This is a genomic window from Blastococcus sp. SYSU DS0619 (genome assembly GCF_054051035.1).
In genome coordinates, this window is record NZ_JBJHAM010000027.1 from 1 (window position 1) to 42233 (window position 42233).

Genomic DNA, 42233 nt, shown 5'->3' on the forward strand with positions numbered 1-42233 from the left:
CTCGATCCTCGCCACGGTGGGGCGCCCGCCCGCGGCCGGCGGCGTGCCCGCCCCCCCCCCCCCCCCCCCCCCCCCCCCCCCCCCCCCCCCCCCCCCCCCCCCCCCCCCCCCCCCCCCCCCCCCCCCCCCCCCCCGACGATCAGGTCACCTGATCATCGTGGGTGGCGCGTCAGTGCGAGTGGCCGTGCCCGCCGTGCGAGTGGCCGTGCGTGTGGTGCCCGCCGCCGGCGTGCTCGTGCTCCTCCTCGGGAGCCTCGACGACGGCGGAGTCCGTGGTGAGCACCATCGCGGCGATCGAGACGGCGTTGCCCAGCGCGGCCTTGGTGACCTTGACCGGGTCGATGACGCCCTGGGCTGCCAGGTCGCCGTACTCGCCGGTGGCGGCGTTGAAGCCGTGCCCCTGGCCGGCCTCGCGCACCTTGCTGACGACGACGCGGCCCTCGAAGCCGGCGTTCTCGGCGATCTGCACCGCCGGGGCGTCCAGCGCGGTGCGGACGGCGCGGGCGCCGGTCAGCTCGTCACCGGAGAGGTCGAGCGCGTCGATCGCCGCGGCGGCGTGCACCAGCGCGGAGCCACCGCCGGGGATGACGCCCTCCTCCACCGCGGCACGGGTGGCGGCGATGGCGTCCTCGATGCGGTGCTTGCGCTCCTTGAGCTCCACCTCGGTCGCCGCGCCGACGCGGATGATGCCGATGCCGCCGGCCAGCTTGGCCAGCCGCTCCTGCAGCTTCTCGCGGTCCCAGTCGGAGTCGGTGGCGTCGATCTCGCGACGGATCTGCGCGACGCGGTCGCCGATGCCCTCGGAGGTGCCGCCGCCGTCGACGATCGTGGTGGTGTCCTTGGTGACGGTGACCCGGCGAGCGGTGCCGAGCACCTCGAGGCCGACCTGGTCGAGCTTCAGGCCGACGTCCTCGGTGACCACCTGACCGCCGGTGACGACGGCGAGGTCGGTCATGAAGGCGGTGCGCCGGTCACCGAAGTACGGCGACTTCACCGCGACGACCTTGATGGTCTTGCGGATGGAGTTGACGACGAGGGTGGACAGCGCCTCGCCCTCGACGTCCTCGGCGACGATCAGCAGCGGGCGCCCACCGGTCGAGAGCACCTTCTCCAGCAGCGGCAGCAGGTCGGCCAGCGCGCCGACCTTGCCGCTGACCAGCAGGACGAGGGCGTCGTCGAGGACCGCCTCCATCGCCTCCTGGTCGGTGACGAAGTAGGGCGAGAGGTAGCCCTTGTCGAACTGGACGCCCTCGGTGACGTCGAGCTCGGTGTTCAGGGTGTTGCTCTCCTCGACGGTGATGACGCCGTCCTTGCCGACGCGCTCCATCGCCTCGCCGATCAGCTCGCCGACCTCGGCGTCCTGGGCGGAGATGGTGGCGACACCGGCGATGGCCTCGCGCTTCTCCACCGGGATGGCGGCGGCGTCGAGCGCGGCGTGCACGGCGTCGGCGGCGGCGCGCATGCCGCGGCCCAGCGACATCGGGTTGGCACCGGCGGCGACGTTGCGCATGCCCTCGTGCACGAGCGCCTGGGCGAGCACGGTGGCGGTGGTGGTGCCGTCACCGGCGACGTCGTTGGTCTTGGTGGCGACGTTCTTCGCCAGCTGCGCGCCGAGGTTCTCGTACGGGTCCTCGAGCTCGATCTCGCGGGCGATGGTGACGCCGTCGTTGGTGATCGTCGGGGCGCCGAACTTCTTGTCGATGACGACGTTGCGGCCACGCGGGCCGATCGTCACCTTCACCGCGTCGGCGAGCTTGTCGACGCCGCGCTCGAGGGCGCGGCGGGCGTCCTCGTTGAACTTGATGATCTTGGGCATGTGGACCTCTCGATCAGGAAGGCATGGGAAAGACGACCGCCCCGGGACCCGGTGTTCGGGTCGCCGGGGCGGTCGGGTGAGCGCTAGGGCTCAGTGCTGAGGAGAGGTCACTTCTCCACGACGGCGAGCAGGTCGCGCGCCGAGAGCACCAGGTAGTCCTGGCCCGAGTACTTGACCTCGGTGCCGCCGTACTTCGAGTAGATGACCACGTCGCCCACGTTCACGTCGAGCGGGACGCGGTTGCCGTTGTCGTCGATGCGGCCGGGGCCGACGGCGACGACGGTGCCCTCCTGGGGCTTCTCCTTGGCGGTGTCCGGGATGACCAGACCGGAGGCGGTGGTGGTCTCGGCCTCGTTGGCCTGGACCACGACGCGGTCCTCCAGCGGCTTGATGCTGACCTTGGTAGCGGTCGTCACGTCGGTGACGCCCCCTTCGGTGTAGGACGGCAGGGATAGTTCGATGCTGTGGCACGGGATCCGGGCACCCGCCGTCGCGGGGGTCGGGCGCCAGCCCGTGTCGTTGGCACTCTACCTAGGAGAGTGCCAGCCGCTCAACCCGGTCCCTGGGGTGGGTGACGTCGGGGCCGACCGGCCCGTACGCCAGGCTGTGCCGGTGGACCAGGACAACGAGGAGCAGGCCGCCGAGACGGTGCGCCAGCTGCGCGCCCTGGCGACGGTCGAGGGCGCTGCGGCCCTGACCAGGGCAGGGGCGCTGCTCGACGCCGGGACCGACGCGGTCGCCGCGCTGACCCGGCTGCGCGCCGAGGTGGGCACGGACCTGGCCGGACCGGCGTGGGGCATCGCGCGCCAGCGGCAGAAGGCCCGGGCGACGTTCGGGGCCGACGCCGACCGGCTGCTGTTCACCGCCGACACCCTCGAGCAGGCCGGCCGCCCGGAGCTGGCCGCCCGCCGCGCGGCCCGCCTGCTCGCCGGAGGCGCCGACTCCGTCGCCGACCTCGGCTGCGCGGCCGGCACCGACACCATCGCGCTGGCCCGCGCCGGTGCCCGTGTGCTCGCCGTCGACCGCGACCCGGTCGCCCGCGAGCTGACCGCCGCCAACGTCGAGGCGCTCGGGATCGCCGACGACGTCTGGGTGGTCGCCGGCGACGCCGTCGAGCTGGTGGCGGCGGCGCGCGGTGGCGAGGTGGCCGGCTGCGGCGCCGCCGTCCTCGACCCCGCCCGCCGCTCCGGCGGGCGGCGGCAGCTCGACCCCGACCGCTGGTCGCCCCCGTGGTCGACGGTCACCGCGCTGCTCGGGAAGGTCCCGACGTCGGTGGTGAAGGTGGCGCCGGGACTCGACCACGACCGGGTGCCCGAGGGCGTCGAGGCCGAGTGGGTCTCGGTCGGCGGCTCGATCGTCGAGGCGCTGCTGTGGGGACCCGCGGTCTCGACCACCTGGCGGCGGGCGACCCTGGTGCGCGACGGCGCCGTCTCCGAGCTGACCGCGGACGCCGACCCCGGCCCCGCCCCGGCCGGCCCGGTGCGCAGCTGGCTGCACGAGCCCGACCCGGCGGTGATCCGCTCGGGCCTGGTCTCCCTCGTGGCCGCCGACCTCGGCGCGAACCTGGTCGACCCGACGATCGCCTACCTGACCTCCGACGGTCCGGCGGACTCCCCCTGGGTCAGCTCCTACCGGGTCGACGAGGTGCTGCCGTTCAACCTCAAGAAGCTGAAGGCGCTGCTGCGCGAGCGCGGGGTGGGCCGGGTCGTGGTGAAGAAGCGGGGCTCGGCGATCGAGCCGGAGACGCTCGCCCGGCAGCTGCGCACCGATGCCGCCGGGACGGCGACCGTCGTCGTCACCCGGGTCGCCGGGAATCCCACCGCCCTGGTCTGCGACGTCAGCGCCTGACCCCGGGACGCCGTCAGCGGCTGACGACCTCGATCGGCAGGGAGCTGTCCGCGCCCAGGTCGGGAGCCGACGGCGCCACCCCGGCGGCCACGAGCCGGGAACCCAGCGCGGCCACCATCGCGCCGTTGTCGGTGCACAGCTTCGGGCTCGGCACCCGCAGCACGATGCCGGCCGCGGCGCACCGCTCCTCGGCCAGCGCGCGCAGCCGCGAGTTGGCCGCCACCCCCCCGCCGAGCACCAGGTGGTCGACGCCGTGGTCCCGGCACGCCCGCACCGCCTTGGCGGTGAGGACGTCGGCGACGGCCTCCTGGAAGGACGCGGCGACGTCGGCCAGCGGCACCGGCTCGCCGGCGCGCTGCCGGGCCTCCACCCACCGGGCGACGGCGGTCTTCAGGCCCGAGAACGAGAAGTCGTAGGCCGGGTCGCGGGCGCCGGTGAGACCCCGCGGGAACGCGATCGCCGACGGGTCGCCGTCGAGGGCGGCCCGGTCGATCGGCGGGCCGCCGGGGAACGGCAGCCCGAGCACCCGGGCGACCTTGTCGAACGCCTCCCCCGCGGCGTCGTCGATGGTCCGGCCCAGCGGCTGCACCTCCTGCGCGAGGTCGGGCACGAGCAGCAGCGAGCTGTGCCCACCGGAGACGAGCATCGCGATCGAGGGCTCGGCCAGCGGACCGTGCTGCAGCTCGTCGACGGCGACGTGCGCGGCCAGGTGGTTGACCCCGTAGAGCGGCTTGCCCAGGGCGAGGGCGTACGCCTTCGCCGCGGCGACGCCGACCAGCAGCGCGCCGGTGAGCCCGGGCCCGCTCGTCACCGCCACCGCGTCGACGTCGGAGGCACGGATGCCGGCGTCGGCGAGCGCGCGGTGCACGGTGGGCACCATCGCCTCCAGGTGCGCCCGGGAGGCGATCTCCGGGACGACGCCGCCGAAGCGCTCGTGCTCGGCCATCGAGGTGGCCAGCGCATCGGCGAGCAGGGTGTGCCCGCGGACGATGCCCACACCGGTCTCGTCGCACGAGGTCTCGAAGCCCAGCACGATCGGTTCGTCAGGCATGGGGTCGCTCCCTCTTCATCACCACGGCGTCGGTCCCGCTCGGTTGGTAGTACTTCGGGCGCCGGCCGATCTCGGCGAACCCGCGCCGCCGGTAGAGCCCCTGGGCGACCTCGTTGTCGGCGCGCACCTCCAGCAGGACGACCGGGCTGCGCCGCCGGTCGGCCTCGGCCAGCAGCGCATCGAGCAGCAGGGCCCCGAGGCCCTCGCCCTGCCGGGCGCCCGTGACCCCGATCGTGGCGACGTGCGCCTCGTCGTCGTAGGCGATCAGCCCGGCGTAGCCCACGACGGCGCCGTCGTCGTCGGCCACGAGGTAGTGGCGGGTCCCGGTCTGCGCGAGCTCCTCGCGGTACATCGCCGCCGTCCAGGTGTCGGGGGCGAAGAGCTCCTCCTCGAGCGCCATCACCGCCGGCAGGTCGGCCAGCCGCATCGGGCGGAGCCGGGTCACTGCGTCACGGCCTTGATCGACGTCGGCGGCACCGCGTCGGGGCGGCGCAGGTACAGCGGCGTCAGCGGGGAGGCGGACGACGGGTCGGCCAGCTGCGGACCGGCGGCGCGCAGCAGCCCCTCGGTGGTCACGTCGGCCGGGAGGACGTCGGCGCCCAGCCGCCCGGCGAACGCCGGGTCACCGACGAACGGCCCGGGTCGGCCGAGCTCCTCGGGCCGGACGACCGCCGGCCCCTCGGTGCGCGCCCCGCCGGCGTCGTAGGCGGCCCAGTAGACCTCCTTGCGGCGGGCGTCGGTGACCACGGTGCGGGCGCCGGAGCCGACGGCGTCCAGCGAGCAGACCCCGACCACCGGGAGGCCACGGGCGTCGGCGAGCGCGGCGGCGGTCACGACCCCGACCCGCAGCCCGGTGAACGGCCCGGGACCGAGGCCGGTGACCACGGCCTCGACCTGGTCGAGCCCGACGCCGGCGTCGGCGAGCACCCCCTGGATCGCGGGCGTGAGCAGCTCGGCGTGCTTCGTCCCCGAGGGCACGGCCCGCTCGGCGAGCACCGTGGCACCGCCGTCGGCCGACCAGCGGGCCAGCCCGGCGACGAGCGTCGGGGTGGCGGTGTCGAGCGCGAGGACCAGCACGACCGATCAGCGTAGGCGAGTGCCCGCCGCCACCTCGTAGACGATCTCCAGTCCGTCCTCCTCGTCGATCTGCTCCCCGACGGCGACGAAGCCCTCGCCGAGCACCAGGTCGCGGGAGGCGACGTTCGACGGCGCGACCGCCGCGCGCACCCTCGTGACCGCCGGCTCGGCCGCCGCCCGGGCCAGGAGCGCCCGCAGGGCCGCCCGGGCGTACCCCTGCCGCCGGTGTTCCGGATCGATCGAGTAGCCGACCTCCACCATGCCGGATGCGTCCGGCGGTCCGTGGAAGCCGGCGCGGCCGACGGTCAGCTGCCGGTCCGGGTCGCGCACCACGCGGGTGATCCAGCGGGCGCTGGCCGGATCGGCCCCCACCTGCTCGGCCCGGATGCCCCAGACCCAGCGGCACTCGGCGCCGGCGAGGTACGGGCTCAGCGGGACCGGTGCCGCCGCCTCGGCGGCGGCGAGGTCGCCGTCGGCGAGGGCGCGCAGGGCGGCCGGGCCCAGCTCGACCAGCTCCACCCGCACGTCCACGCGCGGAAGGCTAGCGGCGACGGCGTTGCCCGCAGCACCGCCGGACGCTAGGTTCGCCGACGTGACTGCCGGGTCGGCCTCGAGCCACGAGCGAGTCAGGGTCCCGGCTCTCCGGTGACCCCCGGGCGGCCGAGAGGGCCGCCCACCCGAGCACCTCCCCCGACGACGTGCTCCCCTGCCGCGGCCTCCGCCCGGCCCTCCCTCGTCCGCGCCCCAGGCGCCGGACCCCTCGCTCACGCAGCACCGTTCCCTGGAGGCACCCCGTGCCCAGCACCACCGTCCTGCACCACCTGATCGTCCTCGTCGAGGACCGCGACGCCGCCGTCTCCTGGCTGGTCGACCTGCTCGACCTGCGCGCGCCCTGGGAGAACGGCTTCTTCCAGTCCGTCCAGCTCGACGACCAGCTCGTGCTCAACGTTGCCGCCGCGCCGGCGCCGGTCGAGCCGCAGCACTACGCGTTCCTGGTCACCGACGAGCGCTTCGACGCCATCCGCGCCCGCTTCGACGCCGACGGGACGCCGTACCAGGCGGATCCCCCCGGCCGCCGGCCCGGCGAGGTGGGTGCGGTCAACCTCGACGGCACCGGCCGCCGGATGTACTTCCGGGGCCCCAGCGGGCACCTGCTGGAGGTGCTGACCGACCGCTACACCGACGTCCCGGAGTCGTCGGCGGCCGGCTGACCCGGGCGGCTCAGACCGCGTCGAGCCGGGCCCACCAGCCGGGGCCGTGCGGCACGAGCAGCGCCGTCCGGACGTCGTCCTCGCGGCGCTCCAGCCGCACCTCGAGGTGCTCGTCGGCCAGCTGCTCGACGAGCCCCTGCCCCCACTCGACCACGGTCACCGACTCCTCGGTGGAGGCGTCGAGGTCGAGGTCGTCGACGTCGGCGTGCCCGCCCAGCCGGTAGGCGTCGACGTGCACCAGGGGGATCCGGCCGTCCCGGTGCACGCGGGCGATGACGAACGTCGGTGAGGTGACCGGCTCCCGGACGCCCAGCCCGGCGCCGATCCCCTGGGTGAGGGCGGTCTTGCCCGCACCCAGGGGACCGACGAGCACCAGCAGGTCGCCGGGGCGGGCCAGACCGGCCAGCGCCTCGCCCAGGGCGTGGGTGTCGGCCGGCGTGGGCAGTTCGTGCACGAGCTTCACGCGGGGGCCTCCAGCGAACCGGCGACGGCGGTGAGGTCGGCCAGCAGCCCGGCGCGGGGGGCGCCGTTCGGGCCGAACCGGATGGCGGCCGACGGGTGGTACGTGGCCCAGACCGCCCGGCCGTCGACGTCGTGCGGGCGGCCGCGGACGCCGGCCAGCACGGTGCGCGGGCCGAGGAACCACTTGGCCGAGGACAGGCCCAGCGCGACGACGACCCGGGCGTCGAGCAGCTCCAGCTGCCGCCGCAGCCAGCCGCCGCAGCGCTGCACCTCGGCCGACCTCGGCGTCCGGTTCGCCGGGGGGCGGCACTTGACCACGTTCAGCACGGCCGCCTCGGCGCGGTCGAGCCCCGCCTCGGTGAGCAGCTGGTCCAGCAGCGCCCCGGAGCGGCCGACGAACGGCCGGCCGGTCTCGTCCTCGGTGGCCCCGGGCGCCTCGCCGATCAGCACGAAGCGCGGGCGGCCGGTCGCCGGGACGTCGCCCACGACGACGTGCTGCCGGGTCGCGGCCAGCTCCGGGCAGGCGGTGCAGGGCCGCGCGGCCGCGGCGAGCGCCGCCCAGTCCGGGGCGGCCGCCGCGGTGCGCGCCACCTCGGCGGCGCCGGCGTCGAACCGGGGCGGACGGGGAGCGGCCACCCGCGCACCCTAACCGCGGGCGCCGGGGAGGCTTCCCGTGCCCGTCTCCGCGTGGGACCGTGCAGCCCCGCGTCCCCGGCACCCGTGAAGGGCAGGCGACCATGCGCACGGCCGACGGCACCGCCGATCTCGACGTCTACGACATCGCCGCACTCGCCGGCGGCCTGCCGCGGCTGGTCGACACCGCGCTCGTGGCGCTGGTCGAGTCGGGGCGGATCCGCATCCACGCCCCCGGTGAGCTGGCGGCTACCGATCCGCTGCGCCGCCACCCCGTCGAGGCCGCCGTGCTCGACGCCGTCGGCACCCGCGGGCACCGGTCGGTCGACACCATCCGCTGGCGGCTCGACGGCGACGAGCGGCTGCTCGAGGTGAGCCGTCGCCTCCGGCAGCATGGCCTGGCGCGCCGCGTCCCGTTCCGGGCGGGGGCCGACGCGCCCACGGCGGCGGGACGCCGGCTGCTGCGGCGGTGGGCGGCGGACACCCCGCCCGACCCGGCCGCGGACGGGGGCAGCGCCGCCAGCGTCGCGCTGCACGGCCGGGCGGCGATGCCCGACCGCCGGCTGTGCGCGGAGATCTTCGAACGGACGCAGTCGGCGCTCGCGCCGGCCCGCGGCCGCCGGGGCCGCGGCGTCGACCACAGCGACCCGAAGCTGGCCGCCTACCGGGCCCGCGGGGCCGTGGGCGGGGCCGGTGGCTACGCCCTCGTCGAGGGGAGCGGGATCGACGGCGGCGGCCTCTGACCGCAGGTCAGCCCGTGGAACCCACGGTGCGGCCCGCGGCCACGCGCCGCAGCAGCGCGGTGAGCGCGCGGCTCACCTCGTCCGGCTCCTCCAGCGGCACCATGTGCCCGGCACCGGGGACGACGACGTAGTCGACGGCGTTCTCCCCCGTCTGCGCCAGCCGCTCCACGATGAGATCGCTGTGCTCCTTGGGGATCATCCGGTCCCGGTCGCCGGTCAGCACCAGCGTGGGCACCCGGCGCAGCGGTTCCAGCCGGCCGGTCTCGTCGAGGCCGGCCAGCGCGGGGTAGAACTCCGCGATGACGTCGACGGGGGTACCGGCGATCATCGCGTCGACGTAGCGGACCAGCGCGGGGTCGACGTCCGCGGAGCCGAACGACAGCGCCTTCGTCGCCGCGGACACCAGCTCCGCAGCCACCCGGCGGGTGCGCTCGGCGAAGGCGGGCCGGCGCCGCATCGTCCAGGCGGCGACCGGCAGCACCGCGGCCCGGAGGCGGGTGACCATCTCGGGCAGGCCGAAGCTGAGCTCGGCCAGGCCGCCGCTGGAGGTGGAGACCAGCGCGGCGCCCTGCACCCGGGTGCCGAACAGCTCCGGCCGCGTCGCGGCCAGGCCCATGACGGTCATCCCGCCCATGGAGTGCCCGACGAGGACGACCGGCCCCCGCGGGACGCGGGCATCCAGGACCGCCGCGAGGTCGGCGGCCAGCTGCTCGATGGTGGAGTGCTCCGCCGGGCCACGGCCGGAGGAGCCGTGGCCGCGCTGGTCGTAGAAGACCAGGCGCGCCCGGGGGCGGTGCCCGTTCCCGGTGGCCAGCTCCGCGGCGAGCGTGCGCCGCTGGAACGCCCACGACGCCATCGACAGGGTGTACCCGTGCACGAAGACGACGGTGAGCGGGGCGTTCCGCGGCCCGATCTCCTCCACGGTCAGCTGCACGCCGTCGTCGGTCCGGACCAGCGCGGTGCGGTCGGGCGGCCGGGCCTCGACGCCCAGCGGATCGACCTGCCGGAGCTGCCCCTCGGTCAGCTCGCGCCGCAGCTCCGCGGCCGGGCCGAGCTCGGCGGCGCGCACCCGGCGCGCGGCGATGCGGCTGACGGCCACGCCGGCGGCGGTGCCCGCCGCCGCGAGCCCGACGACGGCGCCGAGCAGACCGGCGGTGCGCGCCCTGGGGTGCCGGCCCGCGGGCGGGCGGGTGCGCGGCATCAGACCGCCCCCGCCGAGCCGACGTACCGGCGGGCGAACCGGCCCCCGATCCGGGTGACCAGCTCGTAGTGGATCGTGTCGACGGCGTCCGCCCACTGCTGGGCGGTCGGCTCCCCCTGGTCCCCGGGGCCCCAGAGCACCACCTCGTCGCCGGGTGCGACGGCGTCGTCCCCTACGTCGACGACGAACTGGTCCATGCACACCCGCCCGGCGATCGTCCGCTGCCGCCCGGCGGCGAGGACCGGGGCCCGGTTCCCGCCGGCCCGGGGCACCCCGTCGGCGTAACCCGCCGGCACCAGGGCCAGGGTCGTCTCGGCCGCCGTGGCGTAGGTGTGCCCGTAGGAGACCCCGGCCCCGGCGGGCACCCGCTTGGTCAGCGCGACCCGGGCCCGCACCGTCATCGCCGGCCGGAGGCCGTGGTCGGCGGCGTTCCCGCCGAGCGGGTCCAGCCCGTAGACGGCGATCCCCGGGCGCACCATGTCGAACCACGTCCCCGGCAGCGCCACGGTGGCCGCGGAGTTCGCCAGGTGGCATCGCGCGTCGGTCAGCCCGGCCGCGCGGGCGACTCCGACCGCCTCCTCGAACACCCGCACCTGCGCGCCGATGGTGGGGTGCGTGGGGGCGTCGGCGTAGGCCAGGTGGCTCCAGAGGCCCACCACGACGACGTCGCCGTCGGCCTGGGCGCGCGCCGCGGCGTCCACCAGGCCGGGCCACTCGGTCACGGGCGCGCCCTCGCGGGAGAGCCCGGTGTCCACGAACAGGTGCAGCCGGGCCGTGCGGCCGGTCGCCCGGGCGGCGGCCACCACCTCCGCGAGGCCCCAGGCGGCGTTGACCGACACCTCGACGTCGGCGGCCAGCGCCGCCGCGAAGTCGGCGCCCGGCCCGTGCAACCAGGCGAGCACCGGCGCCGTGACCCCGGCGGCCCGCAGCGCCAGCGCCTCGGCCACGACGGCGACGCCCAGCTGGTCCGCCCCGCCGGCCAGGGTCGCCCGCGCCGCGGGGACCAGCCCGTGCCCGTAGCCGTCGGCCTTCACCACCGCCATGAGCGGGCGGCCCACGCGCTCGCGCAGCACCGCGGTGTTCGCCGCGATGGCGTCGAGGTCGACGACCACCTCCGCACCGGTCCCGTTCGTCACGGCCCCGAGTCTGGCAGGCCGCCGGACGGGGCACCGCGCACCCGGTCGACGGCCTCGGGCAGGTGCCGTACGAGGTCGCCGGCGATCAGCGGGCCCCGCGCCGCGGCGAGCTGACCCGCCCGCCCGTGCACGTGCGCGGCGACGGCCGCCGCCTCCGCGGCCGGCAGGCCGGTCGCCAGCAGCGCGCCGGCGATGCCGGACAGCACGTCGCCGGTGCCGGCCGTGGCCAGCCACGGTGTGCCGGTGGCGTTGACGAAGGCGGTGCCGTCCGGGTCGGCGACCACGGTCGCCTCGCCCTTGAGGAGGACGGCCGCACCCAGGTCGGCCGCCAGCCGGCGCACGGCCCCGATCCGGTCGGCGCCGGGCTCGGCGCCGAAGCGGGCGAACTCCCGGTCGTGCGGCGTCAGCACGGTGGGTGCCGACCGGCCCCGCACGAGCTCCGGCTCGCGGGCCAGCATCGTCAGCGCGTCGGCGTCGAGGAGCACCGGCAGGTCGGTGCCGAGCACCTCGGCCAGCACGCTGCGCGCGTCGTCGTCGGTGCCCATGCCGGGGCCGACCACCCAGGCCTGCACCCGGCCGGCGTCGGCCGGGCGGCCCGCGGTCACGAGCGCCTCCGGCCAGGCGGCCCGGACGCCGTCGGCGGCGGTTCCGGCGTAGCGGACGAGGCCGGGCCGGGTGCGCAGGGCGGCTCCGGTGCACAGCACGCCGGCGCCCGGGTAGGTGGCCGAGCCGGCGACGATGCCGACCACGCCCTGGGAGTACTTGTCGTCGTCGGCGTCCGGGAGCGGCAGCCGGGCGGCCGCGTCGGCGTCGGTGAACCGGCCGGCCGAGGCGCGGGGCAGGTGCGGGCCGAGCCCGATGTCGACCAGGTGCACCTCTCCCGCGGAGCCGCGCCCCTCCCCCACGACCAGCCCCGGCTTGACCGCACCGAAGGTCACGGTGTGCGTGGCCGGGAAGGCCGCGCCCTCGACGGCCCCGGTGTCGGCGTCGACCCCGCTCGGCACGTCGACGGCGATCATCAGCGCGGGCCCCGCGGCCGCCCGCTCGACCAGCGTCGCGGCCGCCGGGCGCAGGCCGCCGGCTCCGCCGATGCCGACGATCCCGTCGAGGACGAGGTCCGCGCGGTCGAGCACCGGCCCGGCCGCGTCGGGCGCCAGGCTGCGGCCGCCGGCGGCGCGGAGCGCGGACAGGCCCGCGGCGTGCGCCCGCCCGGCGTCCAGCAGGACGGCGGTGACCCGCGCCCCTCGGGCGGCCAGCCGGGCGCCGGCGAACAACGCGTCCCCGCCGTTGTCACCCGATCCGACCAGCAGGGCGACCCGGGCCCCGTACGAGCGGCCCAGCAGCCGCAGGCAGACGGTGGCCAGCCCGGCGGCCGCGCGCTGCATGAGCGCACCGTCGGGCAGGGACGCCAGCAGCGGGGCCTCGGCCGCCCGGACCTCGGCGGCGGTGTGCAGCGGGATCACGCCGTCACCCGGCCCAGCCCCTCGGCGACGACGACCGCCGACGCGATGCCCCCGTCGTGGCTGAGCGAGACGTGCCAGGCGGTGACGCCGAGCTGCGCCGCCCGGCCGGCCACCGAGCCCCGGACCGACAGGTGCGGGCGGCCGTGCTCGCCCACGGTCACCTCCGCGTCGTGCCAGTGCAGGTCACCGGGGGCGCCGAGGGCCTTGGCCAGCGCCTCCTTGGCGGCGAAGCGGGCGGCCAGCGACTCGCCGGTGCGCGGGGAGCCCGACGGGGTCCGCTGCTCGTCGGGGGTGAACAGGCGGTCGCGCAGCCCGGGGGTGCGGGTGAGCGACTCCGCGAAGCGGTCCACCGGCACGACGTCGATCCCCACTCCGATGATCACCGGCCCAGTCTGCCAAGCCCGCGCCGGAGCGGCCCGTCCGCGGCGGAGCCGCTATTCGACGGTGACGCTCTTGGCCAGGTTCCGCGGCTGGTCGACGTCGTAGCCGCGGGTGTCGGCGATCTCGCAGGCGAGCACCTGGAGCGGCACCGTGGTCACCACCGGGGCCATGAGCGTGGGCGTGCGGGGCACCCGGATCAGGTGGTCGGCGTAGGGCACCACGTCGTCGTCGCCCTCCTCGGCGATGACGATCGTGCGCGCTCCGCGGGCCCGGACCTCCTGGATGTTGGAGACGACCTTGCCGTGCACCGAGTTCCGGCTGCGCGGGGAGGGGACGATGACGATGACCGGGGTGCCCTGGTCGATCACGGCGATCGGCCCGTGCTTGAGCTCGCCGGCGGCGAAGCCCTCGGCGTGGATGTAGGCCAGCTCCTTGAGCTTGAGCGCGCCCTCGAGCGCCACCGGGAAGCCGACGTGGCGGCCCAGGAACAGGATCGTGCCGGCGTCGGCCAGCGAGCGGCCCAGCGCGCGGACCTCCTCCATGCCGGTGAGCACCTCGGCCACGGCTTCGGGCAGGCGGCGCAGGTCGTCGACGATCGCGGCGACCTCGTCCTCGTACTTCACCCCGCGCACCTGCGCCAGGAACAGCCCCACCAGGTAGCAGGCGACGATCTGGGCGAGGAACGCCTTGGTCGACGCGACCGCGATCTCGGGGCCGGCGTGGGTGTAGAGGACGGCGTCGGACTCGCGCGGGATGGTCGAGCCGTTGGCGTTGCAGATGGCCAGCACGCGGGCCTTCTGGTCCTTGGCGTGGCGCAGCGCCATGAGCGTGTCCATCGTCTCGCCCGACTGGCTGATGACGATGACCAGCGTGGAGCGGTCCAGCACGGGGTCGCGGTAGCGGAACTCGCTGGCCACCTCGACCTCGACCGGGATCCGCGTCCAGTGCTCGATGGCGTACTTGGCGATCAGGCCCGCGTGGTAGCTGGTGCCGCAGGAGACCACGAAGATCTTGTCGATGTCGCGGAGCTCCTGGTCCGACAGGCGCACCTCGTCGAGCACCAGCTCGCCGTCCTCGGCCAGCCGGCCCAGCAGGGTGTCGGCGATCGCCTGGGGCTGCTCGGCGATCTCCTTGAGCATGAACCAGTCGTAGCCGCCCTTCTCGGCGGCGGCGGCGTCCCAGTCGACCGTGTAGGCCGTCGGCTCGGCCGGCGTGCCGTCGAAGCCGGTGACCGTCAGCCCCCGGGTGCGGTCGATCTCGACCACCTGGTCCTGGCCGAGCTCGCGGGCCTCCTTGGTGTGCCCGATGAACGCGGCGACGTCGGACCCCAGGAAGTACTCGCCCTCGCCGACGCCGACCACCAGCGGGCTGCTGCGGCGGGCCGCGACGAGGGTGTCGGGCTCGGCGACGTGCGTGACGACGAGGGTGAACGCGCCCTCGAGGCGCTGGCAGACGGCCCGCATCGCCTCGGCGAGCCGCCCGGGACCCTCCGGGGTCGTCTCGTAGACCGCGGCGAGCAGGTGGGCGACCACCTCGGTGTCGGTCTCGGACGTGAACTCGACGCCGGCCGCCTCGCACTCGGCCCGCAGCGCCGCGAAGTTCTCGATGATCCCGTTGTGGATCACCGCGACCGACCCGTCGGCGGACACGTGCGGGTGGGCGTTGCGGTCGGTCGGGCCGCCGTGGGTCGCCCAGCGGGTGTGCCCGATGCCGATGGTGGCCGACGGCAGCGGCTGGTCGGCCAGCACCTTCTCCAGGTTCGCCAGCTTGCCGGCCTTCTTCGCCGTGCTCAGCTCACCGCCGTCGACGACGGCGATGCCCGCGGAGTCGTACCCGCGGTACTCCAGCCGGCGCAGCCCCTCGAGGACGACGTCGAGAGCGTCCTGAGGGCCGACGTATCCCACGATGCCGCACATTGGACCGAGGGTACCGGGAGCCGTTCCGCGATCGCGCTCGCGCGCCGGTCAGGGCGCTCCGACGGGTGAGGCCGGCGACCGGGTCAGCGCACCGCCGCGACGACGGCCGCGAGCCGCTCGGCGACGGCGTCGGCCTGCTCCTGCGTGGGCGCCTCCACCATCACGCGGACCAGCTGCTCGGTGCCCGACGGCCGCAGCAGCACCCGGCCGGAGTCGCCGAGCTCCGCCTCGACCGCGTTCACGGCGGCGGCGACCTCGTCGCTCGCGGCCACGGCCAGCCGGTCGTGCACGGGGACGTTGACCAGCACCTGCGGCAGCCGCTGCACCACGGAGGTCAGCTCCGCCAGCGAGGCGCCGGTCGCGGCCATCCGGGACAGCAGCGCCAGTCCGGTGAGCAGCCCGTCGCCGGTGGTGGCGTGCTCCAGGAAGACCAGGTGCCCGCTCTGCTCACCGCCGAGGCTGAGGTCGGCGGTGCGCAGCGCCTCCAGCACGTACCGGTCGCCGACGGCCGTGGTGCTCACCGAGATGCCGGCGTCGCGCATCGCGTGGTGGAAGCCGAGGTTGCTCATGACGGTCGCGACGACGGTGTCGGACTTGAGGGCCCCGCGCTCGTGCAGGGCCAGGGCGCAGACCGCCAGGATGGCGTCGCCGTCGACGACCTCACCCGCGGCGGTGACGGCCAGGCAGCGGTCGGCGTCCCCGTCGTGGGCGATGCCGATGTCGGCCCCGCGCTCGCGGACGGCCTCGATCAGCGGGCCCAGGTGCGTGGACCCGATGCCGTCGTTGATGTTCCAGCCGTCCGGGTCGCAGCCGATCGCGTGGACGGTGGCCCCGGCGCGGCGGTAGACCTCGGGCGCGGCGGTGGCGGCGGCGCCGTGCGCGGCGTCGACGACCACGGAGAGCCCGGCGAGCGGCCGGTCCACGGTCGAGAGCAGGTGCTCGACATAGGCGTCACCACCGCCGTCGAGTGCGCGGACGCGGCCGATCTCGGCACCGGTGGGGCGGTGCCCGTCGGAGGAGCCGGAGGTCACCGCCAGCTCGATGGCGGCCTCGACGGCGTCGGGCAGCTTGTGCCCGCCCCGGCTGAAGAGCTTGATGCCGTTGTCCGGCATCGGGTTGTGGCTGGCCGAGATCATGACGCCGAGGTCGGCGTCGCTGCGACCGGTGAGCCAGGCCAGCGCCGGCGTGGGGACCACCCCGGCGAGGAGCACCTCGGCTCCTGCGCTCGTGAGGCCCGCGACGACCGCGGCCTCGAGCATCTCCCCGCTGGCGCGGGGGTCGCGCCCGACGACCGCGACGGGACGCGAGGTCCCGTCGCGATCGGCGAGCACGCTTGCGGCGGCACGGGCCACCGAGAGGGCCAGCTCCGGCGTGAGGTCGGAGTTGGCCCGACCCCGGACGCCGTCGGTCCCGAAGAGTCTCCCCCCCATGGCCGCAGCAGCCCCGCCGGTCAGCGCTTGGAGTACTGAGGCGCCTTGCGGGCCTTCTTGAGCCCGTACTTCTTGCGCTCCTTGACCCGCGGGTCGCGGGTGAGGAAGCCGGCCTTCTTGAGGGCCGGACGGTCCTCGGCCTCGATCTCGATGAGGGCACGGGCGATGGCCAGGCGCAGCGCGCCGGCCTGACCCGTGACGCCGCCACCCTTGAGCAGGCCGACGACGTCGTACTGCTCGCCCTTCTCCAGGGTCACGAACGGCTCACGGATGAGCTGCTGGTGCACCTTGTTGGGGAAGTACTCCTCCAGGGTGCGGCCGTTGAGCTTGAACTGGCCGGTGCCGGGGAGCAGCCGGACGCGGACGATCGCTTCCTTGCGCCGGCCGACGGTCTGGACCGGACGCCCCTCGGCGTCGGTCACGGTCAGTGCGCTGGTCACTGGGCCACCTGCTTGATCTCGTAGGTCTGGGGCTGCTGCGCGGCGTGCGGGTGCTCCGGGCCGGCGTAGACCTTGAGCTTCTTGAGCATCTGCCGACCGAGGCTGTTGTGCGGGAGCATGCCCTTGATCGCGCGCTCGATGACGCGGTCGGGGTGCGTGCGCAGCTGGTCGCCGACGTTGATGGTCTTCAGGCCACCCGGGTGTCCGGAGTGGCGGTAGGCGACCTTGTCGTCCCGCTTGGACCCGGTCAGGGCGACCTTGCCGGCGTTGACGATGACGACGAAGTCGCCGACGTCCACGTGCGGGGCGTACTGGGGCTTGTGCTTGCCGCGCAGGAGCTGCGCGGTCTGGCTGGCCAGTCGACCGAGCACCACATCGGTGGCGTCGATGACGAGCCAGGCCCGGTCGACCTGACCGGGCTTGGGGGTGTACGTGCGCACGGCGCTCGTGTCCTCCGTCGTCGTCGGGATGGCTGGTGGGATCGCCTCACCGAGCACGGGAGACAGGAACGACGCGCGGGCACCAGCCGGCTTGCGCGCGCCAGCCGGTCACGATACCAGGGCGCCGCGGAGCGACTCCCGCCGCGATCAGACGATCTCGCGCAGGCGACCGGTCGCCACGTCGTACACGGTGCCCCGCACCTCGTGCGAGAGCAGGTACGGGGAGTCCCGCAGCAGCCGCATCGACTCGCGCACGTCCGCGTCCACATCGGTGAAGGTGCGCGCCGCCCACGGGGGGCGCCGGCCCGTCGCCTTCTCCACCAGGTCGGCGAAGTCGACGTCGTTGCTCTTCTGCAGCCCGCAGTCGGTGTGGTGCACCAGCACGATCTCCCGGGTGCCGAGCAGGTGCTGCGAGATGGTCAGCGAGCGGATCGTGTCCTCGGTGATGACCCCGCCGGCGTTGCGGATGACGTGCGCGTCGCCGACCGCGAGACCGAGCAGGCCGAACAGCGGCATGCGGGAGTCCATGCAGGCCACGACGGCGACCTTCCGCGCCGGCGCGACCGGCTTGCTGCCGGGGAACTGTTCGGCCCACTGCTCGTTCGCCTCGAGCATCCGATCGATCTCAGCCACGGTCGGACGATATCCGGCGGTCACCGACGGTGCCTCCGGACCACCTCGCCCAGGGCCGCCGGGTCGAAGTCCGGGCGCCCGCCGGCGTGCGCGACGGTGTCCGCCGCGGCCGCCGCGGCGACCCACGCGGCATCCTCCGGGCCGGCGCGCCCGAGCAGGGTGGCGGTCAGCGCGGCGGCCCAGACGTCACCGGCACCGGTGGGGTCCACCGGCTCCTCCCCGAGCAGCGGGACCACGACCTCGCCGTCGGCCCACCGCGGGTCCGCCTCCCGCTCCGTCGCCGCGCTGCCCAGCGCCGGGCCCGCCCGCCAGGCGACCAGGTCCCCGGCCTCCCCGACGGACAGCGCGACCAGCCGCGGGCCGGCGGCGAGCAGCTCGGCGGCGGCCTCGCGGGCGGCGTCCACCCCCGGCAGCTCCCGGTCCACGAGCAGCTCCGCCTCCGCGGCGTCCGCGCGCAGGACGTCGGCCCGCGCCAGGACCGCGGTCCTGGTCGCCGCGTCCTCCGGCGCCCCGTCGGCCACCACCACGGTGGTCCGGGGGATGCGGTCCAGCGCCGCCCGCACCGCGGCACCGGGCTGCTGCAGCTGGAGGCTCAGCGCCCGGCACGCCGCCAGCTGCCCCTCGGCCGCCGCCACGTCCGCAGGGGTCAGCAGGACGCCGCGCGGGACGTCCTCGACGAGCCGCCGTCGTCCCCCGTCCTCCACCAGGTCCAGCAGCAGCGCCGTCCGGGCACCCGCACGGGTGACCACACCCGAGACGTCGATCCCGTCGGCAGCCGCCTGCCCCAGGGCGTCCCGTCCCGCGTCGTCGTCGCCCACGACCCCCACGAGGGACACCGGGACACCGAGTCGGCGCAGGGCCACCGCCTGGTTCGCGCCCTTGCCGCCGGGCAGCTCCCGGCGCCCCGTGGCCGCCACCGATCCGCCGGCGGCGGGCAGCCCGGGCACCTGCAGCACCAGGTCGCGGCCCACCTGCCCCAGCACGACGACGTCGGCCACGCACCCTCCTGCGGTCTCCCCTGACGCCGTCCGGCCGGCAATCAGCCAGGATGTGCCCCGTGCGCACGGTCGAGGAACACCAGGCGGTGGTGGACGCCCTGCTGCCGGCCTCCCCCGAGGAGACGGTGCCGTTGGCGGCGGCCCACGGCCGGGTGCTGGCCCGCGACGTCGTCGCCGCCGTGGCGCTGCCGGGGTTCGACAACTCCGCGATGGACGGCTACGCGGCCCGGTGGGCCGAGGTCGGCGGCACCGGCCTGCCCGTGCGGCTGCCGGTGGCCGAGGACATCCCGGCCGGGCGCACCGACGTCGTGCCGCTGGCGCCGGGCACCGTGCACCGCATCATGACCGGTGCCCCCCTGCCCCCGGGCGCCGACGTCGTCGTCCCGGTCGAGCTCACCGACGGCGGCACCGACGTCGTCGAGCTGCGGGACTGCCCGCCCATCGGCAGCCACCTGCGCCGCGCCGGCGAGGACATCGCGGCCGGCACCGTCGCCCTCTCCCCCGGCGCTCCGCTCGGCGCCGCCCAGCTCGGGCTGGCCGCCGCCGTGGGCGTCACCGAGCTGCCGGTCCGTCGGCGGCCCCGCGTGCTGGTGCTCTCGACGGGCAGCGAGCTGGTCGCCCCCGGGGAGGAGCTCGCCCCGGGGCAGATCTACGAGTCGAACTCCACCCTGCTGGTGGCCGCGGTCGAGGAGGCGGGCGGCACCGCCCGGCGGCTGCACTTCGTCCCCGACGACGTCGACCAGTTCCTGACCACCGTGCGCGCCGAGCTGGCGACGGCGGACCTGCTGGTCACCAGCGGTGGGGTGAGCGCCGGCGCCTACGAGGTCGTCAAGGACGCCTTCCGCACGCTGGGCACCGTGGAGTTCGTCAAGGTCGCCATGCAGCCCGGCGGGCCGCAGGGGGCCGGCACGGTCGACGGCGTCCCGGTGGTCACGCTCCCCGGGAACCCGGTGAGCGCCTTCGTCTCCTTCGAGGTCTTCGTCCGGCCGGCGCTGCGCCGCGCCCTCGGGCACACCTCGCCCGACCGGCTGCGGGTGCCGGCCCGGCTCGCCGGCCCCCTGCGCTCCCCCGCCGGGCGGCGCCAGTTCCTGCGCGGCCGCTACGACGGCGGGATCGTCTCCCAGGTCGGCGGCCCCGGGTCGCACCTGGTGGCGCACCTGGCCCGCGCCAACTGCCTGGTGGTCGTCCCCGAGGACGTCACCGAACTGCCCGCCGACGCCGAGGTCGACGTCGTGCTCATCGAAGGAGCGCTCCAGTGACAGAAGGCCGTCTCACCCACGTCGACGAGCACGGTGCCGCGCGCATGGTCGACGTCAGCGCCAAGGCGGTCACCGCGCGGGAGGCCACCGCCGCCGGCCGGGTGCTGGTCAGCCCCGAGGTCGTCGCCCTGCTGCGCGGGACGGGGGTGCCGAAGGGCGACGCGGTCGCGGTCGCCCGGATCGCGGGCATCGCCGGCGCGAAGCGGACCCCCGACCTGGTCCCGCTGTGCCACCCCATCGCGCTGCACGGGGTCACCGTCGACCTCGAGGTGACCGACGACGCCGTCGAGATCACCGCCACCGCGCGCACCGCCGACCGCACCGGCGTGGAGATGGAGGCGCTGACCTCGGTCACCGTCGCCGGGCTGACCATGATCGACATGGTGAAGGCGGTCGACCCGCGGGCGTCGATCACCGACGTGCGGCTGCTGCGCAAGAGCGGCGGCAAGAGCGGGGAGTGGACCCGGTGAGCGAGCTCCCCGCGGACGCACGGGCGCTGGTGCTCACCGCCTCGAACCGCGCCTACGCCGGCGTCTACGAGGACCGCAGCGGCCAGGCGCTCGCCGCCGGGCTGCGCGAGCTCGGCTTCACCGTCGAGGGGCCGCACGTGCGCCCCGACGACGTCGACGAGCTGGAGGCGGTCGTCCGGGCGGCGGTCGACCTCGGCGTCGACGTGGTGGTCACCACCGGCGGCACCGGCCTCTCCCCCACCGATGTCACCCCGGAGGCCACCCGCCGGGTGCTGGAGCGGGAAGCCCCGGGTCTGGCCGAGGCCGTCCGGCGCTACGGGGCCGACCACGGGGTGCCGACGGCGGTGCTCTCCCGGGGGGTGGCCGGTACCGCGGCCCGCACGCTGATCGTGAACCTGCCCGGGTCCACCGGCGGCGTCAGGGACGGCCTCGCCGTCCTCGGGCCGCTGCTGCCGCACGTGGTCAGCCAGCTCCGCGGCGGCGATCATGAGAGGGAATGACGGGAGCCGCCCTGCGAGGGGCACGGCCCGATGCGGGGGCCGGAGGCCTTCCAGCGGGGTGTGACGATGCAGCTCAGCGCAGCCGGGGGACGGCACCTGGCCGCGGTGCGACGCGGAGCGTCGCAATGTGATGGCGTGGTTCAGTTCAGTTCGATCCGCTCCTGGTGGGTGTAGACGTTGCAGCCGTCGCCTCGGAGGAAGCCCACCAGCGTGATGCCGACCTCGCGGGCCAGCTCCACGGCCAGGGACGACGGCGCCGACACCGCGGCCAGCACCGGGATGCCGGCCATCGCCGCCTTCTGGGTCAGCTCGAAGCTCGCCCGGCCGCTCACCATCAGCACGTGCCCGGCCAGGGGCAGCCGGCCCTCGCGGACGCCGTCGCCGATCACCTTGTCCACGGCGTTGTGCCGGCCGACGTCCTCGCGCACCGCCACCAGCTCCCCGCCGGCCGTGGACAGCCCCGCCGCGTGCAGCCCCCCGGTCTTGTCGAAGACCTGCTGGGCGGCTCGCAGCCGGTCCGGCAGCGCGAGCAGCACCTCCAGCGGCAGTCGCACCGGGTCGGCGGCGACGTCGAAGGCGGTCTTGGTGCGGATGGCGTCGATGCTGGCCTTGCCGCAGACCCCGCAGGAGCTGGACGTGTAGAAGTTCCGCTCCAGGCCGGTGTCCGGGATCGGCACGCCGGGTGCCAGGTCGACGTCGACGACGTTGTAGGTGTTGCGGCCGTCGGCGTCCACGGAGTCGCAGTAGCGCAGCCCGGCGACGTCGTCGGACCCGTGGATCACGCCCTCGGTGGCGAGGAACCCGTGCACCAGGTCGAAGTCGTCGCCCGGCGTCCGCATCGTCACGGCCAGCGGCGTGCCGTTCAGCCGGATCTCCAGCGGCTCCTCCGCCGCCACGGCGTCGGGTCGGGTCGTGCGGTGCTGACCTCGGATGCGCAGCACCGGGGTGCGGCTGGTGACTCGTCCCACGACGTGGACGGTACCCACGCCCGGGCGCCTACGGTGCTGCCATGGAGGAGCTCCCGCCGTACGCGGCCGTGGTGCTGGCCGGGGGCCGGGCCCAGCGACTGGGCGGCCAGGCCAAGCCGCAACTGCGGGTGGGCGACCGGACCATGCTCGCCGCCGCCCTGGACGCCGTGGGCGACGCCGCTCGCCGCGTGGTGGTCGGCCCTCCCCAGCAGGTCCCGCGGGACGTCGTCCTGACCCGCGAGGACCCACCCGGCGGTGGACCCGTCGCGGCGCTGCGGGCCGGGCTGTCCGCCGTGGACGCCGAGGTCGTGGCGGTGCTCGCCGGCGATCTGCCGTTCGTCACCGGCGCGCTGGTCGGCGAGCTGCGCCGCCGGCTGCAGCGGGACGGCGTCCTCGTCGAAGACGACACCGGCCGGGACCAGCTCCTGCTCGGTGTGTGGCGGACCGCCGCCCTGCGCGCGGCGGTCGGCGACCCGGACGCCCCGCCGGCGCTGCACCGGGCGGTGGCCGGCCTCGCGGTGGACCGGTACCGCCCGTCGCCGGCGCCGGGCGAGGTGCCGCCGTGGCTGGACTGCGACACCCCCGAGGAGTTGGCCCGGGCCCGGGAGGTAGCTCTCCGCGGTCGCGGGTAGGGCCGGGTCATGCGCATCGTCCTCGCCGGGGCCCACGGGCAGGTCGCCCGCCGCCTCGGCCGTCTGCTCACCGCCCGCGACGACACCGTCCTCGGTCTCGTCCGCAATCCCGACCACCGGTCCGACCTGGAGGACGACGGCGTCACGCCGGTGGTCCTCGACCTCGAGACGGCGTCCGTCGACGAAGCGGCCGAGGTCCTGTCCGGCGCCGACGCGGTGGTCTTCGCCGCCGGAGCGGGGCCCGGCAGCGGCGCCGCCCGCAAGGACACCGTCGACCGCGGCGCGGCGGTCCTGCTGGCCGACGCCGCCGAGCGGGCCGGGGTGCGCACCTACCTGCTCGTCTCCTCCATGGGCGCCGACCTGGTGGCCGACGGCGCCACGCCGGACGGCGTCGACGAGGTGTTCGCCGCCTACCTGCGCGCCAAGCTGGCCGCCGAGCAGGACCTCCTCGCCCGCCCCGCGCTCGCGGTGACTGTCCTGCGGCCGGGCAGTCTCACCGACGATCCGGGTACCGGCCGGGTCACCCTCGACCGGCACGTGGACCGGGGCGACATCCCCCGGGACGACGTGGCCGCGGTGCTGCTCGGCTTCCTGGACTCGCCCCGGGACGGCGCCGTGGTGGAGCTGGTCGCCGGCCCGACCCCGGTGGCGGAGGCGGTCGCCGCCGTCCCGTGACGCGCGTCAGGCCCGGCGGGCCCGGGTGACGGTCGCTCGGGCGGCCAGCTCGGTGTCGTCGGGGTAGTCCACCGCGACCAGCGTCAGTCCGTGCGCCGGCGCGACCGGCACGTCGCTCGCGCGCTCGGTGCGGGTGAGCAGGCCGGCCGGCCAGTCGAGCGGCCGCCGGCCCTCCCCCACCGCGATCAGCCCGCCGACCAGGCTGCGGACCATGGAGTGGCAGAAGGCATCGGCGGAGGCATCGACGCGCACGGTCTCGGAGCCGTCGCCCTCCCGGTGGCGGGTCACGGTCAGCCGCAGCAGCGTCCGGATCGTCGTCGCGCCCTCACGGCGCCGGCAGTAGGCGGCGAAGTCGTGCTGCCCCAGCAGCAGGCCGGCGGCGAGGTCCATCGCCGCGGCGTCCAGCCGGCGCGGCCAGGCGACGACGTCGGCACGGCGCAGCGGCGAGGGCCCGGCCGGTGCGTCGGTCAACCGGTACACGTAGTGCCGGGCGAGCGCACCGAAGCGGGCATCGAAGTCCGGGTGCGCCTCCTCGACGTGCGGGACGGCGATGTCCGGTGGCAGCACCCCCCGGAGCCGGCGGACCAGCTTCTCCCGCTGCTGCTCCCAGACGCCGCGCGCCACGTCGACGTGCACCACCTGGCCGGTGGCGTGCACACCGGCGTCGGTGCGGCCGGCGACCGTGAGGTCGACGTCGCTCCGGAGCACCGTCGCCATCCCCCGCTCCAGCTCGTCCTGCACGGTCCGCAGGCCGGGCTGGCGGGCCCACCCGTGGAACCCCGTGCCGTCGTACTGGACCGCCAGGCGGAGACGGACGAGCCCGCCACCGGAGTCGGTGGCGGGCTCGTCCTGGCGCTGATCCGTGGTCAGCGGCCGGTCACTTCGGGTCGGGCGCGGCGTCGCCGCCCTGGTACTGCTGGCTGGCCGTCGCGGCGTCACCGAGCTCGGCGGCCTCGATCTCCGCAGCCGCCGCGCTGGCGACCTCGGGCGACAGGACCGGGTCCTCGACCACGGCGGCGTTCTGCCGCTCGGGCTCGGGGGTCACGTCGCCGTCGTCCTGCCGGTCCCCGTCGGGGTTGTAGACGTCGGTGACGACCTCCTGCGCCTCGTCGGTGACGCTGCCGTCGGTCACGGCCGGGGAGGTGTCCCCGCCGGGGCCGGTGGTCTCACCCTCGAACGTGGCGCCCTGGTCGCCGCCGCCGGCGGACACGCCGGCAGCGCCCGCACCGGCGACGTTCTCGGGGTTGCTCATCGCGCGTCCGTGCCCTCGTCCTCGGTGGCCGGCGCCTCGGCGACGACCTCGTCCGGGGTGTCGGCGGAGTCCGCGCTGTCGACCGAGTCGACGCTCTCGGCCGAGTCCGCGGAGTCGTCGGGCTCGACGGTGTCCGTCGGCTCGACGGCGTCGGCGGTGACCTCGCCGGCCGCGGAGGCGGCGCCGGCACCGGCGGCGAACTGCGTGCCACGGGCCCGCTCGGCCTCGCCGACCGCCTGCTGGGCGACGGTCAGGGCCTCGACCAGCTCGATGACCGCCATGGGGGCGTTGTCGCCCTTGCGCGGACCGACCTTGGTGATGCGGGTGTAGCCACCGGGACGGTTCTCGAAGCGAGGACCGATCTCGGCGAACAGCGTGTGGACGACGTCCTTGTCACGGATGGTCGTCATCACCTGACGACGGGCGTGCAGGTCACCGCGCTTGGCGAAGGTCACCAGCTTCTCGGCCAGCGGACGGAGCCGCTTGGCCTTCGCCTCGGTGGTGGTGATCCGCCCGTGCTCGAACAGCGAGGTGGCCAGGTTGGCCAGCATCAGCCGCTCGTGCGCGGGGGAGCCGCCGAGACGGGGGCCCTTGGTGGGGGTGGGCATGTCGGTCCTTCCTCAGGCGGCCGGGCGCTCGCTGCCGGCTGCATCCGTGATGCTGCTGTCGTCCGTACTGCGGTGGTGCTGCACTGCTCGTGGCGCCAGTGTGGCGTGCCGCACGGCCGGGGGGGGGGGGGGGGGGGGGGGGGGGGGGGGGGGGCGGGGGGGGGCGCCCCGCGCGGCCCCCCCCCCCCCCCCCCCCCGCGCCGGTCAGAGCTGCTCGGTCTCCTGGTAGGAGCCCTCGTCGTACTGCGCCTGCTCGTAGCCCGGGGCGAACTCGCCCGTGCCCTGGTAGGCGTCGGTCTCGTAGCCCTCGTCGTAGCTCTCGATCGAGGTGGGGATGAACCCGGGCGGGCTGTCCTTGAGCGCGAGGCCCATGGCCGCCAGCTTCATCTTGACCTCGTCGATCGACTTGGCGCCGAAGTTCCGGATGTCGAGCAGGTCGGCCTCCGAGCGGGTGACGAGCTCACCGACGGTGTGCACGCCCTCGCGCTTGAGGCAGTTGTAGGACCGGACGGTGAGGTCCATGTCCTCGATCGGCATCGAGAAGTTCGCGATGTCGGCGGCCTCGGCCGGGCTGGGCCCGACCTCGATGCCCTCGGCGTCGACGTTCAGCTCGCGCAGCAGGCCGAAGAGCTCGACCAGCGTGGACCCGGCGGACGCGATGGCGTCCCGCGGGGCGATCGACGGCTTGCTCTCGACGTCGACCACGAGGCGGTCGAAGTCGGTGCGCTGCTCGACGCGGGTCGCCTCGACGGCGTAGGTGACCTTGAGGACCGGCGAGTAGATCGAGTCCACGGGGATGCGGCCGATCTCCTGGCCGGGCTGCTTGTTCTGCGGCGCAGGCACGTAGCCGCGGCCCCGCTCGACGACCAGCTCGATCTCGAGTCGGCCCTTGCCGTTCAGGGTGGCGATGTGCAGCTCGGGGTTGTGCACCTCGACGCCGGCCGGCGGGGCGATGTCCGCCGCCGTGACCTCACCGGGGCCCTGCTTGCGCAGGTACATGGTCACCGGCTCGTCGGAGTCGGAGCTGACCACGAGACCCTTGAGGTTCAGGATGATCTCGGTGACGTCCTCCTTGACTCCCGGCACGGTGGTGAACTCGTGCAGGGTGCCCTCGATGCGGATGCTGGTGACAGCCGCACCGGGGATGGACGACAGCAGCGTGCGCCGCAGGGAGTTGCCGAGGGTGTAGCCGAAGCCCGGCTCGAGCGGCTCGATGATGAACCGCGAGCGCTGCTCCGAGATGGTCTCCTCGGTCAGCGTGGGGCGCTGTGCGATGAGCATTGTGTCTCCTTCAGGTCCTCCGGCACCCGCCATATGACGCCGTGAGGGGTGGTGCTGGCTCCGGCGGGCATCTGTCCGCCCGCCGGAGCCGGTGGTGCTGTGGTGCTTACTTCGAGTACAGCTCGACGATCAGCTGCTCCTGGACCGGGGTGTCGATCACCTGGCGGGCCGGGATGTTGTGCACGAGGACGCGCAGCTGGCTGCTGATGACCTCCAGCCACGGCGGCACGGGGCGCTCGCCGGCGCGGGCCTGGGCGATCTCGAACGGCAGCATCGTGCGCGACTTCTCCGCGACCTCGACGATGTCGTTCTCGGTGACCCGGTAGGACGGGATGTCGACCTTGCGGCCGTTCACCCGGATGTGGCCGTGGCGCACCAGCTGGCGCGCCATGTCGCGGGACTCGGCGAAGCCGGCCCGGTAGACCACGTTGTCCAGCCGCGACTCGAGGATCTGCAGCAGGACCTCGCCGGTCTTGCCGGTCTTGCGGTTGGCCTCTTCGTAGTAGCCGCGGAACTGCTTCTCCAGCACGCCGTAGATGCGGCGGGCCTTCTGCTTCTCGCGAAGCTGGAGCAGGTACTCGCTGTCCTTGGTGCGGCCACGACCGTGCTCACCCGGCGGGTAGGGCCGGATCTCGATGGGGCACTTCGCGGACTCGCACTTGCTGCCCTTGAGGAACAGCTTCATCTTCTCGCGCCGGCAGAGGCGGCAATCGGCTCCGGTGTAACGGGCCACGTCAAATACTCCTGTTTCGTCTCGTCAGTGACCGGTCAGACCCGGCGGCGCTTCTTGGGGCGGCAGCCGTTGTGCGGCTGCGGCGTCACGTCCTGGATCTGCCCGACCTCGAGGCCGGTGGCCTGCAGGGAGCGGATGGCCGTCTCACGACCGGAGCCAGGGCCCTTGACGAAGACGTCGACCTTGCGCATGCCGTGCTCCTGCGCCTTGCGCGCGGCGTTCTCGGCAGCCATCTGCGCCGCGAACGGCGTGGACTTGCGCGAGCCCTTGAAGCCGACGTGGCCGGCGGAGGCCCAGCTGATCACGTTCCCGCTCGGGTCGGTGATCGACACGATCGTGTTGTTGAACGTGCTCTTGATGTGCGCGGCGCCGTGGGCGACGTTCTTCTTCTCCTTGCGGCGGACCTTCTTGGCACCTGCCGCGGTGCGAGCCCTGGGAGGCATGTCTCTCCGGTTTCCTTCAGTTGCTGTGGCCTGGGGGTGCTGCTCGGTGGCAGCACACGTGTCGCACCGTCACTCCCGCCCTCACGGGACGCTGTGACCGCACGTCGACGTGGTGGGTCAGCGAGCCTTCTTCTTGCCCGCGATGGTCTTGCGCGGGCCCTTGCTCGAGCGCGCGTTGGTCTTGGTGCGCTGACCGTGCACCGGGAGGCCGCGGCGGTGCCGCAGGCCCTGGTAGCAACCGATCTCGATCTTCCGGCGGATGTCGCCGGCGACCTCGCGCCGCAGGTCACCCTCGACGCGGAAGTGCTCGTCGATGTAGTCACGCAGCTTCAGCAGGTCCTCGTCACTGAGGTCCTTGGCGCGCAGGTCCGGGCTGACGCCCGTCGCGGCCAGGGTCTCCTTGGCGTGGGTCTTGCCGATGCCATAGATGTAGGTGAGCGCGACCTCCATCCGCTTCTCGCGGGGGAGGTCGACGCCGGCCAGTCGTGCCATGTTCTAGGTGCTCCCTGTTTGTTCGACTCAGCCCTGGCGCTGCTTGTGCCGGGCGTTGTCGCAGATGACCATGACCCGGCCGTGCCGGCGGATCACCTTGCACTTGTCGCAGATCTTCTTCACCGACGGCTGGACCTTCACCGGTGCCGCCCCTCATTCCTGTCGATCGTGCGCCGGACCCGCGCCGCCGGTCGGGCTGGCGCGGTCCGAGCGATTACTTGTACCGGTAGACGATGCGACCGCGGGTCAGGTCGTAGGGCGAGAGCTCCACGACCACGCGGTCCTCGGGCAGGATGCGGATGTAGTGCTGCCGCATCTTGCCGCTGATGTGGGCGAGCACCCGGTGTCCGTTCTGCAACTCGACCCGGAACATCGCATTGGGCAGCGGCTCGACGACGCGACCCTCGACCTCGATGGCCCCGTCCTTCTTCGCCATGCCCGACACGCGCTCCTCGACTCGGTGGTACTGGATCCTCGTGCGCCCACGCCGGTGCCCGGCTGGACGCGCTCGGAGATTGCAGAACAGGTGGTGCTGACGCTCTCGCAGAGGGCGTTCCGGGTCATGCGGCCACAGCACGACGACGGAACGGCGCTAGCGCCACAGAAGATCGTACCCCGGTGTCCCACCCGTCACCAACCCGGTCCCGGGTGACCACGGTCATGACGCCTCCCCCGGCGCTCCAGGGGCGCCCGGGACGGGCGGCGGGGGGGCCGTCAGGTGCGGGGCGTGATCCCGAAGGGGGCGAGACCGGCGACGCCGCCGTCCTCGGCCGTGAGGACCCACGGGCCCTCCGGGGTGATGGCGACCGTGTGCTCGAAGTGGGCGGCCCGGGAGCCGTCCTTCGTCACCACGGTCCACCCGTCCTCGAGCTCGACCGTCGCCGGGTCGCCCACGGTGACCATGGGCTCGATGGCCAGGCACAACCCCCGCACGAGCTTCGGGCCGCGGCCGGGACGCCCGTAGTTGAGCACGTGCGGGTCCTGGTGCATCTCCGTGCCGATGCCGTGCCCGCCGTAGTTGTCGACGATGCCGTACGGGTGTGCCTCGTCCCGGATCGCCTGCTCCACCGCGGAGCTGATGTCGGTCAGCCGGCCGCCGGCCAGGGCCCGGGCGAGCCCGGCCCACATCGACCGCTCGGTGACGGCGAGCAGCGCGGCGTCCTCGGCGGAGGGCTCCCCCACCGTGACCGTCACGGCGGAGTCGCCGTGCCAGCCCTGCAGGATCGCCCCGCAGTCGATCGAGATGTTGTCGCCCTCGGCCAGCGCCCGGCTCTTGTTCGGGATGCCGTGCACGATCTCGTCGTTGATGGACGCGCAGATGCTGCCGGTGAACCCGTGGTACCCGAGGAACGACGGGACCGCGCCCGCGCTGCGGATGTGGTCCTCGGCGATCGCGTCGAGCTCACCGGTGGTCACCCCGGGGCGGATCGCGGCCCGGACGGCGGCGATGGCACCGGCGACGACGAGGCCCGCGCCACGCATCAGCTCGATCTCGTGCGGGGTCTTGATCTGGATCATGCGTCCACTCCACTTGGCGAGCAGCGGGAGGCGGCCGAGGATCCCGCCTGTCATGTGCAGCTCCGCCTCCGGTACCCGGTGTTCAGTCTGCGCTCGGCTGCGCGCGGTCCACACCCAGCGCAGCGAGCGCCCGGGCGGTGACCTCCTCGACCGCACCGATCGCGTCGATGCGGGCCAGCAGACCCTCGTCCTCGTAGAACCCGGACAGCGGCGCGGTCTGTTCCCGGTAGACCTTCAACCGGTGCCGCACCGTCTCGGGCTTGTCGTCGTCGCGCTGGACCATCTGCCCGTCGACCAGCATGCGCCGGCCGGAGAGCCGCCGGACCAGCTCCTCCTCGTCGACGACCAGCTCGAGGACCCGGTCCAGGGACTGACCGTCCGCCGCGAGGGAGTCCCGGAGCTGCTCGGCCTGCGGGATGCTGCGCGGGAAGCCGTCGAGCAGGAAGCCGCCGGTCGCATCCGGCTCCGCCAGCCGGCCGGACACCATCGCCACCGTGATCTCGTCTGGGACGAGCTCGCCGGAGTCGAGGTAGGCCTTGACCTGCTGGCCGAGCTCCGTCTTCCCGCTGACGTTCGCCCGGAAGATGTCACCGGTCGAGATCGCGGGGACGCCGAGCTCGTCGGCGATGATCTGCGCCTGGGTGCCCTTGCCCGCTCCGGGAGGGCCCAGGAGGACGATGCGCACTACTTCAGGAACCCTTCGTAGTTGCGCTGGTTCAGTTGCGTCTCGATCTGCTTCACCGTCTCCAACCCCACTCCGACCATGATCAGGACCGCGGTACCGCCGAACGGGAAGTTCTGGTTCTGCCCCTCCTGCGTGATCGACAGGAAGAGGTTCGGCAGGACGGCGACCAGACCCAGGTAGATCGACCCCGGAAGCGTGATCCGGGACAGGACGTACTGCAGGTACTCGGCGGTGGGCCGGCCGGGCCGGATGCCCGGGATGAAGCCGCCGTAGCGCTTCATGTCGTCGGCCCGCTCTTCCGGGTTGAACGTGATCGACACGTAGAAGTACGTGAAGAAGATGATCATCGCGAAGTAGACGGCGACGTGGACCGGACTGCTCTGGTCGATGATGTAGGTCTCGAAGAACTGGCGCACCGCGCCGGTCTCGGTGCCCTGCAGCTGCGTGATCAGCTGGGGCAGGTACAGCAGCGACGAGGCGAAGATGACCGGGATGACGCCGGCCTGGTTCACCTTCAGCGGCAGGTAGGTGGACGTGCCGCCGTACATGCGGCGGCCGACCATCCGCTTGGCGTACTGCACCGGGATGCGGCGCTGCGCCTGCTCGACGTAGACCACCGTGCCGATGATGACCACGGCGAAGGCGCAGACGACGGCGAACACGATGCCGCCGCGGGTCTGCAGGATCGACCCGCCCTCGGCGGGGATCCGGGCAGCGATCGAGGTGAAGATCAGCACGGACATGCCGTTGCCGATCCCCTTCTCGGTGAGCAGCTCACCGAGCCACATGATCAGCGCCGTGCCGGCGGTCAGCGTGATCACCAGGATCACCGTCGTCCAGACCGACTCCGACGGGATGATCTGCTCGGAGCAGTTGGGGAAGAGCTGGCCGCTGCGCGCGAGGGCGATGATGCCGGTGCTCTGCAGGACCGCGAGCGCGATGGTCAGGTAGCGGGTGTACTGGGTCAGCTTGGCCTGACCCGACTGCCCTTCCTTCTTCAGCTGCTCGAAGCGCGGGATGACCACGACCAGCAGCTGCACGATGATGCTCGCCGTGATGTACGGCATGATCCCCAGCGCGAAGACGCTCAGCCGGAGCAGCGCACCGCCGGAGAACAGGTTGACCAGCGAGTAGATGTCGCGCTGGTCCGACGCCTGGGCCTGCTCGAGGCAGCTGTTGATCGCCTCCACCGAGACGCCCGGTCCGGGGATCGCGGCGCCCAGCCGGTAGAGGGCGATGATCGCCAGGGAGAACAACAGCTTGCGCCGGAGGTCTGGCGTCCGGAACGCCGCGGCGAACGCCTGCAGCACGTGCCCTCCCCTGATCGGTCGAGTGAGGTTAGCAACGAGCCCGGCCGCGGAACGCGACCGGGCAGCAGACGACCCCCGCGGCGCGGTTGTCCGCGCTCGCGGGGGTCGCCGGCGTCAGATGCGGGTCGTGCTGCCTCCGGCCGCGGCGATCTTCTCTGCCGCGGAGGCGGAGAAGGCGTTCGCGTGCACGTCGACCTTGACGCCGCCGAGCTCGCCGGTGCCGAGCACCTTGACCGGCTGGCCGCGCCGCACGGCGCCGGCCTCGGCCAGGGTGTCCGGGTTGACGGCCCCGCCCTGCGGGAACAGCGACGCGATCCGGTCGAGGTTGACGACCTGGAACACGACCTTGTTCGGCGGCTTGAAGCCCGAGAGCTTGGGCAGCCGCATGTTCAGCGGGGTCTGCCCACCCTCGAACCGCGCGGAGACGGTGCCCCGCGCGCCGGTGCCCTTGGTGCCGCGCCCGGCGGTCTTGCCCTTGGAGCCCTCACCGCGACCCACGCGGGTCTTGGCGGTGTGGGCGCCGGGGGCCGGACGCAGGTGGTGGACCTTGAGAGTCATGAGATGTCCCTACTAGCGCTTCGTCGGACCAGCGTCAGCTGATCTCTTCGACGGTGACCAGGTGGGGCACCGTCGCGACCATCCCGCGGATCTCGGGACGGTCCTCCTGGACGACCGAGTCGTTGATCCGCTTGAGGCCCAGCGAACGCAGCGTCTGGCGCTGGTTGGGCTTGGTGCCGATGGCCGACTTGACCTGGGTGACCTTCAGCTGCGACATGTCAGACCCCCTGACCCGCACGTGCGCGCAGCATGGCGGCCGGGGCGACGTCCTCGAGGGGCAGACCGCGGCGGGCCGCGATCTCCTCGGGGCGGACGAGGTCCTTCAGCGCCTGCATGGTGGCGTGCACGATGTTGATCGGGTTCGACGAGCCGAGGCTCTTCGAGAGCACGTCGTGGATGCCGGCGCACTCCAGCACGGCACGCACCGGACCACCGGCGATGACACCGGTACCGGGGCTGGCCGGCTTGAGCAGCACGACACCGGCGGCCGCCTCACCCTGCACGGGGTGCGGGATGGTGCTGGCGATACGGGGCACCTTGTAGAAGTGCTTCTTGGCCTCCTCGACGCCCTTGGCGATCGCCGCGGGCACCTCCTTGGCCTTCCCGTAGCCGACGCCCACGGTGCCGTCACCGTCGCCCACGATCACCAGGGCGGTGAAGCTGAAGCGCCGACCACCCTTGACGACCTTGGAGACGCGGTTGATGGCGACCACGCGCTCGATGTAGTTGCTCTTCTCGGCGGGCGCGCCTCCGGGGCCCCGCCCGCCGTCACGACGGTCGCGGCGGTCGTTACCGCCGCCGGCGCCGCCGCCGCGTCGCTGTGGTCCTGGCATCAGACGTCCCTCTCGATCTGCTCGCTGGTGCTGGTGGGGTGGGTGGTCATCAGAAGTCCAGCCCACCCTCGCGGGCACCGTCGGCCAGCGCGGCGATGCGCCCGGCGTAGCGGTTGCCCCCGCGGTCGAAGACGACCGCCGAGATACCGGCGGCCTTCGCGCGCTCGGCCACCAGGGCACCGACCTGGCGGGCGAGGGCGGACTTGTCGCCCTCGGACCCGCGCAGGCTGGCGTCCATCGTGGAGGCGCTGACCACGGTGCGGCCGACGGTGTCGTCGATGACCTGCACGTGGATGTGGCGCGCGCTGCGCTTGACGGCCAGGCGCGGACGTTCCGCCGTGCCCGCGACCCGCTTGCGCAGCCGGTTGTGGCGACGCAGCCGCGAAACGCGGCGCGCCGTGCTGATGTCGGTGCCGACGGGCTTGTGCACCCGGGCGGCCTTCTCTGCCTGAGCCATCACTTACCCGTCTTCCCGACCTTGCGCTTGACGACCTCGCCCTGATACCGCACGCCCTTGCCCTTGTACGGGTCGGGCTTGCGGATCTTGCGGATCTTGGCTGCGACCTCGCCGACCAGCTGCTTGTCGATCCCCGTGACCCGGAGGCGGGTCGGGGACTCGACGGCGAAGGCGATCCCCTCGGGGGCCTTGACCGGCACGGGGTGGCTGTAGCCCAGGGCGAACTCGAGGTCCGAGCCGCGCGCCTGGACGCGGTATCCGACACCGACGATCTCGAGGGTCTTGGTGTACCCCTCGGTGACGCCGGTGATCATGTTGGCGATCAGAGTCCGCGAGAGCCCGTGCAGGGCGCGGTTCTGCCGCTCGTCGTTGGGGCGCTGCACCCGCAGCGTGCCGTCCTCGTCGCGCTCGACGGTGATCGGCGCGGCGACCGTGTGGCGAAGCTCGCCCTTGGGTCCCTTCACGCTGACCGTCTGACCGTCGATGGCGACGTCGACACCACCGGGCACCGCGATCGGGAGTCGTCCGATCCGTGACATCTCTGCTCGCTCCTCTTACCAGACGTAGGCGAGGACTTCCCCACCCACGCCCTTCTTGTTCGCCTGCTTGTCGGTCAGCAGCCCGGTCGAGGTGGAGATGATCGCCACGCCGAGACCGCCGAGCACCTTGGGCAGTGCGGTGGACTTCGCGTACACCCGCAGACCGGGCTTCGAGACCCGACGGACCCCGGCGATGCTGCGCTCGCGGTTGGGGCCGTACTTCAGGTCGATCACCAGCTGCTTGAACGGGTTCCCGTCCTTGTCGGTGTCGTCGACGCGCCAGCCGGCGATGTAGCCCTCCTGCTGGAGGATCTCGGCGATGTGCGTCTTGAGCTTCGACGACGGCATGACAGCGGCGTCGTGGTACGCCTGATTGGCGTTCCGCAGCCGCGTCAGCATGTCTGCGATCGGGTCGGTCATGGTCATGGCGTGGTGGTGCCTCTCTCGCCGCGGTTCCTCATGCGCCGGGTCGTCCCGGACTTGGCGCGTGGGCCTCTCGGCGATCGGTGGTGCGTGGATGAGACGGCCTCGGGGGGCCGGTGCTGGGCGTTACCAGCTGGACTTGCGCACGCCCGGGAGCTCCCCGGCGTGGGCCATCTCCCGCAGGCAGATCCGGCACAGGCCGAACTTGCGGAAGACCGAGTGCGGGCGACCGCACCGCTGGCAGCGGGTGTACCCGCGGACCGCGAACTTGGGCTTGCGGGCCGCCTTGTTGATCAGCGCCTTCTTGGCCATAGCTTCTCTCCTGCCCGACTCAGCGGACGGTCGTGACGACGGGCTGACCGGCGAAGGGGAAACCGAGCTGGCGGAGCAGCTCGCGACCCTCCTCGTCGGTGGTGGCGGTGGTGACCAGCGTGATGTCCATGCCGCGCTGCCGGTCGATCTTGTCGACGTCGATCTCACGGAACATCGACTGCTCGTTCAGCCCGAACGTGTAGTTGCCGTGGCCGTCGAACTGCTTGGCGTTCAGGCCGCGGAAGTCACGGATACGGGGAAGCGCCAGCGACAGCAGCCGGTCGAGGAACTCCCACATGCGGTCGCCGCGCAGGGTGACCTTCGCGCCGATCGGCATGCCCTCGCGCAGCTTGAACTGGGCGATGGACTTGCGGGCGCGGACGACGGCCGGCTTCTGGCCGGTGATGGCGGTGAGGTCGCGGACCGCGCCGTCCATCAGCTTGGCGTCGCGGGTGGCCTCGCCGACGCCCATGTTGACGACGATCTTCGTCAGGCGCGGGATCTGCATGACGTTCTCGTAGCCGAACTCGCCCTGCAGGGCCGGCGCGATGTTCTCGCGGTAGTTGGCGAGCATGCGGGGCAGCTCACGGGTGGGTGCGCTCATGATCAGAGGTCCTTACCGGTGCGCCGCGAGACCCGGATGTTGCGGCCTTCCTCGTCCTTGCGGTAGCCGACCCGGGTCGGCTTGTCCTCGGAGTCGATCACCATCACGTTGCTCACGTGGATGGGCGCCTCCTGCGTGACGATCCCGCCCTGCTGGGCGCCGCGCTGCGTGGAGCTGATGCGGGTGTGCTTCTTCACCCGGCCGACGCCCTCGACCAGAACCTTCTGGAGCTTGGGGTAGGCGGCGATGACGCGGCCCTTCGCGCCCTTGTCCTTGCCGGACAGCACGAGGACGGTGTCGCCCTTCTTGACCTTCATCGACGGGGTCTTCCCGCTGGCTGCCTGAGCCATGATCACAACACCTCCGGGGCGAGCGAGATGATCCGCATGAAGCGCTTGTCGCGGAGCTCCCGGCCGACCGGCCCGAAGATGCGCGTGCCGCGCGGGTCGCCGCTGTCGCGGATGATGACCGCGGCGTTCTCGTCGAAGCGGATGTAGGAGCCGTCGGGACGACGACGCTCCTTCACCGTGCGGACGATGACGGCCTTGACGACGTCGCCCTTCTTGACGCCGGCGCCCGGCAGCGCGTCCTTCACGGTGCCGACGATGACGTCACCGATGCCCGCGTAGCGTCGCCCGGAGCCACCGAGAACCCGGATGCAGAGGATCTCCTTCGCACCGGTGTTGTCGGCGACTCGCAGCCGCGACTCCTGCTGGATCACGTCCTACTCCCCAATACTTGTGGTGACAGCCGGGCCGGAACGGTGAACCGGCTGTCCGGCACCCGCGTGCGGACGCACCGGCGGCTGGACAGCCGCCGGTGCGTCCGAGGCACGGGTACCGGGATGCGGCGCGCGACCACCTCGAGAGCGATGAGGTGCGCGCCAGTCGTTCAGGGTACTCCTACCTGCAGCGACCCCGGAGGGCCGCCTGGTGCTGGCTTACTTGGCCTTCTCGATGACCTCGACCAGCCGCCACCGCTTGGTGGCCGACGTGGGCCGGGTCTCCATGATCTGCACGCGGTCACCGATGCCGGCGACCCCCTGCTCGTCGTGCGCCTTCAGCTTGCTCGTCCGGCGGATGACCTTGCCGTACAGGCCGTGCTTCACGCGGTCCTCGACCTCGACGACGATGGTCTTCTCCATCTTGTCGCTGACGACCAGGCCCTCACGGACCTTGCGGTAGCCGCGGCCGGCCAGGCCGGGACCGGACGACCCGGTGCTCACCGTCTGGGGATCGCTCATGCCACACCCTCGTTCGGGGCGACCGAGAGACCCAGCTCGCGCTCGCGCATGATCGTGTAGATCCGGGCGATGTCGCGGCGGACGGTCTGCAGTCGCCGGTTGTTGTCCAGCTGGCCGGTGGCCACCTGGAACCGCAGGTTGAACAGTTCTTCCTTGGACTCGCGCAGCCGCGAGGCGAGCTCGTCAGCAGAGAGCTCGCGCAGCTCGGGAGCGGTCAGACCAGCGGCCATCACACTTCTCCTTCACGCGTGATGAAGCGGCACTTCATCGGCAGCTTGTGGATCGCGCGGCGCATGGCCTCGCGGGCCACGGGCTCGGCGACACCGGACAGCTCGAACAGCACGCGGCCGGGCTTGACGTTGGCCACCCACCACTCGGGCGAACCCTTACCGGAACCCATGCGGGTCTCGGCGGGCTTCTTGGTCAGCGGACGGTCGGGGTAGATCGAGATCCACACCTTTCCGCCACGCTTGATGTGCCGGGTCATCGCGATACGCGCCGACTCGATCTGCCGGTTCGTCACGTAGGCCGGCTCTAGGGCCTGGATGGCGAACTCGCCGAAGTTGATCTCGGTGCCACCCTTGGCCCGGCCGGATCGGCTCGGGTGGTGCTGCTTGCGGTGCTTGACGCGCCGTGGGATGAGCATGGCTCAGCTCTCCGTGTTCTCGGTCGCCGTGTTGTCGGCAGCCGTGGTCTCGGCGGCCGCAGTGGCCTCGGGACCCGCGGCCTGGGCGACGGTCTGCTCGGACGCGACCTCGCCGGAGGTCTGCGCCACGGTGCTCTCGGCGGCCGGCGTGGTGTCGGCGACCGGCCCGGTCGAGGACTCGACGGCGGCGCGCCCGGCCTCGGTGCCACCGGCGGTGGTGCCCGAGGAGCCCGAACGGCGCTGCGGCCGCTGCGCGCGCTCACGCCGCTGCTGACGCTGGGCGAGGGCCTCGAGGGCCTCCCGCTCGGCGCGCGAGCCGCTGACGTCGCCCTTGTAGATCCACACCTTGACGCCGATGCGACCGAAGGTCGTCCGGGCCTCGTAGATGCCGTAGTCGATGTTCGCCCGGAGCGTGTGCAGGGGCACGCGGCCCTCGCGGTAGAACTCCGAGCGGCTCATCTCCGTGCCGCCGAGGCGGCCCGAGCACTGCACCCGGATGCCCTTGACCTGCGGGCTCCGCTGCGCGGACTGCATGGCCTTGCGCATGGCACGACGGAAGCTGACCCGGCTGGAGAGCTGCTCGGCCACGCCCTGGGCGACCAGCTGCGCGTCGGACTCGGGGTTCTTGACCTCGAGGATGTTCAGCTGCACCTGCTTGCCGGTGAGCTTCTCCAGCTCGCCGCGGATGCGGTCCGCCTCGGCGCCGCGGCGGCCGATGACGATGCCCGGACGGGCGGTGTGGATGTCGACGCGGACCCGGTCACGGGTGCGCTCGATCTCCACCTTGGAGATGCCGGCCCGCTCCATGCCCTTGGACATGAGCTTGCGGATCGCGACGTCTTCCTTGACGTAGTCCTTGTACAGCTTGTCCGCGTACCACCGGGACTTGTAGTCGGTGGTGATCCCGAGTCGGAACCCGTGCGGGTTGACCTTCTGACCCACTAGCGGGTCCCTCCCCTCGTGTTGCTGGTGGACTGCTGGGTCGCCGGGCCGGACTGGCCGGTGTCCCGGCGCGCCTTGCGCGACTTCTGCGCGAGGACGGCGCTGGTGGCCACCTCGCTCACCTCGATGGTGATGTGGCTGGTCCGCTTGTTGATGCGGAACGCCCGGCCCTGCGCACGCGGACGGATCCGCTTCAGCGTGGGGCCCTCGTCGACGTAGGCGGCGCTGACCACGAGTGCAGCCGGGTCCAGCTGCAGGTTGTGCTCGGCATTGGCCACCGCGCTCGCGACGACCTTGGCGACCGGCTCACTGGCCGACTGCGGTGCGAACCGCAGCAGGGCCAGGGCCTCGTCCGTCGGCAGGTAGCGGATCAGGTCCACCACCCGGCGGGCCTTCATGGGGGTCACGCGGACGAACCGGGCCGTTGCCCGGGCGACCGGTGCCTCCTGTCCCAACTGGGAAGTCATCTGAATCTCTCTCTACCTGGTCAGCCCCGCCGCGAACGGCGGTCGTCCTTGATGTGCCCGCGGAAGGTGCGCGTCGGCGCGAACTCCCCGAGCTTGTGCCCGACCATCGCCTCGGTGACGAACACCGGGACGTGCTTGCGGCCGTCGTGCACCGCGAGGGTGTGGCCCAGCATGTCCGGGATGATCGTCGAGCGGCGCGACCAGGTACGGATCACGTTCTTGGTGCCCTTTTCGTTCTGGGCGTCCACCTTGGCGAGCAGGTGGTCGTCGACGAACGGGCCCTTCTTCAGGCTGCGTGGCATGTCTATCGGACTCCTTTACCCGCTCAGCGCTTCTTGTTGGTGCGCCGGCGGCGCACGATCATGGCGTCACTGGCCTTCCGCTTGCGCGTCCGGCCCTCCGGCTTGCCGTTCGGGTTCACCGGGTGGCGACCACCGGAGGTCTTGCCTTCACCACCACCGTGCGGGTGGTCGACCGGGTTCATCGCGACACCGCGGACGGTCGGGCGCTTGCCCTTCCACCGCATCCGGCCGGCCTTGCCCCAGTTGATGTTCGACTGCTCGGCGTTGCCCACCTCGCCGACGGTCGCGCGGCAGCGCACGTCGACGTTGCGGATCTCGCCCGACGGCATGCGCAGCTGGGCGAACCGGCCCTCACGGGCGACCAGCTGGACGCTGGTACCCGCCGACCGGGCGATCTTCGCGCCGCCACCGGGACGGAGCTCGATGGCATGAACCACCGTGCCCACGGGGATGTTCCGCAGCGGCAGGTTGTTGCCGGGCTTGATGTCGGCGGCGGGACCGCACTCGACGGGGTCGCCCTGCTTCAGCCGGGCGGGAGCGATGATGTACCGCTTCTCGCCGTCGGCGAAGTGCAGGAGCGCGATCCGCGACGTGCGGTTCGGGTCGTACTCGATGTGCGCGACCTTGGCCGGCACGCCGTCCTTGTCGGCCCGGCGGAAGTCGATCACCCGGTAGGCACGCTTGTGACCGCCGCCCTGGTGACGAGCGGTGACCTTCCCGTGCACGTTGCGCCCGCCACGACCGTGCAGCGGCCGGACCAGCGACTTCTCGGGGTGGTCGCGGGTGACCTCGGCGAAGTCGGCGACGCTGGAGCCGCGTCGGCCCGGCGTCGTCGGCTTGTACTTGCGGATAGCCATTGCTGACTCAGTCCCTGTCTTCTATCTCTGGTCCGTGGATCCGGGTGCGAGGGGCGGGCGGGAAGCCCGGCCGCCTCAGACTCCCGGGCCCCCGAAGATCTCGATGCGGTCGCCGGCGGCCACGCTGACGATGGCGCGCTTGGTGTCCTTGCGCTTGCCCATCTGCGCGCCGCGGCTGCGCTTGCGCTTGCCCTGGCGGTTGATCGTGTTCACGCCGAGGACCTTCACCTTGAAGATCTGCTCGACCGCGATCTTGATCTGCGTCTTGTTGGCGTCCGGTCGCACGATGAACGTGTACTGGTTGCCGTCCAGGAGGCCGTAGCTCTTCTCGGAGATGACCGGGGCGAGCAGGACGTCCCGGGGGTCGCGGACGCTCATGCCTTCTCCTCGGTGGTCTCTTCGACGGTGCCCTCACCGGCGGCGGGGGCGATGGACGGGATGCCACCGGGGATCTCGGAGGTGGCGAGGTCCGGCAGGTCGGTGCCCGAGCGCTTGCCCTTGACCGGCCCGGCCACGAACTCGGCGAGCGCGGCCTCGGTGAAGATGACCTCGTCGGCGACCAGCACGTCGTACGTGTTGAGCTGGCCGGCCTCGATCAGGTGCACCTCGGGCACGTTGCGCAGGCTCACCCAGTTCAGGACGTCGTCCCGGTCCAGCACGATGAGCACGCGCTGGGCCTGGGTGACGGCGCGCAGGGTGGCCAGCGCCGCCCGCGTCTTGGGGGCGTCACCGTCGACGAACGCGGAGACCACGTGCACCCGGCCCTCGCGGGCCCGGTCGGAGAGGGCACCGCGCAGGGCGGCGGCCTTCATCTTCTTCGGGGTCTTCTGCTCGTAGCTGCGCGGCTGCGGGCCGTGCACGGTGCCACCGCCGGCGAACTGCGGCGCCCGGGTCGAGCCCTGGCGCGCGCGGCCGGTGCCCTTCTGGCGGTACGGCTTGGCGCCACCACCGCTGACCTTGCCGCGCGTCTTGGTCGCGTGCGTGCCCTGGCGGGCCGCGGCCAGTTGGGCCACGACCACCTGGTGCATGAGCGAGACGTTCGCGCTGGCGTCGAAGAGCTCACCGGGCAGCGTGACGCTGCCGGAGGTCTCCCCCGCCGGGGTGCGGACGTCGACCTGGCGGTCGGTCCGCGTCTCGATGGACTGGCTCACTTCTCGTCACTCCCCACGGGGCCGCCCTTGACCGCGGAGCGGACGAGGAGCAGGCCACCCTTGGGACCGGGGACAGCACCCTTGATCAGGATGAGCCCGCGCTCCGCGTCGACCTTGTGCACGACCAGCGAGAGCGTGGTCGTCTTCACCGCGCCCATGCGACCGGCCATCTTCAGGCCCTTGAACACGCGGCCGGGGGTGGACGCGCCACCGATGGAACCGGGCGAACGGTGCTTGCGCTGGGTGCCGTGCGACGCGCCGAGGCCCTTGAAGCCGTGACGCTTCATGACGCCGGCGGTGCCCTTGCCCTTGCTGGTGCCGATGACGTCGACCTTGGCCACGCCGTCGAACACGTCGGTGGTCAGCTCCTGGCCGACCGTGTAGTTGCCGGCGTCCGAGGTGCGGAGTTCCACCAGGTGCCGCCGCGGCGTCACGCCCGCCTTGGTGAAGTGCCCGCCCTCGGGACGGTTCACCTTGCGCGGGTCGATCTCACCGAACCCGAGCTGGACGGCCGAATAGCCGTCGACCTCGGGGGTGCGCACCTGGGTCACCACACACGGGCCCGCCTTGACGACGGTCACCGGCACGAGACGGTTGTTCTCGTCGAAAACCTGGGTCATCCCCAGCTTCTCGCCGAGGAGACCGCGAAATGTGCTCGCCATGTCTGCTGACTGCCCTTACTGAATGTTGACGTCGACCGAGGCCGGGAGGTCGATGCGCATGAGCGCGTCGACCGTCTTCGGCGTCGGGTCGAGGATGTCGATGAGCCGCTTGTGCGTCCGCATCTCGAAGTGCTCGAACGAGTCCTTGTACTTGTGCGGAGACCGGATCACCGCGTACACGTTCTTCTCCGTCGGCAGCGGCACCGGGCCGACGACGCGCGCTCCGGTCTTCGTCACCGTCTCCACGATGCGCCGCGCCGATGCGTCGATGGCCTCGTGGTCGTAGGCCTTCAGCCGGATGCGGATCTTCTGTCCCGCCATCGCCTGTTTTCGCTCCTGCCGATCGGTTGTGAAAGTTCAGGTGGGTCTGCTGACCCGCAGGCTCGTCCGGACGCTTCGGTCCGGAGAACCCAAGGCCGGGGGGGGGGGGGCGCCCCCCCCGCCGCCCCCCGCCGGGGTTTTTTATGATCTTTTTTATTCGCGCCCCGGCCCCCCCGCGGCGCCCCCCCCCCCCCCGGAACACCCGAACCCA

At 73.3% G+C, this 42233-nt stretch carries 60 protein-coding genes; 8 read left to right on the forward strand and 52 right to left on the reverse strand.

Features of this window, described 5'->3' with window-relative positions:
* Window positions 1–169 precede the first annotated feature (169 nt).
* Both groL and groES read right to left on the reverse strand, forming a co-directional pair.
* Window positions 170–1816 carry a chaperonin GroEL gene (gene groL / locus ACI79T_RS19390; RefSeq protein WP_456611737.1) on the reverse strand — a complete coding sequence of 549 codons (1647 nt, stop codon included), beginning with the start codon at window positions 1814–1816 and terminating at the stop codon, window positions 170–172.
* A 107-nt stretch (window positions 1817–1923) separates the two neighbouring features.
* Window positions 1924–2232 (reverse strand): co-chaperone GroES, encoded by a 309-nt coding sequence (groES, locus tag ACI79T_RS19395; RefSeq protein ID WP_113811350.1) that lies wholly within the window; start codon window positions 2230–2232, stop codon window positions 1924–1926.
* Between the two features lie 196 nt (window positions 2233–2428).
* Between groES and ACI79T_RS19400 the strand changes: the two genes are divergently transcribed.
* Complete coding sequence (locus ACI79T_RS19400; protein ID WP_456611738.1) at window positions 2429–3664, forward strand: THUMP-like domain-containing protein; 1236 nt, start codon at window positions 2429–2431, stop codon at window positions 3662–3664.
* A 13-nt stretch (window positions 3665–3677) separates the two neighbouring features.
* On the opposite strand, the gene tsaD is transcribed toward ACI79T_RS19400, so the two are convergent.
* Genes tsaD through ACI79T_RS19420 form a run of 4 tightly spaced genes read right to left on the reverse strand, consistent with a single transcriptional unit; the run spans window position 3678 to window position 6323 of the window.
* Complete coding sequence (gene tsaD, locus ACI79T_RS19405) at window positions 3678–4715, reverse strand: tRNA (adenosine(37)-N6)-threonylcarbamoyltransferase complex transferase subunit TsaD (protein ID WP_456611739.1); 1038 nt, start codon at window positions 4713–4715, stop codon at window positions 3678–3680.
* A complete protein-coding gene (gene rimI, locus ACI79T_RS19410; RefSeq protein ID WP_456611740.1) occupies window positions 4708–5160 on the reverse strand; it encodes a ribosomal protein S18-alanine N-acetyltransferase in 453 nt (150 codons plus the stop codon). The genes tsaD and rimI overlap by 8 nt, the downstream gene beginning before the upstream one ends.
* Window positions 5157–5792 carry a tRNA (adenosine(37)-N6)-threonylcarbamoyltransferase complex dimerization subunit type 1 TsaB gene (tsaB, locus tag ACI79T_RS19415; RefSeq protein ID WP_456611741.1) on the reverse strand — a complete coding sequence of 212 codons (636 nt, stop codon included), beginning with the start codon at window positions 5790–5792 and terminating at the stop codon, window positions 5157–5159. Before tsaB ends, rimI begins: the two co-directional genes overlap by 4 nt.
* A gap of 6 nt (window positions 5793–5798) precedes the next feature.
* A complete protein-coding gene (locus tag ACI79T_RS19420; protein ID WP_456611742.1) occupies window positions 5799–6323 on the reverse strand; it encodes a GNAT family N-acetyltransferase in 525 nt (174 codons plus the stop codon).
* 263 nt (window positions 6324–6586) lie between these two features.
* Here ACI79T_RS19420 and ACI79T_RS19425 point away from each other — a divergent pair, with 263 nt between their 5' ends.
* The gene (locus tag ACI79T_RS19425) at window positions 6587–7003 is read left to right on the forward strand and encodes a VOC family protein (protein WP_456611743.1); all 417 of its coding nucleotides are present in this window, start codon (window positions 6587–6589) and stop codon (window positions 7001–7003) included.
* Between the two features lie 10 nt (window positions 7004–7013).
* On the opposite strand, the gene tsaE is transcribed toward ACI79T_RS19425, so the two are convergent.
* Together tsaE and ACI79T_RS19435 are read right to left on the reverse strand one after the other, a co-directional pair.
* On the reverse strand, window positions 7014–7466 hold the full coding sequence (gene tsaE, locus ACI79T_RS19430) for a tRNA (adenosine(37)-N6)-threonylcarbamoyltransferase complex ATPase subunit type 1 TsaE (RefSeq protein ID WP_456611744.1): 453 nt from the start codon (window positions 7464–7466) through the stop codon (window positions 7014–7016).
* The gene (locus ACI79T_RS19435; RefSeq protein WP_456611745.1) at window positions 7463–8101 is read right to left on the reverse strand and encodes a uracil-DNA glycosylase; all 639 of its coding nucleotides are present in this window, start codon (window positions 8099–8101) and stop codon (window positions 7463–7465) included. The genes tsaE and ACI79T_RS19435 overlap by 4 nt, the downstream gene beginning before the upstream one ends.
* A gap of 101 nt (window positions 8102–8202) precedes the next feature.
* Here ACI79T_RS19435 and ACI79T_RS19440 point away from each other — a divergent pair, with 101 nt between their 5' ends.
* The gene (locus tag ACI79T_RS19440) at window positions 8203–8841 is read left to right on the forward strand and encodes a TIGR04222 domain-containing membrane protein (protein ID WP_456611746.1); all 639 of its coding nucleotides are present in this window, start codon (window positions 8203–8205) and stop codon (window positions 8839–8841) included.
* Window positions 8842–8848: 7 nt separating this feature from the next.
* Here ACI79T_RS19440 and ACI79T_RS19445 read toward each other — a convergent pair whose 3' ends face one another.
* The 10 genes from ACI79T_RS19445 to ACI79T_RS19490 all read right to left on the reverse strand — a co-directional run bounded on the left by ACI79T_RS19445 (window position 8849) and on the right by ACI79T_RS19490 (window position 18879).
* Window positions 8849–10042 (reverse strand): alpha/beta fold hydrolase, encoded by a 1194-nt coding sequence (locus tag ACI79T_RS19445; RefSeq protein WP_456611747.1) that lies wholly within the window; start codon window positions 10040–10042, stop codon window positions 8849–8851.
* Window positions 10042–11178 carry an alanine racemase gene (gene alr, locus ACI79T_RS19450; protein ID WP_456611748.1) on the reverse strand — a complete coding sequence of 379 codons (1137 nt, stop codon included), beginning with the start codon at window positions 11176–11178 and terminating at the stop codon, window positions 10042–10044. Before alr ends, ACI79T_RS19445 begins: the two co-directional genes overlap by 1 nt.
* On the reverse strand, window positions 11175–12641 hold the full coding sequence (locus ACI79T_RS19455) for an NAD(P)H-hydrate dehydratase (RefSeq protein WP_456611749.1): 1467 nt from the start codon (window positions 12639–12641) through the stop codon (window positions 11175–11177). Before ACI79T_RS19455 ends, alr begins: the two co-directional genes overlap by 4 nt.
* Window positions 12638–13024, reverse strand: a complete 387-nt coding sequence (locus tag ACI79T_RS19460) for a holo-ACP synthase (RefSeq protein ID WP_456611750.1) — start codon at window positions 13022–13024, stop codon at window positions 12638–12640. Before ACI79T_RS19460 ends, ACI79T_RS19455 begins: the two co-directional genes overlap by 4 nt.
* A 51-nt stretch (window positions 13025–13075) precedes the next feature.
* Window positions 13076–14938 carry a glutamine--fructose-6-phosphate transaminase (isomerizing) gene (gene glmS / locus ACI79T_RS19465; protein WP_456611751.1) on the reverse strand — a complete coding sequence of 621 codons (1863 nt, stop codon included), beginning with the start codon at window positions 14936–14938 and terminating at the stop codon, window positions 13076–13078.
* Between the two features lie 83 nt (window positions 14939–15021).
* Entirely contained in the window at window positions 15022–16368 is a 1347-nt protein-coding gene (gene glmM, locus ACI79T_RS19470; RefSeq protein ID WP_456611752.1) for a phosphoglucosamine mutase, read from the reverse strand.
* 20 nt (window positions 16369–16388) lie between these two features.
* On the reverse strand, window positions 16389–16808 hold the full coding sequence (gene rpsI, locus ACI79T_RS19475) for a 30S ribosomal protein S9 (RefSeq protein ID WP_456611753.1): 420 nt from the start codon (window positions 16806–16808) through the stop codon (window positions 16389–16391).
* Window positions 16805–17248 carry a 50S ribosomal protein L13 gene (rplM, locus tag ACI79T_RS19480; RefSeq protein WP_456611754.1) on the reverse strand — a complete coding sequence of 148 codons (444 nt, stop codon included), beginning with the start codon at window positions 17246–17248 and terminating at the stop codon, window positions 16805–16807. The genes rpsI and rplM overlap by 4 nt, the downstream gene beginning before the upstream one ends.
* Before the next feature lie 147 nt (window positions 17249–17395).
* Window positions 17396–17881, reverse strand: a complete 486-nt coding sequence (locus ACI79T_RS19485; protein ID WP_456611755.1) for a beta-class carbonic anhydrase — start codon at window positions 17879–17881, stop codon at window positions 17396–17398.
* Between the two features lie 20 nt (window positions 17882–17901).
* Entirely contained in the window at window positions 17902–18879 is a 978-nt protein-coding gene (locus ACI79T_RS19490) for a PfkB family carbohydrate kinase (protein WP_456611756.1), read from the reverse strand.
* A gap of 50 nt (window positions 18880–18929) precedes the next feature.
* Between ACI79T_RS19490 and moeA the strand changes: the two genes are divergently transcribed.
* Genes moeA through ACI79T_RS19505 form a run of 3 tightly spaced genes read left to right on the forward strand, consistent with a single transcriptional unit; the run spans window position 18930 to window position 21108 of the window.
* A complete protein-coding gene (moeA, locus tag ACI79T_RS19495; RefSeq protein ID WP_456611757.1) occupies window positions 18930–20138 on the forward strand; it encodes a molybdopterin molybdotransferase MoeA in 1209 nt (402 codons plus the stop codon).
* A complete protein-coding gene (gene moaC, locus ACI79T_RS19500) occupies window positions 20135–20608 on the forward strand; it encodes a cyclic pyranopterin monophosphate synthase MoaC (RefSeq protein WP_456611758.1) in 474 nt (157 codons plus the stop codon). Before moeA ends, moaC begins: the two co-directional genes overlap by 4 nt.
* Window positions 20605–21108 carry a MogA/MoaB family molybdenum cofactor biosynthesis protein gene (locus tag ACI79T_RS19505; RefSeq protein WP_456611759.1) on the forward strand — a complete coding sequence of 168 codons (504 nt, stop codon included), beginning with the start codon at window positions 20605–20607 and terminating at the stop codon, window positions 21106–21108. The genes moaC and ACI79T_RS19505 overlap by 4 nt, the downstream gene beginning before the upstream one ends.
* Window positions 21109–21248: 140 nt before the next feature.
* Here ACI79T_RS19505 and fdhD read toward each other — a convergent pair whose 3' ends face one another.
* Window positions 21249–22076 carry a formate dehydrogenase accessory sulfurtransferase FdhD gene (fdhD, locus tag ACI79T_RS19510; protein ID WP_456611760.1) on the reverse strand — a complete coding sequence of 276 codons (828 nt, stop codon included), beginning with the start codon at window positions 22074–22076 and terminating at the stop codon, window positions 21249–21251.
* A gap of 41 nt (window positions 22077–22117) precedes the next feature.
* On the opposite strand from fdhD, the gene mobA reads away from it, so the two are divergent.
* Both mobA and ACI79T_RS19520 read left to right on the forward strand, forming a co-directional pair.
* Complete coding sequence (gene mobA / locus ACI79T_RS19515; RefSeq protein ID WP_456611761.1) at window positions 22118–22708, forward strand: molybdenum cofactor guanylyltransferase; 591 nt, start codon at window positions 22118–22120, stop codon at window positions 22706–22708.
* 9 nt (window positions 22709–22717) lie between these two features.
* On the forward strand, window positions 22718–23383 hold the full coding sequence (locus ACI79T_RS19520) for an NAD(P)-binding oxidoreductase (RefSeq protein WP_456611762.1): 666 nt from the start codon (window positions 22718–22720) through the stop codon (window positions 23381–23383).
* Between the two features lie 6 nt (window positions 23384–23389).
* On the opposite strand, the gene truA is transcribed toward ACI79T_RS19520, so the two are convergent.
* The 33 genes from truA to rpsJ form a co-directional block, all read right to left on the reverse strand.
* Window positions 23390–24253 carry a tRNA pseudouridine(38-40) synthase TruA gene (truA, locus tag ACI79T_RS19525; protein WP_456611780.1) on the reverse strand — a complete coding sequence of 288 codons (864 nt, stop codon included), beginning with the start codon at window positions 24251–24253 and terminating at the stop codon, window positions 23390–23392.
* Between the two features lie 7 nt (window positions 24254–24260).
* Window positions 24261–24635: a hypothetical protein gene (locus ACI79T_RS19530; protein ID WP_456611763.1), complete on the reverse strand. Its 375-nt coding sequence runs from the start codon at window positions 24633–24635 to the stop codon at window positions 24261–24263.
* A complete protein-coding gene (rplQ, locus tag ACI79T_RS19535) occupies window positions 24632–25243 on the reverse strand; it encodes a 50S ribosomal protein L17 (protein ID WP_456611764.1) in 612 nt (203 codons plus the stop codon). The genes ACI79T_RS19530 and rplQ overlap by 4 nt, the downstream gene beginning before the upstream one ends.
* Window positions 25244–25447: 204 nt before the next feature.
* Window positions 25448–26524 (reverse strand): DNA-directed RNA polymerase subunit alpha, encoded by a 1077-nt coding sequence (locus ACI79T_RS19540; RefSeq protein ID WP_269192808.1) that lies wholly within the window; start codon window positions 26522–26524, stop codon window positions 25448–25450.
* Window positions 26525–26630: 106 nt separating this feature from the next.
* Window positions 26631–27257 carry a 30S ribosomal protein S4 gene (gene rpsD / locus ACI79T_RS19545; protein WP_456611765.1) on the reverse strand — a complete coding sequence of 209 codons (627 nt, stop codon included), beginning with the start codon at window positions 27255–27257 and terminating at the stop codon, window positions 26631–26633.
* Window positions 27258–27292: 35 nt separating this feature from the next.
* On the reverse strand, window positions 27293–27700 hold the full coding sequence (gene rpsK, locus ACI79T_RS19550) for a 30S ribosomal protein S11 (RefSeq protein ID WP_376870807.1): 408 nt from the start codon (window positions 27698–27700) through the stop codon (window positions 27293–27295).
* Window positions 27701–27817: 117 nt separating this feature from the next.
* Window positions 27818–28192, reverse strand: coding sequence for a 30S ribosomal protein S13 (rpsM, locus tag ACI79T_RS19555; protein WP_456611766.1), 375 nt, complete (start codon window positions 28190–28192; stop codon window positions 27818–27820).
* Window positions 28193–28219: 27 nt separating this feature from the next.
* Window positions 28220–28333, reverse strand: a complete 114-nt coding sequence (gene rpmJ / locus ACI79T_RS19560) for a 50S ribosomal protein L36 (protein WP_012950458.1) — start codon at window positions 28331–28333, stop codon at window positions 28220–28222.
* Between the two features lie 73 nt (window positions 28334–28406).
* Complete coding sequence (infA, locus tag ACI79T_RS19565; RefSeq protein WP_012950459.1) at window positions 28407–28628, reverse strand: translation initiation factor IF-1; 222 nt, start codon at window positions 28626–28628, stop codon at window positions 28407–28409.
* A gap of 278 nt (window positions 28629–28906) precedes the next feature.
* Complete coding sequence (gene map / locus ACI79T_RS19570; RefSeq protein ID WP_456611767.1) at window positions 28907–29764, reverse strand: type I methionyl aminopeptidase; 858 nt, start codon at window positions 29762–29764, stop codon at window positions 28907–28909.
* A gap of 28 nt (window positions 29765–29792) precedes the next feature.
* Window positions 29793–30395, reverse strand: a complete 603-nt coding sequence (locus ACI79T_RS19575) for an adenylate kinase (RefSeq protein WP_456611768.1) — start codon at window positions 30393–30395, stop codon at window positions 29793–29795.
* Entirely contained in the window at window positions 30395–31705 is a 1311-nt protein-coding gene (gene secY / locus ACI79T_RS19580; protein WP_456611769.1) for a preprotein translocase subunit SecY, read from the reverse strand. The genes ACI79T_RS19575 and secY overlap by 1 nt, the downstream gene beginning before the upstream one ends.
* Window positions 31706–31819: 114 nt before the next feature.
* On the reverse strand, window positions 31820–32263 hold the full coding sequence (gene rplO, locus ACI79T_RS19585; protein ID WP_456611770.1) for a 50S ribosomal protein L15: 444 nt from the start codon (window positions 32261–32263) through the stop codon (window positions 31820–31822).
* A gap of 34 nt (window positions 32264–32297) precedes the next feature.
* Window positions 32298–32480 (reverse strand): 50S ribosomal protein L30, encoded by a 183-nt coding sequence (gene rpmD, locus ACI79T_RS19590; protein WP_456611771.1) that lies wholly within the window; start codon window positions 32478–32480, stop codon window positions 32298–32300.
* Between the two features lies 1 nt (window position 32481).
* On the reverse strand, window positions 32482–33096 hold the full coding sequence (gene rpsE / locus ACI79T_RS19595) for a 30S ribosomal protein S5 (RefSeq protein ID WP_026857030.1): 615 nt from the start codon (window positions 33094–33096) through the stop codon (window positions 32482–32484).
* Window positions 33097–33145: 49 nt separating this feature from the next.
* Complete coding sequence (gene rplR, locus ACI79T_RS19600) at window positions 33146–33553, reverse strand: 50S ribosomal protein L18 (protein WP_269193296.1); 408 nt, start codon at window positions 33551–33553, stop codon at window positions 33146–33148.
* Window positions 33553–34092 carry a 50S ribosomal protein L6 gene (rplF, locus tag ACI79T_RS19605; RefSeq protein ID WP_456611772.1) on the reverse strand — a complete coding sequence of 180 codons (540 nt, stop codon included), beginning with the start codon at window positions 34090–34092 and terminating at the stop codon, window positions 33553–33555. Before rplF ends, rplR begins: the two co-directional genes overlap by 1 nt.
* 15 nt (window positions 34093–34107) lie before the next feature.
* Window positions 34108–34512, reverse strand: coding sequence for a 30S ribosomal protein S8 (gene rpsH / locus ACI79T_RS19610; RefSeq protein WP_456611773.1), 405 nt, complete (start codon window positions 34510–34512; stop codon window positions 34108–34110).
* A gap of 129 nt (window positions 34513–34641) precedes the next feature.
* A complete protein-coding gene (locus tag ACI79T_RS19615) occupies window positions 34642–34827 on the reverse strand; it encodes a type Z 30S ribosomal protein S14 (protein ID WP_089336472.1) in 186 nt (61 codons plus the stop codon).
* Between the two features lie 19 nt (window positions 34828–34846).
* The gene (rplE, locus tag ACI79T_RS19620; RefSeq protein WP_456611774.1) at window positions 34847–35431 is read right to left on the reverse strand and encodes a 50S ribosomal protein L5; all 585 of its coding nucleotides are present in this window, start codon (window positions 35429–35431) and stop codon (window positions 34847–34849) included.
* A 2-nt stretch (window positions 35432–35433) separates the two neighbouring features.
* Window positions 35434–35781, reverse strand: coding sequence for a 50S ribosomal protein L24 (gene rplX / locus ACI79T_RS19625; RefSeq protein WP_442864571.1), 348 nt, complete (start codon window positions 35779–35781; stop codon window positions 35434–35436).
* Window positions 35782–35783: 2 nt separating this feature from the next.
* Complete coding sequence (gene rplN / locus ACI79T_RS19630) at window positions 35784–36152, reverse strand: 50S ribosomal protein L14 (protein ID WP_014377983.1); 369 nt, start codon at window positions 36150–36152, stop codon at window positions 35784–35786.
* Window positions 36153–36371: 219 nt separating this feature from the next.
* Window positions 36372–36674 carry a 30S ribosomal protein S17 gene (gene rpsQ, locus ACI79T_RS19635; protein ID WP_456611775.1) on the reverse strand — a complete coding sequence of 101 codons (303 nt, stop codon included), beginning with the start codon at window positions 36672–36674 and terminating at the stop codon, window positions 36372–36374.
* Window positions 36671–36904, reverse strand: a complete 234-nt coding sequence (rpmC, locus tag ACI79T_RS19640; protein ID WP_097194642.1) for a 50S ribosomal protein L29 — start codon at window positions 36902–36904, stop codon at window positions 36671–36673. The genes rpsQ and rpmC overlap by 4 nt, the downstream gene beginning before the upstream one ends.
* Window positions 36904–37320 (reverse strand): 50S ribosomal protein L16, encoded by a 417-nt coding sequence (rplP, locus tag ACI79T_RS19645; protein ID WP_104523783.1) that lies wholly within the window; start codon window positions 37318–37320, stop codon window positions 36904–36906. Before rplP ends, rpmC begins: the two co-directional genes overlap by 1 nt.
* Window positions 37321–37323: 3 nt before the next feature.
* Window positions 37324–38262, reverse strand: a complete 939-nt coding sequence (gene rpsC / locus ACI79T_RS19650; protein WP_456611776.1) for a 30S ribosomal protein S3 — start codon at window positions 38260–38262, stop codon at window positions 37324–37326.
* Complete coding sequence (gene rplV / locus ACI79T_RS19655; protein ID WP_442864569.1) at window positions 38262–38729, reverse strand: 50S ribosomal protein L22; 468 nt, start codon at window positions 38727–38729, stop codon at window positions 38262–38264. The genes rpsC and rplV overlap by 1 nt, the downstream gene beginning before the upstream one ends.
* Window positions 38730–38749: 20 nt before the next feature.
* A complete protein-coding gene (gene rpsS / locus ACI79T_RS19660) occupies window positions 38750–39031 on the reverse strand; it encodes a 30S ribosomal protein S19 (RefSeq protein ID WP_091536448.1) in 282 nt (93 codons plus the stop codon).
* A 23-nt stretch (window positions 39032–39054) separates the two neighbouring features.
* On the reverse strand, window positions 39055–39888 hold the full coding sequence (gene rplB / locus ACI79T_RS19665) for a 50S ribosomal protein L2 (protein ID WP_456611777.1): 834 nt from the start codon (window positions 39886–39888) through the stop codon (window positions 39055–39057).
* Between the two features lie 75 nt (window positions 39889–39963).
* The gene (gene rplW / locus ACI79T_RS19670) at window positions 39964–40266 is read right to left on the reverse strand and encodes a 50S ribosomal protein L23 (protein ID WP_269192796.1); all 303 of its coding nucleotides are present in this window, start codon (window positions 40264–40266) and stop codon (window positions 39964–39966) included.
* Window positions 40263–41039 (reverse strand): 50S ribosomal protein L4, encoded by a 777-nt coding sequence (rplD, locus tag ACI79T_RS19675; RefSeq protein WP_456611778.1) that lies wholly within the window; start codon window positions 41037–41039, stop codon window positions 40263–40265. Before rplD ends, rplW begins: the two co-directional genes overlap by 4 nt.
* A complete protein-coding gene (gene rplC, locus ACI79T_RS19680; protein WP_456611779.1) occupies window positions 41036–41701 on the reverse strand; it encodes a 50S ribosomal protein L3 in 666 nt (221 codons plus the stop codon). Before rplC ends, rplD begins: the two co-directional genes overlap by 4 nt.
* Window positions 41702–41716: 15 nt before the next feature.
* Window positions 41717–42022 carry a 30S ribosomal protein S10 gene (gene rpsJ, locus ACI79T_RS19685; RefSeq protein ID WP_014377994.1) on the reverse strand — a complete coding sequence of 102 codons (306 nt, stop codon included), beginning with the start codon at window positions 42020–42022 and terminating at the stop codon, window positions 41717–41719.
* Between the last annotated feature and the right edge of the window lie 211 nt (window positions 42023–42233).

What these genes read in the sequence shown, in the direction of transcription:
- rpmD (WP_456611771.1), bottom strand. Translation starts at nt 32,480, where the DNA reads ATGTCGCAGCTGAAGGTCACCCAGGTCAAGTCGGCCATCGGCACCAAG.
- rpmC (WP_097194642.1), bottom strand. Translation starts at nt 36,904, where the DNA reads ATGGCCGCTGGTCTGACCGCTCCCGAGCTGCGCGAGCTCTCTGCTGAC.
- rpsM (WP_456611766.1), bottom strand. Translation starts at nt 28,192, where the DNA reads ATGGCACGACTGGCCGGCGTCGACCTCCCCCGCGAGAAGCGGATGGAG.
- ACI79T_RS19440 (WP_456611746.1), top strand. Translation starts at nt 8,203, where the DNA reads ATGCGCACGGCCGACGGCACCGCCGATCTCGACGTCTACGACATCGCC.
- tsaD (WP_456611739.1), bottom strand. Translation starts at nt 4,715, where the DNA reads ATGCCTGACGAACCGATCGTGCTGGGCTTCGAGACCTCGTGCGACGAG.
- rplX (WP_442864571.1), bottom strand. Translation starts at nt 35,781, where the DNA reads ATGGCTCAGGCAGCCAGCGGGAAGACCCCGTCGATGAAGGTCAAGAAG.
- rplE (WP_456611774.1), bottom strand. Translation starts at nt 35,431, where the DNA reads ATGAGCGCACCCACCCGTGAGCTGCCCCGCATGCTCGCCAACTACCGC.
- ACI79T_RS19445 (WP_456611747.1), bottom strand. Translation starts at nt 10,042, where the DNA reads ATGCCGCGCACCCGCCCGCCCGCGGGCCGGCACCCCAGGGCGCGCACC.
- rplO (WP_456611770.1), bottom strand. Translation starts at nt 32,263, where the DNA reads ATGACTCTCAAGGTCCACCACCTGCGTCCGGCCCCCGGCGCCCACACC.
- rpsK (WP_376870807.1), bottom strand. Translation starts at nt 27,700, where the DNA reads ATGCCTCCCAGGGCTCGCACCGCGGCAGGTGCCAAGAAGGTCCGCCGC.
- rpsS (WP_091536448.1), bottom strand. Translation starts at nt 39,031, where the DNA reads ATGCCACGCAGCCTGAAGAAGGGCCCGTTCGTCGACGACCACCTGCTC.
- map (WP_456611767.1), bottom strand. Translation starts at nt 29,764, where the DNA reads ATGACAGGCGGGATCCTCGGCCGCCTCCCGCTGCTCGCCAAGTGGAGT.
- rpsH (WP_456611773.1), bottom strand. Translation starts at nt 34,512, where the DNA reads ATGACCGACCCGATCGCAGACATGCTGACGCGGCTGCGGAACGCCAAT.
- rpsQ (WP_456611775.1), bottom strand. Translation starts at nt 36,674, where the DNA reads ATGAGCGATCCCCAGACGGTGAGCACCGGGTCGTCCGGTCCCGGCCTG.
- rplQ (WP_456611764.1), bottom strand. Translation starts at nt 25,243, where the DNA reads ATGCCCACCCCCACCAAGGGCCCCCGTCTCGGCGGCTCCCCCGCGCAC.
- glmM (WP_456611752.1), bottom strand. Translation starts at nt 16,368, where the DNA reads ATGGGGGGGAGACTCTTCGGGACCGACGGCGTCCGGGGTCGGGCCAAC.
- glmS (WP_456611751.1), bottom strand. Translation starts at nt 14,938, where the DNA reads ATGTGCGGCATCGTGGGATACGTCGGCCCTCAGGACGCTCTCGACGTC.
- mobA (WP_456611761.1), top strand. Translation starts at nt 22,118, where the DNA reads ATGGAGGAGCTCCCGCCGTACGCGGCCGTGGTGCTGGCCGGGGGCCGG.
- ACI79T_RS19530 (WP_456611763.1), bottom strand. Translation starts at nt 24,635, where the DNA reads ATGAGCAACCCCGAGAACGTCGCCGGTGCGGGCGCTGCCGGCGTGTCC.
- rplF (WP_456611772.1), bottom strand. Translation starts at nt 34,092, where the DNA reads ATGTCACGGATCGGACGACTCCCGATCGCGGTGCCCGGTGGTGTCGAC.
- rplC (WP_456611779.1), bottom strand. Translation starts at nt 41,701, where the DNA reads ATGGCGAGCACATTTCGCGGTCTCCTCGGCGAGAAGCTGGGGATGACC.
- rpsJ (WP_014377994.1), bottom strand. Translation starts at nt 42,022, where the DNA reads ATGGCGGGACAGAAGATCCGCATCCGGCTGAAGGCCTACGACCACGAG.
- rplW (WP_269192796.1), bottom strand. Translation starts at nt 40,266, where the DNA reads ATGAGCGTCCGCGACCCCCGGGACGTCCTGCTCGCCCCGGTCATCTCC.
- rplP (WP_104523783.1), bottom strand. Translation starts at nt 37,320, where the DNA reads ATGCTCATCCCACGGCGCGTCAAGCACCGCAAGCAGCACCACCCGAGC.
- ACI79T_RS19615 (WP_089336472.1), bottom strand. Translation starts at nt 34,827, where the DNA reads ATGGCCAAGAAGGCGCTGATCAACAAGGCGGCCCGCAAGCCCAAGTTC.
- rplB (WP_456611777.1), bottom strand. Translation starts at nt 39,888, where the DNA reads ATGGCTATCCGCAAGTACAAGCCGACGACGCCGGGCCGACGCGGCTCC.
- moeA (WP_456611757.1), top strand. Translation starts at nt 18,930, where the DNA reads ATGTGCCCCGTGCGCACGGTCGAGGAACACCAGGCGGTGGTGGACGCC.
- rpsE (WP_026857030.1), bottom strand. Translation starts at nt 33,096, where the DNA reads ATGCCAGGACCACAGCGACGCGGCGGCGGCGCCGGCGGCGGTAACGAC.
- rplR (WP_269193296.1), bottom strand. Translation starts at nt 33,553, where the DNA reads ATGGCTCAGGCAGAGAAGGCCGCCCGGGTGCACAAGCCCGTCGGCACC.
- rplV (WP_442864569.1), bottom strand. Translation starts at nt 38,729, where the DNA reads ATGACTTCCCAGTTGGGACAGGAGGCACCGGTCGCCCGGGCAACGGCC.
- infA (WP_012950459.1), bottom strand. Translation starts at nt 28,628, where the DNA reads ATGGCGAAGAAGGACGGGGCCATCGAGGTCGAGGGTCGCGTCGTCGAG.
- groL (WP_456611737.1), bottom strand. Translation starts at nt 1,816, where the DNA reads ATGCCCAAGATCATCAAGTTCAACGAGGACGCCCGCCGCGCCCTCGAG.
- ACI79T_RS19540 (WP_269192808.1), bottom strand. Translation starts at nt 26,524, where the DNA reads ATGCTCATCGCACAGCGCCCCACGCTGACCGAGGAGACCATCTCGGAG.
- ACI79T_RS19520 (WP_456611762.1), top strand. Translation starts at nt 22,718, where the DNA reads ATGCGCATCGTCCTCGCCGGGGCCCACGGGCAGGTCGCCCGCCGCCTC.